We start from the raw sequence: 55,599 nt of genomic DNA, 5'->3' as shown, positions 1-55,599 counted from the left end.
CTATGCGGAGGCGGCGCTGCTCAACGGCACCACAACGATCTTCTGCGACAGCCATGAGATCGGCAACGTCATGGATGCAGCCGGCATCGAGATGATGCTGGAGGATGCCCGCCATGCACCGCTCTCGATCTTCCTCACGGTTCCCAGCACGGTCCCTGCCACCACGCCGGATCTCGAGACGGCGGGCGGCGACCTGACGCCGGAGAAGATCGCGGCACTGTTCGATCGCTGGCCGGAAGCGGCGGCGCTCGGCGAGAAGATGGATTTCGTGCCCGTCACCATGGGCGACGAGCGCAGCCACGCGATCCTCGCGGCGGCGCTGGAACGCGGCAAGCCGGTGTCGGGCCATATCTACGGCCGCGAGTTCGTGGCAGCCTATGCGGCAAGCGGCGTCACCGACACGCACGAAGCGATCGATCGCGACATCGCGGACGATCTGCTCGATGCGGGCGTGTGGATCTTCCTGCGCGGCGGCCCGCCGACCACGCCGTGGCATTCGCTGCCTGAGGCCATCAAGACGATCACGGAGCTCGGCTCCTCCCATAAGCGCATCTGCGTCTGCACCGACGACCGTGACGCGGACGACCTGATGATGTTCGGCATGGATTGGGTGACGCGCGAAGCCCGCCGCGCCGGCATGAGCCGCGAGCAGGCCTGGAGCATGGGTTCGCTTCATCCCGCGACGCGCTTCGCCATGGACGGCGAGATCGGCGGTCTCGGCGGCGGACGCCGCGCCGATCTGGTGCTGCTCAGCGACGACCTCGACGTGCAGAACACCTGGTATGGCGGCGAACTCGTTGTCGAGGGGAAGAAGATCACGCCCGTGCTCGATCAGGCGCTCTCGAACCGTTACCGCTATCCTGACGAGGCCTACCGCACGGTTCATATCCCGAGCGTGCCGCAATTGATCCCCGACTTGCCGACAGAGGCCTGCACCGCCAACGTTATCCGTGTGGCGCTGCCGGGCATCGTGCTCTTCCACGACAAGGTGCAACTGCAGAAGGAAGAGAGCTGGGACGCCCTGCTTTCAAAGAACGGCCTCACCTTCGTGACGGTCATCGAGCGCCACGGCCGCACGGGCGGCAAGGGCGTGGCGCATGGGCTGCTCAAGGATTTCGGCCTGAAGAGCGGCGCGGTCGCAAGCAGCGTCGGGCATGACTCGCACAACGTGATCGTGGCCGGCACCAACGAAGCCGATATGCGGCTGGCGCTCGAAACCCTGATCGCGAGCCAAGGTGGCGTCTGCGTGGTTGATCAAGGTAGGGTCGTCGCCATGGTGGCGCTGCCCATCGCGGGCCTTCTCTCCGACAAGCGCGTGACCGAGGTGGCCGGGGAGACCCGTGCGCTGAAAGTTGCCTGGGAGAAAGCCGGCTGCAAAATTCCGTATATGGGATTCAACCTGATCCCGCTTTCGGTGATCCCAGAGATCCGCATCACCGACAAGGGGCTGGTGCTGGTGCCGGAAATGGAGCTGGTGCCGCTCTACGAGGCGTAAGACAATTCCTCGCCGTCATGCACGTCCCCGGACATAATCCGGGGATCAGTCCCGGGTATCCAGGTCTTTTCGCGGCAAGTCTTCCTCCGGCCTCATCCTGAGGAGCAGACGTAGTCTGCGTCTCGAAGGAGGATCCAGTGCTCTCTGGAAGCTCCTTCGAGACGGCGCTTCGCGCCTCCTCAGGATGAGGTTGGAAAAATGCACAAGACGTGGATGGCGGGAACAAGTCCGGCCATGACGTATGAGAAACAGCTTTACCGAAGCTTCTGCGGCGCAAGCTTTTCAATCTCCGCCACCGCCTCACGCATGGCCGCAACAAAAGCCGGGTGCTGGTAAAGATCGTTGTGCCCCGCATCCGCAATCGTGTGGTCGAGAACGAGATTGGTGATGACGCTCCGCAGGGGCTCGCTTCGACGCGCCGGCACGATGGTGTCGCGGCCTGCGACGATCAGCGCCGTGGGTGTTGGCCGATCTTTCACCAGATCGATGGTCGGCATGTGATGCCGCAGGAGAAGGCCTGTCGGTGCCCAGGAGAAATGCTCCCGCGCCAGAGCTTTCAGCGAGTCGAACGGCGTGACGAGGATCAGGCCAGCGAGTTCCCGGTGGTGCACCAGGTTGGCCGCCACACCGCTGCCGATGCTGAAGCCGACGGCAACCACCTTTCGAGGGCGCTGCTGCTGCAGGTGATCGAAGATCGTCAACGCATCCGCGAATACCGCCTTCGCGCTGGGCTCTCCGCTGCTCGGCGGATAGCCGCGATAATGAAAGGCGATCACCTCATGATCGGGAAAGAGGCCATGCAGGGTGAGCGCGACGGCATCCGCGTTCCAGGCATTGCCGCCGAAGCCGAGCAGAAGAGGCCTCTCGTCGGACTCCTTTCCAAGCCGCGCGCCGATGAGCCGATCGCCGTCGGGCGTGGTCAGTTCAAGCCGCTCAGCGGACGGCGGCAACGGCGGTCTGTTGGCGGCCGCCATCTGCGCCGGGAACAGCATCCTGGTCTGGAACAGGGCCGTCACAAGCACGAGGCCCGCATAAAGCAGGGCGATGCCGAGAACGAGGGTGAGAAGCCACATCGGTGCTGAGCTGGATGTTCGAGCCACAGGCACGTCAACTCCCTGAAGGCGCTCTGGTGCGCTCCGCAGCGAGTTCGTCGGTGCGGGCGAGCAGATCGCCGAGGTTCTTTTGGAACTGCTCGAAGGCAAAACCCAGGGCGAAGACCTGCCCGAACGCCTGTGCGGGGAGTTCGCGGATGATCGCATCGGTGCGCAGCGCGTCCGCATCTCTTGTGAAAGCGTCCAAAGCGCCGCGGAAGGCCTCCGCGTCCGGCGGCTTCGTGTGGTGTCGCAGCGCATCAGCCAGATTCAGGAGCAACGCGCGCGTGGCCCGATGCAGCATCGTGAGCGAGGGCCTGAGCCTGTCCAGCACCGGAGCGGGCAGGGGGCTCGAGGCCGCGCGGCCGATCATCACGAGGTAATGACGCACCCGGTAGAGCGTGCGAATGAGCGGCTCGGGATCGGGGGCCTCGGTGAGGTGGGTCCGCCGCTCACGCGCCGCTTCCTCGGCGGCGGCTTCCGCCTTCTTCAGGGCGGAGCGGATTTGCGGATGGATCTTCTGCAGGGCTGAGCGACCTGCCGCTCCGGCGGTCAGCTCGTCGATGAACACGGAGACAAGGTCCGCGTTGAGCGACACGACCTTGGCGGCCGCTTCCGTCATCAGGGTATGGGCCCGCGCCGGGAGAACGAACACGGCAACGAGCACGCCGACGACGTTGCCGAGCGTGATCTCCAACACCCGGTCGATGGCGGAGGCAAGGGGGCCGATGGCCTGCCCCGTGGGCGGCAGCAGCATGATCAGCGACGTGATCGGCGCCACCCGGAAGGCCGGCTTGACGGCCGCAAGCAGCGCCAGCGGGAACAGCGCCACGATGATGCTGATCCCGAGGGTGACGGCCGTGTCATGCGGGATGAAGGCAGCGATCGCGGCGCCATAAACGGCGCCCGCAAGCGTGCCGCTGAACCGCTCCACGGCAGCCTTGAGGGAGCCGCCGACGCTCGCCTGCATGACGACGACGGCGGTGATGACCGCCCAATAGCCCTGCGGCATGTCGAAGAAGCGTGTGACCGCATAGGCAAGGACGCCCGCAATGGTGACACGTAGCGCAAGCCTCAGCTCCGCACCTCGCGTGACGATGCGCTCAATCGCTCGCTCGATCCACCCCGACAATGCCATGCGATTCTCCGAACGCGGAGCATAGAGGGTGGTTCGCAGGATCGGCTACGGGAATGGCGCCGGGCAGGAGAATCCTATTCGCGCGGCAGGACCACAAGGCTTGATCCGCAATCGTCGCAGATGCCGAGGCTGGGCGATGCGATCATCTCCGCTGTCCCACATTCAGGGCAGCCCTTCAGGGCCATCCTGAGGGAGCCCACCATCCGGTGGGCGCTTTCGCGATGGGCCTCACTCGCCTGGACGATGCTCTCGAACATGGCTGCCTCCCTTGTGGCGCCATGATGCTGCGCCTCACCGGCGGGGCCGTCAACGAAGCTTTCTGGGTATTCAGGCCGGTTCCCTGCGGCCTGTCGTCAGGATCGGTTCGAGACGTGTGACAAAGCACGCCACGACGGAGAACAGGCCAAAGAGAACATGCGGCCAGAGCACTTGATCAGCGAAGCCGAACAGGAACGGGGAGGCTGCCAGGACGATCCCGCCGAGCCCGTCTAGGATCAGATGGATGGGCATCGGCAGGATTTTCAACACACCGAGTTCGTAAGCTGTGAACGCGGAATACAGGATCGCTCCCGCGCCGAACACGATGGTCACCCAAGTGGCGGCAGGTACATCGGCAAAGCCGAAGAGCCAAGGGCTTGCCATGAGCGCGATGCCCCAGAGGTAGTCGATCACGCCGTGAACGCGGGTAGGAAGAAAACGCATGGTGGTGTTCTCAGGCCTGTGCCGCGCCCTGCGCATCGCCGAGGTTCTGCTCGAGCCACTGGATGATGTCACGGCTCTCCAGGATCGGCTCTCCATCGGTAACCAGGCAGGGCACCTGGGTCTTTCCGGTCAGCTGCGTAAGCCTGTCCTTCGCGCCCTCCGTCTCGTTGACCTCCAGGTACGCGATCCGGTCCTGCAGGCCGCGCTCTTCGATGAAGTCGCGCACGCGGGCCGAATAGGGGCAGGCCCATTTGTGAATGAGTTCGAGCTTCAAGATGCGGTCCTTTCGGAAGCTGTTACTTGAGGGAGCGACGGCGCCGGCGGAGCAGGGTGGCGACACCGACGATGAGGCCGGACAGCACAATGATCGTGCCGATCGTCATCAGCCAGATGGCGCCGCCTTCCATCGGAGCTCTCCCTCGGGGTCAGTTCGCCAACGTCGAAGGCGCATGCCTGTTCCGTGAGGTCTCGGCCTTGTGTGAGCACCGGCTCGCTCTACTTCGCCAGACTTCGGCGAGAGGACACGGCGGCCCATGAGCAGGATCGAATGGCGGCAGGATCAGGTAGCCGGCGTCCCGCTCAACCGCCATGTCGGATTCGTCGGGGCCGTCGAGGTCGGCAGCGTGGCCTATGACGGCAGCAACCGGTTCTGGATCTGGTCGACGCCCCTGCAGGAAGACGTATGGGGCTATGGTCCGACGGAGCAGGCCGCCCGGACAGCCCTCGAATTGTGGCTTGCATCCTGGCTGGAGAACTTCCGGCCGTTCTTTCAGGCCGGCGACGCCACGCCGCCAGCCTGAACATGCTGAATGCGCGCTGTTAGACCCGCGTGCTGCGGCCGCGGCCGAGGAAATAAAACAGCAGGGCCGCGATCACGACGACCGCCACGATGATCCAGACCCAGTCCATGCCTTCGCCTGCGGCGCCGCCGGGATTGGCACTCGTGGTCGTTCCCGAAGGCGAGGTCGTTCCACCGCCCGGTGTGCCAGGCGTTCCGCCCGGGGAGGTCTGGGCCATGGCAATGGTGCTCCAGACCGTCAGCATCATGGTCAGCAGGGATACCTTGAGCGTCTCAAACATCTGATCTCTCCTCGTCCCGACTATGGACATAGGATCAACGTCCGCATGCGACACCCCGTTCCGGAAGCGCGAGCAGAGGCTGCACCGGAACAAGGGCGGCTCCGCCTCAGTTGTCGCGGCACGCTCTCTTCTTGGAACCAGGGAACGGGCAGGTGCCTTCACAAAACCCATTTCCGGTGATCGTTCTGGTAGACGAGGAGCCGACCATCCGGCAGGCCACCGCCCGTTATCTGCGGGAGGCGTCCTTCGACGTCGTGGAGGCCGCGGATTCGGACGAGGCCCTGAAGCATCTTGAGAGTTCGTCCACGGTTCATGCCCTCGTGACCGATGCGCATCTTCCCGGCAGGATCGACGGCCATGAACTGGCAGGCTTGGCCCGCAACCGTTGGCCCGACCTCGCTGTGGTGATGATGTCAGGGCATTCCGACGCCACCTCGGGGCCCGTGCCGCCGGGCGCCGAGTTCGTGGCCAAGCCGTATGTGACCACCCACCTCGTTCCAACCCTGAACCGGCTGCTGGGGAGAGGCTCATGACCCACGTGGTTCTGCTCGGCGACAGCATCTTCGACAACGGGGCCTATGTGCGGCGCGGCGAGCCCGACGTGATCAGGCAGGTTCAAGCGAAGCTGACAGGCGGCTGGAGGGCCACGCTCTGCGCGGTCGACGGCGCCGTGACGACCGGGGTCCTGAGCCAGCTGTCCCGGCTGCCCTCGGACGCGAGCCATCTCGTCGTGAGCGTCGGTGGCAACGATGCCCTGCGGCACAGCGGGATCCTGCGCGAGGGGGCAAGCTCCGTGGCCGAAGTGATCGGGAGATTCTCCGCCGTGCAGGACGACTTCGCCCGCAACTACCGTGCCATGCTGGACCGCATCTTCGATCAGCGTCTGCCGACCGCTGTCTGCACGGTCTACGATGCCCGATTCCCCGATCCCCAGGAGCAGCGCCTGGTGGTGACGGCCTTGTCCATCTTCAACGACGTTATCACCCGCGAGGCCTTTGCCCGCCGGCTCCCCCTGATCGACCTACGCCTCATCTGCGATGAGCCGGACGACTACGCCAATCCCATCGAGCCCTCCGCAAAGGGCGGCGACAAGATTGCAGGCGTGATCGCCCAGGTAGTGGCCGGAAACACCATTTTTCCGCGCTCCCAGGTCTATGCGCAATGAGCTGTCCGTCCCCGCGCGAGGCTACCGGCTTGTGAATTCAGGGCCTCGGTTGCTTCAGACGCGGAGCAATTCTGAACAAATTTTCAGAAAACCGTGATTTAACGAAGAAAGGCAAGGGTTTGGCAGCTAAGCTGTGAACCAAAACTCAAGTTGTGAATTGATTTTACATTGAAGGGTATTTGCCACTTCTCACGAGGTTTACCATGAAGAAGTTCGCATTACTGGCAGGTGTTGCCATCATCACAGTCGGGAGCGTCGGAACGGCTGACGCTCAGTACCGGCGCCATCACCGTGGTGGTTGGAACAACGGCGGCGCGGTCGCCGCCGGCCTGATCGGCGGCGCTGTCCTGGGCGGTTTGCTCACCGCAGCGGCCACGCCGTCCTATGCTTATCCGGGCTATGGCTACGGTTACCCGGCGTCTTATCCGGCCTACGGCTATCGCTCCACCTACAGCTACGGCTATGGGTACCCGGCGGCCTATCCGGCCTATAGCGCTCCGGCTTATGGCTATTACTCGGCGCCGGTAACCCGCGTCGTCTACCAGCCGGCTCCCGTCTACCAGACCCGTGTGGTCTACCGTGAGCCGCGTGTTGCGACCCGAGTCGTCTACCGCGAGCCGCGCTATCGCACCCGGGTCGTGTACCGCGATCGTAACCGTGATCGTGTCGTGCGCGTCATTCGCCGAGATGTCGTGAGCACCGGGTCAGTTAACAATCGTGCTCGTCAGTATCGCGAGCTGGACCGGGTTCGCCACTGGGAAGACACCCGCTCTAGCCGCTAATCAGGAGGGAGCAGCCCGGCTGAGCTGCCTCCTATTCCAAAAACGAAAAAACCGCCCGAAAGGGCGGTTTTTGCTTGAGCAGTTTTTGTAGAAGCCGATTACTTGATCTTGGCTTCTTTGAACTCGACGTGCTTCTTCGCGACCGGATCGTACTTCTTGAAGTTCATCTTCTCGGTCATCGTGCGCGAGTTCTTCTTCGTCACGTAGAAATAGCCCGTGTCGGCGGTGGAGACGAGCTTCACTTTGATCGTTGCGGCTTTGGCCATGGTCGGACCTTTCGTTCGGTTCAGGCGCTCGGTTCGCTTTGACGCATCGCCGAAACGCAAAGGCCGGGCGAACCCGGCCGGAAAATCGTGCGGTTCCCATGCCCGATTATCGCGTGCCCGTCAAGGGCGAGGGGTAGCGCGAGGTGCAATTCCTCCCCAGAAGACCCTAGAGCAACTCCCGCACGAAACGGCCGCGCTGCTGGTGGAAAAAGGGGACCGGGAGCTGTTGAGCGAAACCGTTCGCGATGCGGGCCTCCAGCTCGCCCAGGATCACCGTGGTGATGGGCGGCAGGTCCAGGGCCTTGGCCTGATCGATGGTCACCCAGGCCAGCTCCACAAGCTCGGCTTCCGGTCCGATGACCCCCTCGACCTCATCGGCGATGGCGGTGCGGTCCACGGCGAAGAATCGGGTGTCGAAGCGCCTGACCCGCTTCGGTGGGGTGATGGCCCGGCCGATGAAGTGCAGGGTTTCGAGATCCGGATGAACGCCCCGCTCCTGAAAGGCCGTCCAGGCGGTGCCGGCGGGGGCACGCTCCGGGCTGCCGTACTCCTTGGTGCCGAGCATCAGGCCGGTCTCCTCGAAGGTTTCCCGGATGGCGGCGAGCGCAAGTGCCCGGCAGCGCTGGGCCGAGGGGCGGGTCACCCGGGCCATGAGGGCCTGCTCGGCGCGGGGGTGGAGCGCGCCCGTCACGGTCATGGAGCGGTCGCCGGCCTCGATGCGGCCACCGGGAAACACGAACTTGCCCGGCATGAATTTCAGCCCTGCGTGACGCTTGCCCATGAGGACTTTCGGGACTTTTAGTTTGCGGTCGATGATGATGAGGGTCGCGGCGTCGACGGGGCGGAGGGCGGGGGCCTTGGGGTTGGTCTCAGCAGAAACGAGGCGATCCATCTTCGCCAGGGTTTCGATATCCGTCACGTTTAATTGTCCTCGTCGTTCTTCTTGGCGCGGGCCGCCCCGAAGCCATGCATACCTAGCGCGTATTGCAGCCCCACGACAGCGCCTTTCACCGGCTGAAGCAAGACAAGGCACAGGATCAGCGTGAGCGCCGGCCATGTGGCCAGATGCACCCACATCGGCACCTCGAGCCTGGTCTCAGCCATGAGGATGCCGTAGCCGATAAGATGACTGACGATGAAGATCACCAGATAAGGCGGCAGGTCGTCGGCCCGGTGATGGTGGAACTCCGTTCCGCAGGATTCGCAATGATCCACGACCTTCAGGAAACGCCCGAACAGGCGACCGCGGTTGCAGGCCGGGCAATGGCCCAGGAAGCCTCGCCCCATGGCGGGAATGACCTTCACCTCTTCCGCATCCGCTGCGGTCTTGATCGTCAAAGGCATGGCTTGTCCTTACCTCAGGCGCGCCCGCGCCACTTGACCTTCACCCTGGTGGGGAAGCGGGCAGAGGCTTCCGCCGCCTTGGCCCGGCGGGCCGGCCGCTTGGCGCCCTTCCGGCCGCCGCCGGTCTTGCCGGTGAACCGGCCCTTGGTGAGCAGCTCGAAACGGAGCGCCCCGGCTACGGGCGCCGCCTCCACCAGCTTCACCTCCACCTTGTCGCCGAGCCGGTAGGTCTCGCCGGTATCCTCGCCGCGCATGGAGTGGGTCACCTCATCGTAACGGTAATAGTCGTTGCCGATAGTGGCCGCCGGCACGAAGCCGTCCGCGCCGGTCTCGTTCAGCTTGATGAAGAGCCCGGCCTTCGACACGCCGGAGATCTGCCCATGAAATGTGGCCCCGATCCGGTCGGCCAGGAAGTGCGCGATCAGGCGGTCGATTGTCTCACGCTCCGCCGCCATGGCCCGCCGCTCGGCGGCCGAGATCTTGGCACTGATCTCGATCAGCTCCGCCCGGGTGGTGCCGGCGGGCAGCCCGTCCTTGCCGAACTTCAGGGACGAGACGAGCGCCCGGTGGACGATGAGGTCGGCATAACGCCGGATCGGGGAGGTGAAGTGGGCGTAGCGCTTCAGGTTCAGGCCGAAATGACCGTAATTCTCCGCCGCATACTCGGCCTGGGACTGGGAGCGCAGCACCACCTCGTTGATGAAGAGCTGGTGCTCGGAGCCGTCGACGCTGCGCAGGATTCGGTTGAACAGCTCGGGCCTGATCGGCCCCTGTCCGGGTATCTTGACGCCGATGGAGGCCAGCACCTCGCTCAGCGAGCGCATCTTTTCCAGCGAGGGCTCGTCGTGGACCCGGTAGATCAGGTCGGACTGCGCCTGCTCCAGGGCTTCTGCCGCCGCCACGTTGGCGAGGATCATGAACTCCTCGATCAGCTTGTGAGCCTCCAGCCGCTCGGGGACATAAACCCGATCCACGGTGCCGTCGGGCTTGAGCACGATCTTGCGCTCGGGCAGGTCGAGAAAGAGCGGCTCGCGGATGTCGCGCGCCTTCTTCACCAGCCCATAGGCAGCCCAGAGGGGTTTCAGGATCGTGTCGAGGATCGGGGTCGTGACCTCGTCCGCACGGCCGTCGATGGCGGCCTGCGCCTGCTGGTATGAGAGCTTCTCCGCCGAGCGCATCATTACCCGGTGGAAGCTGTGGCGGATCTTTCGCCCGTCGGGGCCGATCACCATGCGGACCGCAAGGGCGGGGCGATCCTCCCGCGGCCTCAAGGAGCAGAGATCGTTGGAAATCCGCTCCGGCAGCATGGGCACGACCCGGTCGGGGAAATAGACCGAGTTGCCGCGCTCCTGCGCTTGCCCGTCCATGGCGGAGCCGGGGCGCACATAGGCCGACACGTCGGCGATCGCCACGGTGACGATGAAGCCGCCGGGGTTGTTCGGGTCCTCGTCCGGCACCGCATGGACAGCGTCATCGTGGTCCTTGGCGTCCGGCGGGTCGATGGTCACGAGGGGCAGGGTGCGCCAGTCCTCGCGTCCGTCCAGGGTGGCGGGCTTAGCAGTTGCGGCCTCGTCCAGCACCGCCTTCGGGAACTCGTTGGGGATGTTGTGGGCGAAGATCGCGATGAGGCTCACGGCCTTCTCGGATTTCACGGAGCCGAGGCGCTCCTTCACCTTCGCGGTCGGCAGGCCGAAGCGGCCATGCTTGACGATAGACACGGCAATCAGGTCGCCGTCCTGCGCCTCGCCCTCGTCGCCGGGTTTGATCTGCAGTTCCTGGTCGCGCGACTTCTTGTCCACCGGGATCAGCCTGCCGCCCTCGGGCATGGCCCGGAAGATGCCGAGCACCTGGGCCTGCTTCTTGGCAATGATCTTGGTGACGCGACCGGAATAACGATGGATGTCGCCGGGTTTCAGCGGATCGACCCGCAGAAGCGCCCGGTCGCCGACACCGGCCACGGGCATCCCCGGCCGCGGCTTGCGCGGCGACACGATGATGATCGTCGGGACCGAGCCGTGCTCCTCCTCGTCCCATTCCGTCGGCACCGCAATCAGCTCGCCGTCCCTGTCCCGCTTGGTGATGTCGGCGAGCACCATCGGCGGCAACTGGCCGGCCTTGTGCATGGTTTTGCCGCGACGATCCACGACGCCCTCTATTTCAAGGTCCTTGAGGATCTGCTTCAGCCAGATGCGGTCGTTGCCCTTGATGTTGAACTGATGGGCGATCTCCCGCTTGCCCACCTTGCCCTGAGCCTGGGTGATGAAGGACACGACCTCCTCGCGGGAGGGCAGATTGGTCTGGGTGTCGGTGCGTTTCGCCAAGGGAGGAACTCGTTCGGTTGACGGGGCCTTGTCGCATGCAAGCTTGGCTGCGACCAGCCCGGCGGCTGTCATTGTCATGACGCGTGGGAGCGCCAAGAAGATCCATTCTGGGGTGACAGGCCGTTCAGGCAAAAAAATAAGGCCCCCGCGAGGGAGCCTTGAGGGACCGGCCCGTGGGGGCAGAATGAGCCGGTGAGCTTGTACAACGGGCTGGGAAGGAGACGGTTCCAAACTTTTTTGGAAAATTCTGAACAAGTTTTGAGGACGCCAAACGCCTGTCATGTCCGGGCTTGTCCCGGCCATCCCGATCATGAGAGGCGCTGCGCTCTTCTTCATCGGGATCACCGGCACAAGGCCGGTGATGACGTTGGTGAAGTATCCTCCGACCTGGCTTGCCGATCAGATATCCAGGTCCGCCTCGTTGGCAAACGCCGCGCGTTCCTGGATGAAGGCGAAGCGGGCTTCGGGCTTGTTGCCCATCAGACGCTCCACCACATCGCTGGCCTCAGGCCTCTCATCGTCGGCCACCACCACCTTCAGAAGCAGGCGCTTCTTCGGATCCATGGTGGTCTCCTTGAGCTGCGCCGGCAGCATCTCGCCGAGGCCCTTGAAGCGGCTGATCTCGATCTTGCCGCTGCCCTTGAACACCGTCTTCATCAGGCGCTCCCGGTCGGCCTCGTCGCGGGCATAGGCCGATTTCGCCCCCTGGGTGAGCCGGTAGAGCGGCGGGACCGCCAGGTACAGGTGGCCATTATCGATGAGCTTGGGCATCTGACGGTAGAAGAACGTGATCAGCAGGGTGGCGATATGGGCGCCGTCCACGTCCGCGTCGGTCATGATAACGACCTTCTCGTAGCGGAGATCCGCCTCGCGGAACTGCGAGCCCTGGCCGCAGCCCAGCGCCTGCACCAGGTCGGAGATCTGCTGGTTCTGGTGCAGCTTGTCCTTTCCGGCCGAGGCCACGTTCAGGATTTTTCCGCGCAACGGGAGCACGGCCTGGGTGGCGCGATCGCGGGCCTGCTTGGCGGAGCCGCCGGCCGAGTCGCCCTCGACCAGGAAGAGCTCGGAGCCCTTGGCACCGGCATTCGAGCAATCGGCCAGCTTGCCGGGCAGGCGCAGCTTGCGGGTCGCGGTCTTGCGGGCGACCTCCTTCTCCTGGCGGCGGCGCAGGCGCTCCTCTGCCCGGTCGATCACCCAGTCGAGCAGCTTGTTGGCCTGCTGCGGCGAGGCGGCGAGCCAGTGGTCGAAGGGATCGCGGATCGAGTTCTCGACGATGCGGCCAGCCTCCACGGTGGCCAGCTTGTCCTTGGTCTGGCCCTGGAATTCCGGCTCGCGGATGAACACCGACAGCATGGACGCGCAGGTGGCCATCACATCGTCGGTGGTCACCGCCGCCATGCGCTTGGCCTGGTTCACACGCTCGGCGTGCTCGCGCAGGCCGCGGAGGAGGGCGATGCGCAGGCCGTTCTCGTGCGTGCCGCCTTCAGGGGTGGGCACCGTGTTGCAGTACGAGGTGGAGAACCCGTCCTCGTTGGTCATCCAGGCGACCGCCCATTCCAGGGAGCCGTGGCTGCCGGGCTTGGTGATCTTGCCGGAGAAGATCTGATCCGTGACCAGCTCCTTGCCCTCGATGTCGTGGAGCAGGTAATCCTTCAAGCCGTTCGGGAACTTGAAAGTCGCCTCCGCCGGAACGTTGGCGACGCCCTCGACCAGCGAGGCAGCGCATTTCCAGCGGATCTCGACACCGCCGAACAGATAGGCCTTGGAGCGCGCCATCTTGAACAGGCGGCGGGGCTGGAAGAGAGCCTCCTTGCCGAAGATCTGCCAGTCGGGCTTGAACCGCACCTTGGTGCCGCGCCGGTTGAGCACGCGGCCCACGGTCTCGATCTTGCCCTGCGGGATGCCGCGGGAGAAGATCTGCCGGTACAGGGTCTGGCCACGGGCGACCTCGACCTCGAGGATTTCCGACAGGGCGTTCACCACCGACACGCCGACGCCGTGCAGGCCGCCCGAGGTCTCGTAGACCTTCGAGTCGAACTTGCCGCCCGCGTGCAGGGTGGTCATGATCACTTCGAGCGCCGACTTCTTCGGGAACTTGGGGTGCGGATCGACCGGGATGCCGCGCCCGTTGTCGGTCACGGACAGCCAGCCGCCTTCCTCCAGCTCCACCTCGATGAAGGTCGCGTGGCCCGCGACCGCCTCGTCCATGGAGTTGTCGATCACCTCGGCGAAGAGGTGGTGCAGGGCCTTCTCATCCGTGCCGCCGATATACATGCCCGGCCGGCGGCGGACGGGCTCCAGCCCCTCCAGCACCTCGATGGCCGATGCGTCATAGCCTGCCTCGCCCGGCGTGCCTTGCGGAGGCGGCGCCTGACGGGAGACCTTGACGGCAGCGTTGCGGGCCGTGGCAGGTGCGGCACGTTTGGCAGCAGCGCCCCCGAAGAGATCGTCGTTATCTGTCATTGGGACCTTGGTCCGGGATGATGATTCGCGCTTTTTTACACTATTTCTCATCCCGTTTTTATACGAGAACAAAACGGAAACGTGAAGGTGATTTTCAGTCACAAGCCATAAATTCGAGGAGGAGCTTAGTTCATAAAGGTTACCGGCGAATTCCCCCTAAAGGCTGTCTTACGCATGTCATCCGGAACTGTTTAAATTCCATTCACGTTGAATGGTTAAGCATGAGCTTAACGGGAGATCTGATCGTGACGACGCGGACGACTTTGGCGCCAGCCCGGAAGCTTCACCTCGACCGCGCCGCACGCAATGCAGGCGAAGCTTTCGCTTTCGACGAACCCGACAACACACCGGCCGCGTCGCGCTCCTATGGCTCAACCCTGATCTGGCTCGGCATGGCGGCTGTGGCCGTGGTGGGCTTGAGCCTGGTCTTCTACTCAGTCTAATCTTCCAACGTTTCCTCGTCGCGGTTTCGCCTCCGACCGAAGACCCGGATGAGCTTTGCCTCAAGGCTTGTGCCGTAAGTCAGCAGGAACAGCGTGACCAACGTTCCGGCCACAGTGATGAACCACGCGCCCAAGCCTGCCGTAATACCGAGACCCGCCGCGATCCACACCGTCGCAGCCGTCGTGAGGCCCTGAACTTCCGTACCGTCCTTGGCCCGCAGGATCGAGCCCGCCCCGAGAAATCCCAGGCCCGTCAGAATGCCCTGCACGACGCGGCTCACCGCATCCTGCGAGAAGTGAAGTCCCTCATAGACCGACCCCGACAGGATCACGATGGCGGAACCGAGCGAGACGAGGCCCAGGGTCCGCATGCCGATGGGCTTGTTGTGGATGTCCCGGTTGATGCCGACGATCATGCCCGCAATCGTCGCCACAAGCAGCCGCAGCGAAATCTCGACGTGGTCGCCGTATTCCTCCTTCAGCCAGAACACCCAATCGTCCATTGCCCTTAACCTGCCTTGGCGGTCTTCTTTGCGGCAGCCGTCTTGGCGGCGGCCTTCTTCGGAGCCGCCTTCTTGGCCGTGCTCTTCTTGGCTGCGGTCTTTTTCGCAGCAGGCGCCTTGGCAGCAGCCTTCTTGGCAGGGGCTTTCTTGGCAGCAGCCTTGCGGCCCCGCGCCGGCTTCTTCGACGGGCCGGCTGCCCGGCGCGCCTTCAGAAGCTCCACCGCATCGGCGAGCGTCGCTGCCTCCGCAGCCATAGAGCGCGGCAGGGTCGCGTTGGTTTCGCCGTCGGTCACGTAGGGGCCGAAGCGGCCGGCCTTCACCACGATGGGCTTGCCCGATTCCGGATCCTCACCCAGGGGACGACCGGGATCCGCTGCACCCCGACGGGCGCCGCCTCCACCGCTCTCCTTGGTGACGATCAGGTCGATGGCCCGGTTCGCGCCGATCTCCAGCACGTCGTCGCCGGCGCCCAGATTGGCATAGGTCTTGCCGTGCTGAACGTAAGGCCCATAGCGACCGATGCTCGCCAGGATCGGCTCGCCCGATTCAGGATGGATCGCCACCTGACGCGGCAGCGCCAGCAGCTTCAAAGCCTTCTCCAGGTCCACCTGCGACGGCGATGTGCCCTTGGGCAGGGAGGAGCGCTTAGGCTTCTCGCCTTCGCCGAGCTGGACGAAGGGGCCGAAGCGGCCATCGCGCAGGGTCACCTCAAAGCTCGTGTCCGGATCCTGGCCCAGCACCTTCACGCCAGGCTGCCCGCCGTTCTCGGACGAGCCTTCGCCATCGCCGTCGACGCCGGTGGCGGCGAGCTGGCGGGTGAACTTGCACTCCGGGTAGTTCGAGCAGCCGATGAAGGAGCCGAACTTGCCGAGCTTCAGCGACAGCTGGCCGGTACCGCAGGTCGGGCAGGTGCGCGGGTTGGAGCCGTCGCCCTTGTCCGGGAAGATGTGCGGCCCGAGCAGCTCGTTGAGGGCGTCGAGCACCTCCGTGGTGCGCAGCTCCTTGGTCTCGCCGATGGCAGCCGAGAAGTGCTGCCAGAACTCGCGCATCACCTGCTTCCAGTCGATCTCGTTGTTCGAGACCCGGTCGAGCTGCTCCTCCAGATCCGCGGTGAAATCGTATTCCACGTAGCGGCGGAAGAAGCTCTCCAGGAAGGCCGTGACGATGCGGCCCTTGTCCTCGGGGACAAGGCGCTTCTTCTCGATCTTGACGTATTCACGGTCGCGCAGGGTCTGCAGCACGGCGGCGTAGGTCGAGGGACGGCCGATGCCGAGCTCTTCCATGCGCTTGACCAGCGAGGCTTCCGAATAGCGCGGCGGCGGCTCGGTGAAGTGCTGGGTGGCAGCGATGCGGCGGCGCTCCAGGGGATCGCCGGCCTTCATCGGGGGCAGGCGGCCCTCGTCCTCGTCCGCCTCGTCGTCCTTGCTCTCGTTGTAGAGCGTGAGGAAGCCGTCGAACTTGATCACCTGGCCGGTGGCGCGCATGTCGAGCTTGCGCGGGCCCACCTGGGCCGTGATGTCGGCCGTAGTGCGCTCAAGCTCGGCCGATTCCATCTGGCTGGCGATGGTGCGGGTCCAGATCAGGTCGTAGAGGCGGGCCTGCTCAGGCTCCAGATACTTCGCGATCTGTTTCGGCAGGCGGCCCATATCCGTCGGGCGGACGGCCTCGTGCGCCTCCTGGGCGTTCTTGGCCTTGGTAGTGTACTTGCGCGGGGCGCCCGGCACGTAGCGGTCGCCGTATTCCTTGCCGATCACCCGGCGGGCGGCCTGCACGGCCTCAGGCGCCATGTCGACGCCGTCGGTTCGCATATAAGTGATGATGCCCGCCGTCTCGCCGCCGATGTCCACACCTTCATAAAGGCGCTGCGCGATCCGCATGGTCTGGGCCGGTGCCAGCCCCAGCTTGCGCGAGGCCTCCTGCTGCAGGGTCGAGGTGGTAAACGGCGGGTAGGGATGGCGCTTGGCGGGCTTGGCCTCGATGTTGGCCACCGAGAAGGTGGCCAGCTCCAGGTCCTTCTTGAAGGCCTCGGCATCCTTGCCGTTGCCGATGTCGAGACGGGTGATCTTCTTGCCGTCGGCGCCCACGAGGCGCGCGTCGAACACGCCGCCGTCCTTGGTGGCAAGCGTGGCGATCAGCGACCAGTATTCCCGGGGCTTGAAGGTCTCGATCTCGAGCTCACGGTCGCAGACGAGGCGAAGCGCCACCGACTGGACGCGGCCGGCCGAGCGGGCGCCGGGGAGCTTGCGCCACAGCACCGGCGAAAGAGTGAAGCCTACGAGATAGTCGAGGGCGCGGCGGGCCAGATAGGCATCGACCAGCGCCTGGTCGATCTGGCGCGGGTTGCGCAGTGCCGTCTGCACCGCGTCCTTGGTGATGGCGTTGAAGGTCACGCGCTCGACCGGCAGGTCCTTCAGCACGCGCTTTTCGCGCAGGGCCTCCAGCACGTGCCAGGAAATCGCCTCGCCCTCGCGGTCCGGGTCGGTGGCCAGGATGAGCTTCTCGGCCCCCTTGATCGCCCTTGCGATGTCGGAAACCCGCTTCGACCCCCTGTCCTCAAGCGTCCAGATCATGCGGAAATCGGCATCCGGGTCGACCGAGCCGTCCTTAGCGGGCAGATCGCGGATGTGCCCGAAGGAGGCCAGGACCTCGTAATCCTTGCCGAGATATTTGTTGATCGTCTTGGCCTTGGCAGGCGACTCGACGACGAGGACTTTCATGGACGACTTCCTAAAAGCGGCAGCGGACCGGTGCCCTCTGCCCAGACGACAGACGGCGGCCAGAGGCTGACCGCCGCAGGGCGCGATAAGTGGGTGATGATGGCCGACAAGTCAAATCGACCCCGTCGGCGTACTCCTTACAATATGGCCACGACGGTTCGCTCCAGCAAGGGATTAAGTCCATGGCCAAGGTCGCCCACGCGGCTGCTGGGCATAAGATGGCCTGCAGCCAAATCCCTCGCTTGCCGCCGTTTCCCGGAGCGCCTATAGCCATCGCTTTAAGATGACAGACGCCCCCCGATCCGTTTTTCCCCACCGGCATCTCCTCGGCATCGAGGGGCTGTCTCCCTTGGACATACAGGCGCTGCTCGACCTCGCCGACGAACAGGTGGAGGTGAGCCGTCAGGTCGAGAAGCGGAAGACGACCCTCCGGGGCCGGACCCAGATCAACCTCTTCTTCGAGGCCTCCACCCGCACGCAATCCTCCTTCGAGATCGCCGGCAAGCGGCTCGGCGCGGACGTGATGAACATGCAGGTCGGCTCGTCCTCCGTGAAGAAGGGCGAGACGCTGATCGACACGGCCGTGACCCTCAACGCCATGCGGCCCGATATCATCGTGGTGCGCCATCACGCGGCGGGCGCGGTGCATCTGCTTGCCCAGAAGGTCGATTGCTCGGTGGTGAACGCCGGCGACGGCGCGCACGAGCACCCGACCCAGGCGCTCCTCGACGCGCTCACCATCCGGCGCAACAAGGGCCGCATCGAGGGGCTGACGGTGGCGATCTGCGGCGACATTCTGCATTCGCGGGTGGCGCGCTCCAACATGATCCTGCTCGCCGCCATGGGCGCGCGGGTGCGCCTCGTGGCCCCCTCGACCCTGATCCCGCCGGGCATCGCGCGGCTCGGCTTCGAGACCTTCACCAGCATGGAGAAGGGGTTGAGGGACGCCGACATCGTCATGATGCTGCGCCTTCAGCGTGAGCGCATGAACGGCTCCTTCGTGCCTTCCGTGAAGGAGTATTTCCGCTTCTACGGCCTCGATCAGGAGAAGCTCAACTTCGCCAAGCCCGATGCGCTGGTCATGCATCCCGGCCCCATGAACCGGGGCGTGGAGATCTCGTCCGACGTGGCGGACGGCGAGCAGTCGCTGATCCGCGAGCAGGTCGAAATGGGCGTCGCCGTGCGCATGGCGGTGCTGGAGGCTCTGGCGAGCCATCTGCCGAACAGGTGAGGGGCGTCATGAGCAACCAACCCATCCTCTTCAAGAACGCCCGCCTCATCGACCCCGGCAGCGACCGCGAGGTGCGCGGCGGCGTGCTCGTGCGCGACGGCATCATTCAGGATCTCGGGCCGCAGCTGAAAGAGGCCGCCGACACACAGGTGATCGATTGCGGCGGCCAGGTGCTTGCGCCCGGCCTCATCGACATGCGCGCCTTCATCGGCGAGCCGGGCGGGCCCTATCGCGAGACCCTGAAGAGCGCCGGCGAGGCGGCTGCGGCGGGCGGCGTTACCACCGTGGTGTCGATGCCGGATACGAGCCCGGCTCTCGACGATCCGGCGGTGATCGACTTCATCGTCCGCCGCGCCCGCGACACCTCGATGGTGAACATCCGCCCGGCTGCGGCGCTGACCAAGGGATTGCAGGGCGCCGAGATGGCGGAGATCGGCCGCCTCAAGGAAGCCGGCGCTATCGCGTTTACGGACGGGGCGCGCCCGGTCACGAATGCCCAGGTGATGCGCCGGGCGCTTACCTATGCCCGCGACTTCGACGCGCTGATCATCCACCACGTGGAGGATCCCGATCTGGTCGGGCAGGGCGTGATGAACGAGGGCGAGTTCGCCTCCCGGCTCGGCCTGCCGGGCATCCCGCGCGAGGCCGAGACGGTGATGCTGGAGCGCGACATCCGCCTCGTACGCCTCACGGGCGGGCGCTACCACGCGGCCATGATCTCCTGCGCCGACTCCGCCGAGATCGTGCGCACTGCTAAGGCGAGGGGGCTGCCGGTCACCTGCGGCGTCTCCATCAATCACCTGGCGCTCAACGAGAACGACATCGGCGACTACCGCACCTTCCTGAAGCTCTCGCCGCCCCTGCGCCACGAGGACGACCGGCAGGCGATGATCGAGGCGCTGGCGGACGGCACCATCGACGTGATCGTCTCCGACCACAATCCACAGGATGTTGAGAACAAGCGTTTGCCGTTCGCGGAAGCCGCCGATGGGGCCGTAGGGCTCGAGACCCTGCTGTCGGCGGCCTTGCGCCTTGTTCACTCGGACCGCATCTCCCTGCCGCGGCTCCTGCGGGCCCTGTCCACCAAACCCGCGGAAATTCTAGGCCTTCCCGGCGGACGGCTCGCGGTCGGCGCTCCGGCCGACCTGATCGTGTTCGATCCGGACGCGCCCTACGTGCTCGACAAGCGCCAGCTCAAGTCCCTGTCCAAGAACACGCCCTTCGACGAAGCGCGCCTCGAAGGCCAGGTGACCATCACCATGGTGGCGGGCCGGGTGGTTTTTCAACGCGAAACGATGTAACGAGAAATGTATGTCTGACGAGGCCAATCTCCTGTACCTGCTGGCGGCTCTGCTTTTCGGCTATCTCCTGGGCTCGATTCCGTTCGGCCTGATCTTCACCCGCATGGCGGGCCTCGGCGACGTGCGGAAGATCGGGTCCGGCAATATCGGTGCCACCAATGTGCTGCGCACGGGCCACAAGGGACTCGCGGCCGCAACGCTCGTGGCCGATGCCCTCAAGGGCACGGCCGCGGTGCTCATCGCCGCGCAATGGGGCCCTCAGTTCGCCACGATGGCGGCCCTCGGGGCCTTCCTCGGCCACCTCTTCCCGGTCTGGCTCGGATTCAAGGGCGGCAAGGGTGTTGCCACCTTCATCGGCGTGCTGATCGGCCTGAAGCCGCTCGCGGCGCTGATCTTCTGCGCGATCTGGCTCGGGGTCGCCTTCGCCTCCAAGTATTCCTCGCTCTCGGCCCTGGTCGCCAGCGCAGCGTCGCCGATTGTCCTCTGGCTGCTGGGCGAGCCCGGCATGGCCGGAATCGCGGTGGTGCTCGTGGCGCTGCTGTGGTGGAAGCACGGGCAGAACATCAGCCGACTCCTTGCCGGCACCGAAGGCAAGATCGGGCAGAAGGGATAAGGCATGATCCTGACGGATGAGCAGCGTCTCGATTGGCTTCGCCTCATCCGCTCGGAAAACGTGGGCCCGCGCACCTTCCGCGCCCTGATCAATCAGTACGGCGGAGCCGGAGCCGCGCTGGACGCCCTGCCGGATCTCGCCCGCCGCGGTGGGCGCCTGCTGCTCAAAGTGTACAGCCGGGCGGAGGCCGAGAAGGAAATGGCCGCAGCTGCGCGTCTCGGTGTGCGCTTCATCGCCATGGGCGAGCCGGATTATCCCAAGACCCTCCAGGCCATCGACACCGCTCCGCCGCTGATCGCGCTTCGCGGCAATGCTGCGGTGCTGGCGAAGCCCTCCGTCGCCATTGTTGGCTCGCGCAACGCCTCGGCGTCCGGCCTGACCTTCGCCGAGCGCCTCGCACGGCAACTGGGCGAGGCTGGTTATGTGGTGGTCTCGGGGCTGGCGCGGGGCATCGACACGAGAGCCCACAAGGCGACGCTGGAGACCGGCACGGTCGCGGTGCTGGCCGGCGGGCACGATCGGATTTACCCAAGCCAGAACGAGCCGCTGCTCCAGGCGATCCTGGAGCAGGGCGGGGCCGTGGTCTCCGAGATGCCCATGGGCTGGGAGCCGCGCGGGCGCGACTTCCCGCGCCGCAACCGCGTCGTCTCCGGCCTGTCCTACGGGGTCGTGGTGGTGGAAGCCGCCCGCCGCTCCGGCTCGCTGATCACCGCGCGCTTTGCCCTGGAGCAGGGCCGCGAGGTCTTCGCCGTGCCGGGCTCGCCGCTCGACCCACGGGCTGAGGGCACCAACGATCTCATCCGTGACGGCGCCACCCTCTGCGCCGGAATCGAGCATGTGACGAGCGTGCTGGAGCCGCTGGTCGCCTCGGGGCCGCGCCTCGACCGGAGCGCCCAGGAGCCGCATTACACCCTTGGATCGGAAGAGCTCTGGGACGAGCTCGACCTGCCCGACATCGCCCGCGCGCCGGTGCGGCCTGTGATGCCCGATGCGGGGATCGAGGACGAGGCGGAGGAGGGGCAGGCCGATCTGATCACGTTCCTCGGCCCGTCTCCGGTCGCCATCGACGATCTCGTCCGGCAATCCGGCCTATCGATCCGCTCAGTGCAGACGGCGCTGCTGGAGCTCGAAATCGCCGGGCGGCTCGAGCGTCACGGCGGCAATGCGGTGTCGCTGCTGAAAATCTAATCGTCCTTGTCGCCGGACTGCACCGCCCGGATGGCCTCAAGCCGGGCCATATCGAGAAGGTAGGCCAGGAGATCGAGATTGGCCTCCCGGGCGAGATAGGACAGCTCCGCCGAGAACTCGGCCACGTACTGGGCCGTTTCCGCGGGGCTCATCTTGCGGCTGGGGTCGACGCTGTCCTCAGCGCCCGAAACGTCGTTCGCGGACGGTGCTTTCCCGAAGGGGCGGAGGGCTTTGGTCATGAGGGATGAAGCTGTCTCACTGTTGCAATTCGCCTAGTTAGCAGCACAACCCACAATATGACAAGTCGCCATATTATACCTGAAATTGCAGATTGGCTGTCTTTCATCAACCCAGGAGGGAGATGAGCACCGGCATGGAGAGCAGGGCGAGCAGGGTCTGCAGGGTCAGGATCTCCGCCATGAGCCCGGCATTGCCGCCCATCTGGCGCGCAAGCACATAGGCCGCGCTGGCGGAGGGCACGGAGGCGGCGATGATGGTCACCGTCATATCGTTGCCGGTGACGCCCATGAGGCCCGCGAGCGTTCCGGCCATGACCGGCAGGAGGACGAGCTTGAGGCCCGCCGACAGGGCATGCGGCAGGCCGGGACGGGCCAAGCGCCGGATGTCCAGGCCCGCACCGACGATCAGGAGACCCGCCGCGAGCGCTGCCCGGCCGATGACCTCGATATAGGCAGCCATGGGCTTCAGCAGCGGAGGCGCCAGCAGGTTGAGGGCAAGCCCCACGGCGCAGGACCAGATGAACGGGTTGGTCACGAAGGAGCGTAGGATATCCCAGGGGCTGCGCCGGGGCTGGCCGGCAAAGCGGATGAAAACATAGAAGGCGAGCAGGTTGAGGAGCGGCACCATGGCGGCGATGGCCACCGCGATCAGCGCAATGCCGCGCTGGCCGAACAGGCTTCCGGCGACGGCGAGGCCCACGAAGGTGTTCCAACGCGTTGCGCCCTGGAAGATCGACGTGAAGCTCGGGCCGTCGATGCCGAAATGGCGCTCCAGCAGGGGGCGTAGCGCCAGCACCAGCACCGCCATGGCGAGGATCGCGCCGACCAGCGCGCCGCCGACGCCGAGCACCGGCACGGAGGAGAGGTCGGCTCGCGACAGGGTATCGATGACGAGGGCCGGGAAGAAGATCACATAGGTGACGCGCTCCATCCCGGCCCATTGCTGCTCGCCCACGAACCCCGTGGCCCGGCACAGCCAGCCGGTCGCGATGATCAGGAAGGTCGGGATCAGGCTGGCGAAGACGGCGGACATCGATGGATATGGGGCGGAACGCAATGTCCGACAAAAGAGCAGGGGTCTACGGCGCTTAGACGTAAATGCACCTGTCGACAAGCGCGTTGGAAAGCGGCATTGGGAAAGATGAATGTCGTCAATGAAGACTTAGACGCAGAGCATAGGCCGGAGGGTGAAGATATGAATAACTACGGCCCTTTACATGATCGAGTGCTGTTGGGTTTTGAGATCAATTGGCAGAATGGAGCTGTTGTAGTCAGGTTAAGTCATGGTGAGCTGATTGAATTCAAGAGAGTTATATCAATAAACATCTCAAGAAAATTTCCGTGGGGGCCAAGCAATTACATCTTGGAAACTAGAAGCTTTGTCGTTGGTAATGAATTAAAAAGATTTGTTATTGTTATGCAGTCTGGAGACGAAATCTCCATCATCGCAGATGAAGTTGTCGTGCCTGATGGGGTGCATCAGTGCTTCCCTTGCGCCATTTCTACCGAGGCCCCATGATCCAGGTGACGAACTCCATCGCGCTCGATGAAGCGGAACTCCAGGAAAGCTTTATCCGCGCCTCCGGGCCGGGCGGGCAGAACGTCAACAAGGTGGAAACCGCCGTCCAGCTGCGCTTCGACGTGCGCAACTCGCCCTCGCTGCCGGATTACGTAAAGGAAAAGCTGGAGCGGCTCGCCGGCAGCCGCCTGACCAATGACGGCGTGCTCATCATCACCGCACAGCGCTTCCGCTCGCAGGAGCGCAACCGGGAAGATGCGGTGGAGCGCCTCGTGGAGCTGGTTCGACAGGCGACCGAGCGGCCGAAGCCGCGCCGACCCACGCGGCCGACGCTGGCTTCCAAGAAGCGCAGGCTGGAGTCGAAGGGGCGCCGCGCCGAGATCAAGAAGGGCCGCAGCGGCAAGCCGGCCTTCGATTAGCTCTCGCCTCCCGGCGGATAGACGTGCTCGCCGCCCCGGAAGTCCGAGACCGTGTGGCAGCCTCCGTTCTCCCGGATCGCATCCGGGCCGATCACGGCCTTTCCATGCCCGCCCGGAATGTCGAGGATGTAGGTGGGCTGGCACAGGCCCGAGATGCGACCGCGCAAGGCCGCCACGAGGGCGCGGCCCACCTCGATGGAGAGGCGGAAATGGCTTGTGCCCGGGGCGAGATCGGGGTGGTGCAGGTAATAGGGCTTGATCCGGTTTTCCACGAAGGCGCGCATGAGGGCGGCCAGCGTATCGGGATCGTCGTTGATGCCTTTCAGCAGCACCGACTGGCTGATCATCACGATGCCTGAATCCACGAGGCGAGCGCAGGCGGCGCGTGCGTCCGGGGTCAGCTCGCGCGGGTGGTTGGCGTGAAGCGCCACATAGGCCGTCTTGCCGCTGCATTTAAGGGCGGTGACGAGGGCCGCGTCGATCCGCTCCGGCTCCACCACGGGCACACGGGTGTGGAAGCGGACGATCTTCACGTGGTCGATGGCGGAAAGCCTCTGCATGATCTCGGCGAGCCGGCGCGGGGACAGCACCAGCGGGTCGCCTCCGGTGAGGATCACCTCCCAGATCTCCGGGTGATCCGCGATATAGGCGAAGGCCCGGTCCATGGCCTCGGGCGAAAGGGTGCCGAGACCTTGCGGCCCCACCATCTCGCGGCGGAAGCAGAAGCGGCAATAGACCGGGCAGACATGCACGGCCTTCAGCAGCACCCGGTCGGGATAGCGGTGGACGATGCCCTCGACGGGGCTGTGGGCCAGATCGCCGATCGGATCGTCGCGCTCCTCGGGCGTGGTGGTCAGCTCCGCCGCATCGGGCACGAACTGGCGGGCGATGGGGTCCTGCGGGTCGCTCGGCTCGATCAGCCGGGCCATGGCGGGGCTGATGGCGACGGCGTAGCGCTCCGCAACGCGCTCGATCCCGGCAAGCTCCTCCGGGGCGACGAGACCGGCCTCGACCAGCTCGGCCGGATTGCGGATGGGACGGATCGCATTCATCGGCCGGTCTCCGGCACGGGTGCCCAGAGCACCTGCTCGATGCGCGAGGCGCCGGTGGCAAGCATCACGAGGCGATCAAATCCGAGCGCGATGCCGCTCGCCTCGGGCATCTGGGCCAAGGCCGCCAGAAAATCCTCGTCTACGGGGTAGCTCTCTCCATAGACCCGCATCTTTTCCGCCATCTCACCCTCGAAGCGGCGGCGCTGCTCGGCCGCGTCCGTCAGCTCGCCGAAGGCGTTGGCGAGTTCCACCCCGCAGGCATAAAGCTCGAACCGCTCCGCCACCCGCGGATCGCGGGCGGTTGGGCGGGCAAGCGCCGCTTCCGCTACGGGGTATTCATCGAGGATCGTGGCGCGCCCGAGGCCGAGATTGGGCTCCACCCGCTCCACGATGACGCGGCTGAACAGGTCCGCCCAGGTGTCGTCCTCCGCCACCCGCAGGCCCGCCTCCCGGAGGCTGGCGGCGAGGCGGTTCCGGTCGGTCTCGCCGTTGCGGTCGATCGAGGCGAGAAGGTCGATGCCGGCGAAGCGCTCGAAGGCCTCGGCCACACTCAGGCGTTCGGGCTCCTGAAACGGATCGGTCTCGCGGCCACGATAGGTGAGGGTGCGGGTGCCCGCCGTCTTGGCGGCAAGGCCTAGGATCTCCCCGCAATCCGTTATCAGCGTCTCGTAGCTCTCGCCTGCCCGGTACCATTCGACCATGGTGAACTCCGGGTGGTGCAGGGGGCCGCGCTCCCGGTTGCGGTACACATGGGCGAAGCACGCGATCCTGGGCTCGCCTGCGGCGAGCAGCTTCTTGCAGGCGAATTCCGGCGAGGTGTGGAGGTAGAGGGGCGCCCGCGAGCCGTCGAGCCCGATAGCCTCCGTGGCGAATGCATGGAGATGCGCCTCGTTGCCCGGCGAGGTCTGGAGCGTGGCGGTATCGACCTCCACGAAGTCTCGCGCCGCGAAGAAGCCGCGCAGGGCCGCCTGGATCTGGTTCCGACCCATGAGGAAGGGCCGCCGGTCGGCGTGGACATGGGGTGTCCACCAGGGGGAGGGAGCGGTGAGAGGCTTATCCATACAGAAGGGTTCCGCGAGGTCGGACTGGCGATTTGCGCCAAGATAGGCTACTTGCGGCACCGAAAGCATTTTCGGTGCCACTGGGGCTCGGGCGACCCGACCCTCACGACGCGCCCCTATCTGTCACAAGGAAAGCCTCACGTGAAGGTCATCGCCTCTACGCTCCGCAAAGGCAACGTCGTCGATATGGACGGCAAGCTCTATGTGGTTCTCACCGCTCAGAACATCCACCCCGGCAAGGGCACGCCGGTCACCCAGCTGGACATGCGCCGCATCTCCGACGGCGTGAAGGTCTCCGAGCGCTACCGCACCACCGAGCAGGTCGAGCGCGCCTTCGTGGAGGACCGCGAGCACACTTTCCTCTATCAGGATGGTGAGGGCTACCACTTCATGAACCCGGAGAACTACGATCAGGTCGTGGTTTCGGAGGACATCATCGGCGATCAGAAGGCCTACCTGCAGGAAGGTATGGCCGTGATGCTCTCCATCCATAACGGCATCGCCATCGCCATCGAGCTGCCCGCCCGCATGACCCTCGAGATCACCGAGACCGAGCCGGTGGTAAAGGGCCAGACGGCTTCCTCGTCCTACAAGCCCGCCATGCTGTCCAACGGCGTGCGCACCCTCGTACCAGCCCACATCCAGGCCGGCACCCGCGTGGTGATCATGACGGAAGACGGCTCGTACGTGGAGCGTGCGAAGGACTAAGGTCCTTCCCTCTCCCGTCATCACCGGCCTTGTGCCGGTGATCTCGATCAGGTGAAGCGCAGCGCTTCTCAGCATCGGGATGGCCGGGACAAGCCCGGCCATGACGGCAGGTGGGGTTTAACAAAGCTTGCAGGGCAGGCGGTTTCGGTGAAGGCTCACCGGGCGTCCTGCCCTTATCTTTTTGCGGAGTCGAACGGTCTCATGACGAGCGGTCCTGCCCATCCCATCAACCCTCTTGTCGCCGATGTCGGCAGCCCTCCCATCCCGGAGGCGCAGGCGTGGACCAGGCGGTATGACGGATCGTTCGGGCCGCTGATCAACCTCTCTCAGGCCGTTCCGGGCAACGCACCTCATGCGGAGCTGCTGGAGCGGATGGCCGCCATCGCCGGCTCGCCTGCAGGCTCACAGTACGGCCCGATCAACGGCGATACCCCGCTGAAAGACGCTTACGCGGCCGAGCTGTCCCGCACCTACGAGGGCAGGATCGGGTCGGAAGACATTGCGGTGACGGCCGGCTGCAACATGGCCTTTTTCGCCGCCATGATGCTGCTCGCCCATCGCGGCGAGGCGGTGCTGCTGCCGACCCCGTGGTACTTCAATCACCAGATGACGCTGGACATGTTAGGCATCGAGCCGCGTCCGCTGCCGTGCCGGGCGGAGAATGGATTCGTGCCGCGCATCGAGGATGCGGAGGCGCTGATCGACGAGAAAGTTAGGGCCATCGTTCTCGTCACGCCCAACAACCCGACCGGCGCCGTCTATCCCGCTCATGTCATCGAGAGTTTCGCGCAGCTGTGCGCCAGGCGCGGCATTTATCTCGTCATCGACGAGACTTACCGGGACTTTCTGCCGCAAGGCATGAACCGCGCCCATGGGCTCTTCACCCGCGACGACTGGCGCAGCACGGTGATCCAGCTCTATTCCTTCTCGAAGTCCTACGCGATCCCCGGCCACCGCACGGGTGCGATCACGGCGGATTCCAAGCTCATCGAACAGATCGCCAAGATTCTCGACTGCATCCAGATCTGCCCGCCGCGCACCGCGCAAGGCGCGCTGCCCTGGGCCATCGACGGTTTGCGCGACTGGCGCGAGGGCAACCGGGCCGAGATCAACCGCCGTGCACAGGTTTCTCAGGATGCGCTCGCGTCGCTGCCGGAATGGACGATCGAGTCGGTCGGCGCCTACTTCGCTTATCTGCGTCATCCCTTTTCCGGTGCCAAAGCGCAGCAGGTCGCGGAGAAGCTCGCAACCGAACGAGGCGTTCTGTGCCTGCCCGGAAGCTATTTCGGCCCCGGTCAGGAAGGTCATCTGCGGGTGGCGATTGCCAATGTGGGCGCAGACGTTCTGAGCGGTCTGACGGAGCGCTTCCGGGGCCTGTCACTCTAGTACCTCCTTGGAGGCAAAACCATAAACTCCGGGGGGCACCCTTGGCAGGAGGGTGGGGCGATGGTTACTCTCTTGGTCAAACAGGCGCCTGAACCGGGTGCTGCGGGGACTTAGGTTTTGACCGTCAAAGCGGACGTGACAGCAGAAGGTGACCGGCTTGCCGAACCGCTCAGCGGCTCGGCACACGGTGCCTCCTGGGTGGCTGACACTCCTGCGCCCGCGGCCAGGATGGAGGCCCGGCGGCGCTCGTCGAGAAGCTATGCCGCGCTCGATCTCGGCACGAACAATTGCCGCCTTCTCATTGCGGAACCTGCGCATTTCGGCTTTCGGGTCGTGGATGCCTTTTCGCGAATCGTGCGGCTGGGCGAGGGCCTTGGCCTCGGCAACCGGCTGAGCGACGGCGCTATCGTTCGCACCCTGGATGCGCTGCGCGTGTGCCGGGAAAAGATGGCCGCGAAGGACGTGACGCGCGCGCGGCTCGTGGCAACGGAAGCATGCCGACTCGCCGAGAACGGCCCCGCCTTCATCGAGCGTGTCCGCGAGGAACTCGACCTCGACCTCGAGATCGTCGACCGCAAGACGGAGGCCTATCTGGCCGTCACCGGCTGCGCGTCGCTGGTCGATCCCAAGGCGCAGTCCGTCATCGTGTTCGACATCGGCGGCGGCTCCACAGAGATCGCCTGGCTCGACGGCCGGGCGCCGCACGCCTTCGCCGATCCGTGCAAGCGCATCCGCGCGTGGGATTCGCTGCCCGTCGGCGTGGTGACGCTGGCCGAGCGCCACGGCGGCATCGACGTGACGCCTAAGATCTTCGAGGGCATGGTCGAGGAGGTGTCGGAACTCCTCATGGACTTCGCCCTTGTGGCCGCCCAGGCAGGCCGCGCCCACAACTTCCATCTCCTCGGAACCTCTGGCACCGTCACGACAGTCGGCGGCATTCACTTAGGCCTCGCGCGCTACGACCGACGCCGGGTTGACGGGATGTGGATGCGCAACGGCGAGATCTCGACAGTGATGGATCGTTTGCTGCATTCCGATTTCAGCCAGCGGGCCGATAACCCCTGCATCGGCCGGGAGCGGGCCGATCTGGTTCTGGCCGGCTGCGCCATTTTGGAAGCGATCCGGCGGGCATTCCCGTCGGAGCGCCTGCGCATCGCGGATCGCGGACTGCGCGAAGGAATTTTGATGAACATGATGCGAGAGGATTCCGTGTGGCGAGGGGGCAGCCCACGGTGAGTGCCAAATCCAGTTCGGGGTCCGGTTCGGGTGTCCGCAATCTCAAGCAGCGCGTGAAGACCGCCAACAAGCGGTCCCTCTCTTCCCAGAAATGGCTGGAGCGCCAGCTCAACGATCCTTACGTCGCCCGCGCCAAGCGCGAGGGCTATCGCTCCCGCGCGGCCTACAAGCTTTTGGAGATCGACGAGAAGTACCGCATCCTGAAACCGGGCCAGCGGGTGGTCGATCTCGGCGCCGCACCGGGCGGCTGGTCCCAGATCGCCGCCAAGGTGGTGGGTGCGAAGGGCAAGGTGGTGGGCATCGATCTTCTCCCCATCGACCCGATGCCGGGCGTCGAGTTCATCGAACTCGACTTCCTGGACGAGAGCGCTCCGGGTAAGCTCATCGAGATGCTGGGCGGTCCCGCCGACGTGGTCATGTCCGACATGGCGGCCAACACCACCGGGCACAAGAAGACCGACCACCTGCGCATCATCGGTTTGGCCGAGGCTGCGATCTACTTCGCCCGCGAGATCCTGGCCCCGGGCGGCGCCTTCATCGCCAAGGTGTTCCAGGGCGGCACCGAGAACCAGCTTCTCGCCGATCTCAAGCGCGACTTTGCCGTGGTGCGCCACGTGAAGCCGGCGGCGAGCCGGGCCGATTCGGCGGAACTCTATGTGATGGCGACCGGTTTCCGGGGACGGGCGGACGAAACGCCTGAAGCCTGACGGCTTCCAATCGAGCCTCGGAAAACAGGGAGCCACACCATGGCAGTGCACCGCATCGGCATCATCGGCCTCGGCAAGATCGCGCAGGATCAGCATCTGCCCGTGATCAAGGCCAACCCGGATTTCGAGCTTCTCGCCGTGTCGAGCACGCGTGGGCTCTCGCACGAGGATGCGAAATACACCTTCCAGGACTACCGTGAGCTTCTGAAGCTGCCGGATCTGGATGCGGTGTCAATCTGCACGCCGCCGCAGGTTCGGCACCAGATCGCCCGCGAGGCGCTGCTCGCCGGCAAGAGTGTGCTGCTGGAAAAGCCGCCGGCCGCGACGTTGAGCGAGCTCGAGGATCTGAGGGTGCTGGCCGCGAAGGTCGGCAAGGTGGTCTTCACCACCTGGCATGCCCAGTACAACAAGGCCGTCGAGGAGGCCAAGAAGGCGCTTGCCGGCTGGTCGATCAAGCGTCTTCTGGTGACCTGGAAGGAGGATGTCCGGCACTGGCATCCGGGGCAGCAATGGATCTGGGAGGCGGGCGGTTTCGGGGTCTTCGATCCCGGCATCAATGCGCTTTCCATCGTCACCCGCATCATGCCGGAGCCGGTTTTCATCAAGTCATCCAGCCTGGAGTTCCCGGCCAACCGCGATGCACCGATCGCCGCGAACCTCGCCTTCTCCATGAGCCACGGGCAGGGCGATCTCCAGGCGGTGTTCGACTGGCGCCAGACCGGCCCGCAGACCTGGGACATTGAGGTGGAGACCGAGGCCGGCCTGACCCTCAAACTCACCCATGGCGGCAGCTGTCTTGAGCTCAACGGGCGACTGATGGTTCATGAAGACCCAGCCGAATACCAGGGCATCTACCGGCGCTTCAATGCCCTGCTGACCATAGGCCACTCCGAGGTCGACGACGCCCCGTTCCGCCTCGTGGCCGATGCGTTCATGGTGGGCAGGCGGGTCCAGGTCGAGGCGTTCGAGGATTAGTCTCGACGTCATGGGCGGGCTCGTCCCGGCCATGACGTGAGGAGATCAGGCGTTCAACTCCTCGTAGAGATCACGCCACGTCGGGTTCATCCCAACGATCAGGTTGGTTTTCCAAACGCGCGGCCAGCGTTTGATCGATGTCTCGCGTTGAATGGCATCCGCGATGCTTGGGTAGCTCTCGTAATAGACGAGGCGGTCGATCCTGTAGCGCCTGACATGATCGCTGCCGCGTCCCGTCTTATGTTCCCACACCCGCCGTGCCAGATCGTTTGTAACGCCGACATAGAGCGCGCCGCCGGGCCGGCTTGCAAGGATGTAGACGTGATACAGTCTCATAATCTGAGACTGACGCACTCTTCCAGTAAGAGCAAGCCGTTACCACTCCTCCACGTCATGGCCGGGCTTGTCCCGGCCATCCCGACGCTGAGAAGCACGGCGCTTCAATCAATTGGGTTCACCGGCACAAGGCCGGTGATGACGAGGTGGGTGCACGAGCAGCCCCGGGATGACGCTGTCTGAGTTGGACTAACCCAAATTCTTCTTCAAAAACGCCACCGTCCGGCTCCACGCCAGATCGGCCGTCGCCTTGTCGTAGCGCGCCGCGTTGGTGTCGTTGTTGAAGGCGTGGTTGGCGCCCTCGTAGACGTGGATCTCGTACGTCTTGCCCGCCTGCTTCAGCGCTGCCTCATAAGCCGGAATGCCTGCATTGATGCGCTCGTCGAGGCCGCCGTAATGCATCATCATGGCGGCTTCGATCTTCGGCACGTCCTCAGGTTTGGGTTGGCCGCCGTAATAGGCCACGCCCGCATCGAGATCCGGTTCGTTGACCGCGAGGTTGTTCACCGCGCCGCCGCCCCAGCAGAAGCCGATGGCACCGACCTTGCCGTTGCCGTCCGGGCGGCCCTTCAGGTAGGCCACCGCCGCCTTTCCGTTGGCGATCACGTCCGGCTGCTTCAACTGGCCGATCATCTCACGGCCCTTGTCCTCGTCGGCGGGCGTGCCGCCCATGGGCGAGAGGTAATCCACACCCAAAGCGATGAAGCCTTCCGTCGCCATGCGGCGGGTCACGTCCTTGATATGCGGGTTCAGCCCCCGGTTCTCGTGGATGACGATTACGGTCGGCAACTTGCCGGCGGCATCCTTCGGCTTCACCAGATAGGCCTTGAGGCCCTGGGCGCCGGGAACGTCCACGGACTCCGTGGTGATCCGTGGGTCGGTCTCCGGCACGGTCTGGGCGTGGGCGTAGTTGTTCTGCAGGATCGGCAGGATGGCTGCCGCACCGGCCGCGCTGCCGGCGAGAGCCGCCAGCTTGTCGAGGAAGGAGCGGCGGCTCATGCCGCCATGGGTGAAGTCGTCGTAGAGATCGATGATGCGCTGGTCCATCTTGTCCTCCCGGTCATTGCCGGGATGCTAGCGCAGCTTAGCGGCCCGACGCACCGTCCCCGAGGCCGGTGGAGGGCGGTCGATCCTTCACAATCTTGTGTCCCGACATCTCGGCGCCCGCATTCGGCGAGAGGCGGGCGAAGATGAAACCCGACAGAGCCGAGATGGTGGCGACCGCCCAAAAGGCGGGTCCGAAATCGGCGGCCGTGATCCCAGGCGTACCGTCGTAGGTGGAAGCCATTTCCAGCACGAAGGCTCCGAACGCCACGCCGATGCTGAGGGAGACCTGCTGGATGGCGCTCGACAGGCTCGTAGCGTAGCTCATCTCGCGGTTGGAGATCTCCGCGTAGCCGATGGCGTTCAGGCTGGTGAACTGCAGCGAGCGGAAGCAGCCGCCGATCAGCAGAAAGATCATGATGATCCAGTGCGGCGTCTCGGGGGTGAAGAACCCATTGGCCGCAACGAAAGCAGCGCCGATGAAGGCGTTGATGGTGAGCAGCCTGCGAAAGCCCGTGCGCTCGAGGATGCGCTTGGCCATGGTCTTCATGAACAGCGCGCCCACGGCCGCGATGAAGGTGAGCGAGCCCGAAGCCAGGGGACCCAAGCCGAATCCCACCTGCAGCATCAGCGGGAGCAGGAACGGGATTGCCCCGATGCCGATGCGGAAGAGCGAGCCGCCCAGGACGCTGACGCGAAAGGTCGGCACCTTCAGAAGGCTCAGTTGAAGGACCGGGTAGGCGGTGCGCCTGGCGTGAAAGACATAGAGAACCAAGCTGATGGCGCCGATCACCGTGCATCCGAGCGAGAGCTCGGCCGGGATGAGATGCTGTCCCGTGGTGGAGAAGCCGAGCATCAGCAGGGAGAAACCGACCCCGGTCAGCAGGAAGCCGATGAGGTCGAGCGGCGGCGTGTCGTCCTCCCTGATGTTCGGCACGAACATGAGGGCGCACACGATCCCGAGAATCCCGATGGGGATGTTGATGAAGAAGATCCAGCGCCAGTGGAAATACTCGGTGATGAAGCCCCCGAGCGGTGGCCCGATGATGGGGCCGATCAGCGCCGGGATCGTGAGAGTCGCCAGCGCCTGCACCACCTCGCTGCGGGCGACGCTGCGCAGGAGCACCAGGCGCCCCACCGGCACCATCATGGCCCCGCCGGCGCCTTGAACGAAGCGGGAGAACACGAACCATTCGAGGGAATTGGCCCAGGCACAGGCAAGCGAACCCGCCATGAACACCCCGATGGCGGCGGTGAAAATGGTCCGGGCCCCGTTTTTGTCGGCCATCCAGCCCGAGATCGGGATGAAGATGGCAAGGCTCACCAGATAAGAGGTCAGTGCCAGCTTGAGGGCGATGGGCTCCGTTCCCAGGTCCTGCGCGATCATCGGCAGAGATGTGGAGATCACGGTCGAATCCATGTTCTCCATGAACAGGGCCGTCGCGATGATCAGCGGGAGAAGGCGGGATTGACGCATGACCGCCGGACATAGCGCTGTGTAACCCCGATGCAAAGGGCAAACAGGCGCATTGCAGATCTTCTGGGGATGCGGCTCTGAACCCTTTGCGAAATTGAAACGCCGTGCTACGGACCCGTGCCAACCCGCCAAAGCGTTATTTCGTCATACGCGCAGCTGTCTAAGGAGTTGGCCATGGCCTCTGTATTCGCCGATAAGATCATCGAGGGACTGACCTTCGATGACGTGCTGCTCCGGCCCGGCCGCTCCGAAGTTCTCCCCAGCGACGTGGACGTCGCCACCAAGCTCACCAAGACCATCCGCCTCAACATGCCGATCATCGCCTCCGCCATGGACACGGTGACGGAAGCCCGCATGGCCATCGCCATGGCCCAGAACGGGGGTTTGGGCGTCATCCACCGCAATCTCGAGCCCGACGCCCAGGCCGAGCAGGTGCGCCTCGTGAAGCGCTACGAGTCCGGCATGGTGATGAACCCCATCACCATTCATCCCGACGAGACGCTGGCCGATGCGCTGTCGATGATGAAACATCACGGCATATCCGGGATTCCGGTGGTAGAGCGCGGCCCCGGCGGCGCCAAGGGCAAGCTCATCGGCATCCTCACCAACCGTGACGTGCGCTTCGCCAGCAATCCGAGCCAGAAGGTTTCGGAGCTCATGACCAAGGACCGGCTGATCACAGTCCGTGAGGGCGTGAGCCAGGACGAGGCCCGCCACCTCCTGCATCAGTTCCGCATCGAGAAGCTCCTGGTCGTCGACGATCACTTCCGCTGCATCGGCCTGATCACCGTGAAGGACATCGAGAAGCAGGTGGCCTACCCGAACGCCGCCAAAGATTCGCAAGGCCGCCTCCTGGTGGCTGCCGCCACCACCACGGGCGAGCAGGGTTTTGAGCGCGCCGAACGCCTCATCGATGCGGGCTGCGACGTGGTGGTGGTGGACACCGCCCACGGTCATTCCGTGAAAGTGCTGGAGAGCGTCACCCGTGTGAAGAAGCTCTCCAACGCCGTTCAGGTGATCGCTGGCAACGTGGCGACGCGCGAGGGCGCCCAGGCGCTGATCGATGCGGGTGCGGACGCGATCAAGGTCGGGATCGGGCCGGGCTCCATCTGCACCACGCGGATCGTGGCGGGCGTGGGCGTGCCCCAGCTCACGGCCATTATGGAGGCCGTCGAAGCGGCGGCCTTGGCCGACATTCCGGTGATCGCCGACGGCGGCATCAAGTTCTCGGGCGATCTCGCCAAGGCGCTCGCCGCCGGCGCCTCCTGCGCCATGGTGGGCTCGCTGCTCGCCGGCACGGATGAGACCCCCGGCGAGACCTTCCTGTACCAGGGCCGCTCCTACAAGGCCTATCGCGGCATGGGCTCCGTGGGCGCCATGGCCCGCGGCTCGGCCGACCGCTATTTCCAGGCGGAGGTGCGCGACACCCTCAAGCTCGTGCCGGAGGGCATTGAGGGCCAAGTGGCCTACAAGGGGCCGGTGGCCAGCGTGCTTCACCAGCTCACCGGCGGCCTTCGCGCCTCTATGGGCTATGTGGGCGCCGCGACCCTGCCGGAGTTCCGCGACAAGGCGCAGTTCATCCGCATCACCTCCGCGGGCCTGCGCGAGAGCCACGTTCACGACGTGACGATCACGCGGGAAAGTCCTAACTATCCGACTCGCAGCTAAGCTTAACGCGAGTCACCACATGAGCATCTCCGCCGTCATCCTGCCCGTCCTCGTCCAGGTCGGGCTCACCCTGATCCTGCTGTTCTGGATGGGCCGGACCCGGGTCGGCCATCTTCGCAAGGGCGAGGTGAAGGTGAGGGACATTGCCCTGGGCGAGCGCAACTGGCCCAGCCGCGTCACGCAGATCCAGAACTCGTATCACAGCCAGTTCGAGCTGCCGGTGCTGTTCTATGCCCTGGTGGCGCTGGCGCTGATCACCCGCAAGGCGGACATGCTGTTCGTGGTCATGTCCTGGATGTTCGTGGTGAGCCGCCTGGTTCACGCGGCGATCCATACGACCTCGAATAAGATCTCCCTTCGTTTCATGGCCTTCCTGGTCGGGGTGCTGATCCTGGCGGCCATGTGGATCATTTTCGCCATCCGCATCTTTGCGGTGGAGGCCGGCGTTTAAAGTCGGTCGATCAAGCATTGCCCTTCACGTCATGGCCGGCCTTGTGCCGGCCATCCCGATCCGAAAAGCTTCGTGCCTTTCCAATCGGGATCACCGGCACGAGGCCGGTGATGACGTGCAGAGAGTTGGCAACGCGTGGTCTGCCAGACTTTTGAAGTGAGAATGTGATAGAGGCTCAGTACTTCCGGCCGCTTTCGAGCTGGGTCTTGGCGTCGGTCTGCTTCATGGGAGGCGGCGTCAGGTCGGCGGCCGGGGCGGTGGCGCAGGCGGCGATGGCGAGGGTCAGGCCGACGGCGACGAGGCCGCGGGTCAGTCGGGTCAACATGGAAAGTGGCTCCAAGTGAGGAATCGTGCGGAATGCACGCCCCTCACCATCCACTTTCGATGGGGACGGAAAATAGGAAACATTGTGTCGTATCTACGGCCAAGCTCGAGTGTGCTTTTCTCATGACACCTGCCGCCCGCATCTCCGCCGCCATCGAGGTCCTGGCCGATATCGACGCCCGGCGCCGCCCGGCCACCGATGCCCTCAAGGATTGGGGCCTGTCGCATCGCTTCGCCGGCTCCAAGGACCGCGCCGCCATCGCAAGCCTCGTCTACGACGCCCTGCGCCGGAAGGCTTCCGCCGGCTGGATCATGGGGGACACCGCCCCGCGGGCTGTCATGCTCGGCATGCTGCGGCTGCAGCGCGGGCTCGGTGTCGATGACATTGCGGCGCTCTGCTCGGGCGAGCGCTTCGCACCGGAGCCGCTCTCCGACGTTGAGCGTGAGCGGCTGGACAAGGCCGATCTCTCCGGCGCCCCCGCCCCTGTGGCCGGCGATTTCCCTGATTGGATCGAGCCCTCGCTCCAGAGGCTTCTCGGCGACGAGCTCGTGCCCGAGATGCAGGCGCTTGCCACCCGTGCGCCCCTGGACCTGCGGGTGAACACCCTCAAGGTCTCCTCCCGCGAGGAGGCGCATGATGCCCTGCCGCATCTGGGCGCCGTCGAGACGCCGCTCTCGCCCTACGGATTGCGGATCATGCCGGGCGAGGACGGGCGCGGTCCCGCCGTGCAGTCGGAGCCTGAGTTCCTGAAAGGCTGGGTCGAGATCCAGGACGAGGGCTCGCAGCTCGTGGCGCTGCTCGCCGATGCCAAGCCCGGCGAGCAGGTGGTGGATCTCTGCGCGGGCGGCGGCGGCAAGACCCTGGCGCTCGCGGCCCTGATGGACAACCACGGCCAGATCTACGCCACCGACAACGACGCGCGCCGTCTCGCGCCGATCCACGACCGCCTGACCAGGGCAGGCGTCCGCAACGTCCAGGTCCGCACGCCAAGGGCCAAGGCCGATGCGGTGACCGATCTCGATGGACGGATGGACTGCGTTCTCGTGGACGCGCCCTGCACGGGCGTGGGCACCTGGCGGCGCAACCCGGATGCGAAATGGCGCCTCAGGCCCGGCAGCCTGGAGGTTCGGCGCAAGGAGCAGGCGACGGTGCTCGACCGGGCGGCAGGGCTCGTGAAGCCGGGCGGCCGCATCGTCTACATCACATGCTCGATCCTGCCTGAGGAGAACGATGACGCGCTCTCAGGCTTCCTGGAGCGTCACGAGGGCTTCAAGCCGGTCGCCCATGAGGAGTTGCTGGGCAAGTCGGAGCTCGGCTTCCTCAAGAACGCCACCCGCCGGACCGCCTATGGCCTCCAGCTGACACCGCAGCAGACCGGCACCGACGGCTTCTTCATCGCTGTTCTTCGGAAGGCCTGAAGGCGAACAATTTTTCTCCAGGATTAGTCCCGAAGGGATTGAAAGTCTGCCGAAATCAGAGGCTTTCAGCCTGGGCTTCTGAGTAAGCAGGAATGAAAGCGGAAGCATTCCGCATGCTCAATGTGCTTAGACATTAAGAGTTGTTGCCGGTCTCACAGACAAATCTAATCTCGCGGCAAAAAATCAATCTTCGGAGGGGGGCGACTGCCAAAGGAGAACAACAGCGGCGGTAAGCACAGGAACCAATCGCGGCGATGCCTTGAGGGGAACGAGGCTGGGCGACACCCTTGATGGCCTCGGGGGAGACGATACCATCGTCGGCGGACGGGGCAATGACGTTCTGAATGGCGGATTGGGTGACGATCTTCTCCGCGGCGGGCCAGGCCGCGACCGTCTCATCGGTGGACTCGGTGAGGACTGGGCCGATTATCGGGACGCAACAACGGCCGTTACTGTAAGCCTCGGCAGTCCGGCTCAGAACACGGGCGAAGCCTCAGGAGACCGGTACTCGTCCATCGAGCGCCTCAGGGGTGGCCGTTTCGATGACAATCTCACAGGTAATTCCCGGGACAACGTTCTTGAAGGAGTGACCGGGGCTGATATTCTCAATGGGGGCCGCGGGTTCGATTTCGCGCGCTACAAGGCTGCTCCCACCGGCGTGACCGCCAGTCTCGCGGACCCGTCCGTGAATACCGGACATGCCGCCGGCGATACTTACATTGCGATCGAGGGCCTTCAGGGCAGCGACTTTGCCGACACGCTGATCGGCAATGACTTCAACAATGTCCTGGTCGGCGGACGCGGCGCCGATACTCTCGATGGTCGCGGCGGCTTCGACTACGTTCGCTACGACATGTATCACACCGGTTCCAGGGGAGTGGTCGTCAACCTCGCTACGCCCGGCGGCAATGCAGGCACCAATGCTTTTGGGGATACCTACACAGGTATTGAAGGCGTCATCGGCACTCGCTTCGCGGATCGCCTCATAGGCGACGATGGAGCGAATAACCTGCAGGGGCAGGCGGGCAACGATAGGCTCATCGGCGGGCTCGGGAATGATACGATGATCGGCGGATCGGGGAACGACAACCTGAGTGGTGGTTATGGAAACGACCTGCTGCAGGGAGACGCGGGACGCGACGTCTTCACGTTCGACAGCACCCTGAACGCTCTGGAGAACGTGGACCGGATCCGAAGCTTCTCGATCAAGAACGACACGATCCGGCTCGACGATGCGATCTTTACCGGATTGGCGCGCGGGCGCCTCACGGACGCGGCCTTCCACAGAGGAATGGAGGCTCACGACAGCAACGACCGTATCATCTACGACAAGGTGACGGGCGCGGTCTATTACGATCCAGACGGGAACGGAGTTGCTGCTCAGGTTCAATTCGCCCGCATGACTCCGAAGGTCGGGCTGAAGAACGACGATTTCTTCGTGTTCTAGGCAACGGATCCCGAAAGCAATCACCTGAGCCCCGGCTGACCTGCCGTCAGCCGGGGCTTCTGTTTGACGGGAGCACGTGCTCCGGGCCGATGGCCAAGCCATCAAAAACGTGGGACTTGGAGCGTTCAAAGCTCAAAAAACATGACATCCGGCCCGATATGAGGGTAAAGCACGGGGGCTTTTTCGCTCCTCCGCTCAGGGCCCGCGCGACACACCATGACCCAGACCCACGACAAGATCCTGATCATCGATTTCGGCTCCCAGGTGACCCAGCTCATTGCCCGGCGCGTGCGGGAGGACGGGGTCTATTCGGAGGTGGTGCCGTTCCAGAAGGCCGCCGAGGCTATCAGGACGATGAAGCCCAAGGGCGTGATCCTCTCAGGGGGGCCGGAATCGGTCACCTCGAGCATCTCACCGCGAGCCCCGCAGGAACTGTTCGACACGGACCTTCCTGTCTTCGGCATCTGCTACGGTCAGCAGACCATGGCGGCGCAGCTTGGCGGCGAGGTCGAGGGCGGGCACCATTCCGAGTTCGGTCGGGCTGAGATCGAGGTCCTGTCCGAGAGCCCGCTCTTCCAGGGCGTGTGGCAGGTCGGCAAGAAATATCCCGTGTGGATGAGCCATGGCGACCGGGTGACCAAGCTGCCCGAGGGCTTCGAGGTTCTGGCAGCGTCCGAGAACGCCCCCTTCGCGGTGGTGGCCGACGAGGCGCACAAGTTCTACGGCGTGCAGTTCCACCCGGAGGTGGTGCACACGCCGCAGGGCGCCCAGCTCATCCGCAACTTCGTCCGCGACATCGCCGGCTGCCGGGGCGACTGGACCATGAAAGCCTTCCGCGAGGAGGCCATCGAGCGCATCCGCGCCCAGGTCGGCACCGGCCGGGTGATCTGCGGCCTGTCCGGCGGCGTCGACTCGGCGGTGGCGGCGGTGCTGATCCACGAGGCCATCGGCGACCAGCTCACCTGCGTGTTCGTCGATCACGGCCTGCTGCGCGCAGCGGAAGCCGAGCAGGTGGTGACGCTTTTCCGCGACCACTACAACATCCCGCTCGTCCACGTGCAGGCGCAGGACCTGTTCATCGGCGCGCTCGAGGGCGTGTCGGACCCGGAGGTGAAGCGCAAGACCATCGGCCGGCTCTTCATCGACGTGTTCGACGAGGAGGCCAAGAAGATCGGCGGCGCGGACTTCCTCGCACAGGGTACCCTCTATCCCGACGTGATTGAGAGCGTCTCCTTCACGGGTGGCCCATCGGTCACCATCAAGAGCCACCACAACGTGGGCGGGCTTCCTGAGCGCATGAAAATGAAGCTCGTGGAGCCCTTGCGCGAGCTGTTCAAGGACGAGGTGAGGGTGCTCGGCCGCGAGCTCGGCCTGCCCGATGCCTTCGTCGGCCGCCACCCCTTCCCGGGCCCGGGCCTTGCCATCCGCGTGCCCGGCGAGATTACGCGCGAAAAACTCGACATCCTACGCAAGGCCGATGCGATCTACCTCGAAGAGATCCGCAACGCCGGCCTCTATGACGTGATCTGGCAGGCCTTCGCCGTGCTGCTGCCGGTGAAGACCGTGGGCGTCATGGGCGATGCGCGCACCTACGACCACGTCTGTGCCCTGCGCGCCGTCACCTCCATCGACGGTATGACGGCGGATTTCTACCCCTTCGACATGACCTTCCTCGGCCGTGTTGCCACCCGCATCATCAACGAGGTGAAGGGCATCAACCGCGTCACCTACGACATCACCTCGAAGCCACCGGGCACCATCGAGTGGGAGTGAGGGGTGAGTTATCACCTCGGTCCAGCCGCCAGATTACTTTCGGAACGAGACGACTTTTTCCATGAGTGCAAGCAACCGCGTCGTCCTTTCCAGCGACCACGCTGCCATTGAGCTCCGGCAGACTATTGCCGCTCATATCGCGACGCGTGGCTGGGTGGCGGTCGATATCGGACCGACAACGCCGGAAAGCACACATTATCCTCATCACGGCGAAGCGGCGGCGCGGCTCGTTGCTTCCGGTGATTGCCGGTTCGGCATCATCCTCTGCGGTACCGGTCAGGGTATCATGATGGCGGCGAACAAAGTGAAGGGCATCCGTTGCGGTGTCTGCGCCGACACATTCTCAGCCCGCATGATCCGCCAGCACAACGATGCCAACATGCTGTCGATTGGCGTGCGCGTGGTCGGCGAAGGGCTTGCGCTCGATATCGTGGATGCCTTCCTGGCCGCTCAGTTCGAAGGCGGTCGGCATGCGACGCGGGTGGAGATGATTGATGCACTGGAGGGGTAGCGCCGTTCTTTGCTCCTTCTTTCGATGGAAAAGGTTTCATCCGAATAACCGATCAGGAATAAGCGATGGCAGTGACGCTCTACGGCATCAAGAACTGCGACACGATGAAGAAGGCGCGCGTCTGGCTCGATGCCAAAGGCGTGGCCTACACGTTTCACGACTACAAGGCTGAAGGTATCGACCGGGCACGGCTCGAAGGCTGGGCGCGTTCAGTGGGGTGGGAGACGCTGCTCAACCGAGCCGGAACCACTTTCCGTAAGCTTCCCGACGCCGACAAAGCAGGTCTGGATGAGAGCAGGGCGCTGGCGCTCATGCTCGACCAGCCTTCCATGATAAAACGTCCTGTGCTCGACCTTGATGGACGTCTTCTTGTCGGCTTCAAGCCGGAGATGTATGAGGCCGCAGTTAGATAAAGGGCGCTCTCAATCCTGAAGTTTTCTCGTCATGCCCGGCCTTGTGCCGGGCATCCACGTTTTAGGAGCGAAGAGTATTGCAACCTCCATGCTGAGGAGCAGACAAAGTCTGCGTCTCGAAGGAGGTTTCAGTGAGCACTGGATCCTCCTTCGAGACGGATTGCTTGCGCAATCCTCCTCAGGATGAGGTTGAGTGGCAGATAAAGACGTGGATGGCCGGGACGAGCCCGGCCATGACGAGATGGGTGTCATCCCGGGGCCGCGCAGCGGAGCCCGGGATCCATAAACGCTGACGGTGCAGGATAGCACGCAGCGCCGATCGCTTTTTCCTAAGGTGCCGTGGCTATGGATCCCCGCCTTCGCGGGGATGATAGCGTGTGCGGTTCAGCAGCTGTGAGAGACAATCAGGTCAAACAAAAAGGCGGGCCGCGAAGCCCGCCTTTGTCATGTCTGAGACCAGCCGCCTTACTGGATCTTCGGCGGCTCGTCGAAGTTCAGGCCGGGGAGGCCGCCCGGTTCGCTGCCGGGGGCACCGAGGCCGGGCACGAGAAGCTGGTCGAGCTTCTGCTGCACGGCTGCCGGATCGACTACGGGGCCGGCCGACTTGTAGTGCGTGACGATGCCCGGGAAGATGACCACGATCGCCACCATGATCAGCTGGATCACCACGAACGGAATGGCGCCCCAGTAGATCTGGCCCGTGGTCACCGGCTCCATGCGCTTGCCCGTGAGGCGGTCGGTATACGGCACCTTGGGGGCCACCGAGCGCAGGAAGAACAGGGCAAAGCCGAAAGGCGGGTGCATGAACGAGGTCTGCATGTTCACGCCCATCATCACGCCGAACCAGATCAGGTCGATCCCAAGCTTCTCGGCCGCGGGTCCGAGCAGTGGGATCACGATGAAGGCCAGCTCGAAGAAGTCGAGGAAGAAGGCCAGCAGGAACACCAGGATGTTGACCACGATCAGGAAGCCCACCTGGCCGCCGGGAAGCGAGGTCAGCAGGTGCTCGACCCACACGTGCCCGTTCACCCCGTAGAAGGTCAGCGAGAACACGCGGGCGCCGATCAGGATGAAGAGCACGAAGGCCGAGAGCTTCGCGGTCGCTTCCGTGGCCTGACGCACGATGGTGAAGTTGAAGCGGTTCGGGTTGTTGTCGAGCCGGCGCTTGACCGCCGCCAGGATGACGGAGCCCAGCGCGCCCATGGCGCCGCCCTCGGTCGGCGTGGCCAGACCGATGAAGATGGTGCCGAGCACGAGGAAGATGAGCAGGAGCGGCGGCACCATCACGAAGGTGGTCTGCTGCGCCATGTTGGACATCAGGCGCAGGCCGGTGAACCGCTCGACGATGCCGACCACGAGCGCATAGACCGCGCCGGCAATCACCATCTCCAGCGTGAGCGCCAGATTCTCATGGCCCTGGTTGTTCAGAACCACATAGCCGCCGACGAGGAGCACGGTCAGCACCGCGGAAATTGCGATGCGCTTGGCGCCGAGAACCTTGTTCATGAGGGCGCAGATGAGGGCGACGACGGTGCCGACGCAGATCGTCAGGATCACGAAGTCCGCGCCGGCCTTCGTGTTGGTCTGCGACAGGACATAGTAGCCGACGAGGCCCGAGAACAGCACGAGGACACCGAGCTGCCACACGCCGCGCGAACCGTTGGGCTCGCGGAAGCCGACGGCTTCGAGGGGCAGGCCGGGTGCGGCCTTCGGGTCGATGAGCGAGGCGAGCAGCACGTAGCCGGCATAGAGGCCGGCGAGAATGATGCCGGGGAGGAACGCGCCTTCGTACATGTCGCCCACCGAGCGGCCGAGCTGGTCGGCCATGACGATGAGAACGAGCGAGGGCGGGATGATCTGAGCGAGCGTTCCCGAGGCTGCGATGACGCCGGACGCAAGGCGCCGGTCATAGCCGTAGCGCAGCATGATGGGGAGCGAGATGAGGCCCATGGAGATCACGGAGGCGGCCACGACGCCCGTGGTGGCGGCGAGCAGCGCGCCCACGAAGATCACCGCATAGGCGAGGCCGCCGCGCAGCGGCCCGAAGAGCTGGCCGATGGTGTCGAGCAGGTCCTCCGCCATGCCGGAGCGTTCGAGGATGTAGCCCATGAAGGTGAAGAACGGGATCGCCAGCAGCACCTCGTTCGACATGGTGCCGTAGATGCGGTCCGGCAGGGCCTGCAGGAGCGGCCACGACAGGTTGATGTTGGCCGGTGCGAAGGGAGCGAGCTCAACCGCGATGAAGAAGAACAGCAGGCCGTTGGCCGCGAGCGCGAAGGCCACCGGATAGCCGAGGAGAAGGAAGATCACCAGCGCGCCGAACATGATCGGTGCGAGGTTCTGGGCAATGAATGCAGCCATGGACGTGAGACTCCGGAATTCTGATCAGGCGAGGGGCGTCAGCGGATGCCGTCGCCCGGAGGCTCGCCGCCCTTGGTCGTGGTGGTGTCGGCCAGTTCCGCGATCAGCCGCTCGGCCTCGGCCTCGGCGGCCGCATGAGCGCCCGCATGATCATGCTCGTCGACCAGTTGGCCGTTCATGATCGCCACGCGCTTGATGAGCTCGCTCAGCCACTGGAAGGCCAGCGAGATGAAGCCCAGGAGGATGAGGCCCTTGGCCGGCCAGATCAGCAGGCCGCCGGCATTGGAGGAGACCTCGCCGGAGCGGTAGGAGTTGAAGAAATACGGGAAGGCCAGATAAAGCATCAGCGCCAGGAACGGCAGCAGGAAGAACAGGTGGCCGATCAGGTCGATCGTGTCGCGCCCGCGCTTCGTGAGCTTGTTCGAGATGATGTCGATGCGGATGTGCTCGTTGGCCTTCAGGGTCCAGGCGGCGCAGAGCATGAACACGGCGCCGAACAGGTACCATTGCAGTTCGAGCCAGGCATTGGACGAGACGCCGAAGATGCGCCGGATGATGGCATTGATGGCGGACACCAGAATGGCCACCACGATGGCCCAGGCGGCCACCTTGCCGATGCGTTCGTTGATCGAGTCGATGACACGGGATAGCCCAAGAAGTGCCGTCACCTGTCTCCCCCTTAGAACCTGTTGGTTGAAATCTTGCGGCCTAGCTATCGAACTTGAAGCGGCCCTGCTAGTGCCGTTTTAGTCGTAGGCAAGGTTTTGAGGGGTCCTAGCGGGGAAATTTTCGTGCCGCAAGAGGCTCTTCTGTTAAAAGTTTAGGCGGTCCAAGGCTTTGAGGACGAACGGAAACTTACAACCTGCGACCTTTAGGCATTTTTGCGGCCCGGCCGATCTTCCCAAAGGCCACGGTTGGTTTATTCCAGGGAGACTGCGATAAGTTCCTGGCCTCGGAGGCTTCCTGTGACGCTGCTCGTTCTCGGTCTTGTGATCTTTCTCGGCACCCATGCCTTCAGCATGGCGCGGGGGCGCCGCGCCGCGCTCATCGGCAGGATCGGGGAGGGGCCTTACAAGGGGCTCTACTCCCTCGTGTCTCTGGCGGGCATCGTCCTGGTTTCCATCGGCTACGGGCAGTACCGGGCGGGTGGCTACATCCCGGTCTGGGACCCGCCGGTCTGGACACGGCACCTCGCGCTGCTGCTGGTGCTCATCGCCTTCATCTGCTTCGTGGCGGCCTACCTGCCCGGCCATATCAAGGCGCGGCTCAAGCATCCCATGCTGGCGGGCGTGAAGATCTGGGCGCTGGCGCACCTTCTCGCCAACGGTGATCTCGGGTCGATCCTGCTCTTCGGCTCGTTCCTCGTCTGGGCGGTGCTGGCCCGCATCAGCACCAAGCGCCGGGACGTAGCGGCCCAGCACGGCGGCACGGCGGCGCCCGCGGGTTGGCGCAACGACATCCTGGCCGTGGCGATCGGCGTGGTCGTGTATCTCGCTTTCGTGTTCTGGCTCCATCCCTGGCTGATCGGCGTGCCCGTTCTCCCCATGCGGGCATGAAGCCTCTCGCCTTGTGAGGTTGTCTATGTTAGGCGACCCCCTTCGGATTTTTGGAGGCGGCCGCTTAAGGCCGCGTGAGAGACACGATGGCTCAGAACGACGAGTTCATTCGCGAAGTCGATGAGGAATACCGCCGCGACCAGCTCGCCAAGGTCTGGGAGCGCTACAACGGCATCATCATTGCGGTGGTCGTACTCGTCGTGGCCGGCGTCGGCGGCTGGCGCTTCTGGCAGTACCGGCAGCAGAACCTCGCCCAGGAAGCGGCTGTTCGCTACGAGGAGGCGCTGCGCCTGTCCTCCGAGGATAAGGGCCAGGAGGCTCAAGGAGCCCTCGAGAACGTCATGAAGCAGGATTCCGGCACCGGCTATGCCATGCTGGCCCGCTTCCGGCTTGCCGCCGAACTCGGCAAGCAGAACGCCGAGAACGGCGCCTCGGCCTACGATGCCCTGGCCAACGACTCGGCCCTGCCTGCTGTCTGGAAGGATCTGGCCCGCTTGCGCGCCGCATGGCTGCGCCTCGACACCGCGGAGCCCGCCGCCCTGCGCCAGGCCATCGAGCCGCTCGCGGCTCCCGCCAATGCCTGGCGCCATTCCGCCAGGGAACTCTTGGGGCTATCCGGTCTTAAGGCCGGTGACATGGATTATGCCGGCCGCTGGTTCGACCAGATCGCCGCCGACCGCGAGACGCCCTCCGCCCTGAGGCAGCGCCTTGCCGTCTACACGGCTCTCGTGGCGGGCGGTCCGGTTCAGGCCACGCAGTAAGATAGGACAAGACATGACGCCCACCGTCGCCATTGTCGGGCGGCCGAATGTCGGCAAATCGACTCTGTTCAACCGTCTCGTCGGCAAGAAGCTGGCGCTCGTGGACGACCGCCCCGGCGTGACCCGCGACCGCCGCGAGGGCGAGGCGCGCCTCGGCGATCTCGAATTCCGCATCATCGATACGGCCGGCCTGGAAGAGGCGACGGAAGAGTCGCTGCTCGGCCGCATGCGCGCCCAGACCGAGGCTGCTATCGTGGATGCCGACGTGATCCTCTTCGTGATCGACGCGCGTGCGGGCGTTCTGCCCGCCGACCGGCCCTTCGCCGAGATGGTGCGCCGCTCCGGCAAGCCCGTGATCCTCATCGCCAACAAGGCCGAGGGCTCCAGCGGCATGGCGGGCGCCTACGACGCCTTCTCGCTGGGCCTCGGCGATCCCGTGCCGCTCTCCGCCGAGCACGGCGAGGGCATGGCCGACCTGTTCGAAGCCCTGATGCCTCACTTCCCCCATCCGGACGAGGTGGAGGACGAGGACGACCCGAACAAGCCCCTGCAGGTGGCCATCGTCGGGCGGCCCAATGCGGGCAAGTCCACGCTGATCAACCGCATGGTGGGCGAGGACCGCATGCTCACCGGCCCCGAGGCCGGCATCACCCGCGACTCCATCTCGCTCGATTGGGAATGGCGTGGGAAATCGATCAAGCTGTTCGACACCGCGGGCATCAGAAAGCGCGCCCGGGTCGAGGACAAGCTCGAAAAGCTCTCCGTGGCCGATGCCCTGCGCGCCGTGCGCTTCGCCGAAGTGGTGGTCATCCTGCTCGACGCCACGATCCCGTTCGAGAAGCAGGACCTGACCATCGTCGACCTGGTGGAGCAGGAGGGCCGCGCCCTCGTGATCGGCCTCAACAAGTGGGACCTCGTGGCCGACCAGAAGGGCCTGCTCGCGGACCTGAAGGAGAAGGCCACCCGCCTGCTGCCGCAGGTGCGCGGCGCTCCGGTCGTTCCCCTGTCGGGCCTTGCCGGCAGCGGCATCGATCCGCTCATGAAGGCGGTGCTGCACGTCTACGAGAAGTGGAACACCCGCATCTCGACCGCGCGGCTCAACCAGTGGCTCTCCGAAGCCATCGACGCCAACCCGCCGCCGGCCGTCTCCGGCCGCCGGATCAAGATCCGCTACATGACGCAGATCAAGGCGCGCCCGCCGCACTTCGCCATCTTCGGCAACCAGCTCGATGCCCTGCCGAAGAGCTACACCCGCTACCTCGTCAACAGCATCCGCGAAGCCTTCGACCTGCCGGGCACACCCATCCGCGTGTCCCTGCGCATGGGGTCGAACCCGTTCGACAAGGACAAGAGGTCTTAGAGAAACCTCAGCGCCTCCATCGTCATGGCCGGACTTGTTCCGGCCATCCACCTCTTGCAGCGTCTCCCGCCAGCGCTTGCCCCCGCGGATCCGAGGCGAAACGCTTCGCCCCGGCCACGCAGGCGATCACCGCGACGTTGACGGCGACCATGCCCCAGCCGACGGCCTCATTGAGAAGCAAAGCGGCCAGCATCAGCCCGAAGAAGGGCTGGAGCAGCTGGAGCTGCGACACGCCCGCGATGCCGCCGAGCGCCAGGCCGCGATACCAGAACACGAAGCCGATCAGCATCGAGAACAGGGATACGTAAGCCAGCGAAAGCCAAGCAGGGACGCCGATCCCGCTCCAGGAGGCGGGAAGGTTGAACAGCATCAGGCCAGCCGTGAGCGGCAGGGAGAGAACGAGCGCCCAGGAGATCACCTGCCAGCCGCCCAAGCGGCGCGAGAGCTTCGCGCCCTCCGCATAGCCGAGCCCGCACGCCAGGATCGCACCGATCATGAGAAGACTGCCGACCGGGGAGGCCCCGCCTCCCTGGACCAGGGCGAAGCCCGCCACCAGGGCGCCACCGAGTCCGGAGAAGATCCAGAAGGCGGCCCTCGGCCGCTCGCCGCCGCGCAGGATGCCGAACACAGCCGTTGCCAGCGGCAGCAGGCCCACGAAGCAGATGGATTGGGCCGAGGTGATGTGCTGCAGGGCGAGCGCTGTCAGCAGCGGAAAGCCCACCACCACGCCCAGCGACACGATGGCGAGCGGCAGGAGGTCGCTCGTCGCGGGCCGCTTCTCGCGCAACGCGACGAGCAGCGCCGCGCCCAGAAGCCCGGCGATCGTGGCCCGGGCCAGGGTCAGGAACAGCGGGTCGATGTCGAGCACGGCGATACGGGTTGCCGGCAGCGAGCCGCTGAAGATCAGCACCCCGAGAAAGCCGCTGATCCACCCTTCGGTCGTCCTGTCCATGCACCATCCTCCGCCGCGTCGCGATCTCAGCCCGAGCGGCATGGCATTTCCAGGGACGGTGCAGTACGGTTGAGCCGAACTGTCATGGAACGACGGGCGGTACAGTGGACGATCTCACCCTTACCAAACACGACGGCACCCTCGTCGAGCAGGTCATGGCGGCGGTCCGCCACCGGATTGCCAGCCGTGCGCTGACGCCGGGCGGCAAGCTGCCGTCTATCCGCGCGCTCGCCCAAACCATGCAGGTGTCGAAATCAACCGTGGTGGAGGCCTATGACAGGCTGGCGGCCGAAGGCGTCATCCGCTCCCGGCCGGGCTCCGGCTTCTACAGCGCGGCGAAGCTGGCGCCCCTGTCGCTGGCCGAGCTCGCCCCGCGCCTCGACCGGGCGGTGGATCCGTTCTGGGTCTCGCGGCAATCCCTGGAGGCGCGAGGGGCGGTGCTGAAACCCGGCTGCGGCTGGCTGCCGGATTCCTGGATGCCCGAGGACGAGATCCGCCGCGCCCTGCGCGGTTTGGCGCGCACGAAGGACGCGACGGGCCTCACCGATTACGGCACGCCCCTGGGACTTCCCGCCTTGCGCGGCTTTCTCTCGCGGCGGCTGGCAGAGCAGGGTGTCGAGGCAGCATTCGACCGGATCCTGCTGACGGATTCCGGCACGCAGGCCATCGACCTCGTGTGCCGGCTGCTGGTCCAGCCCGGCGACACGGTGCTGGTGGATGACCCCTGCTACTTCAACTTCCTGGCCCTGCTGCGGGCGCACCAGGTGACGGTGGTCGGCGTGCCGATGACCCCGACAGGCCCCGATCTCGGCGCCTTCGCGCAGGCGCTCGCTGAGCACAAGCCGCGCCTCTACATCACCAATTCCGGCCTGCACAACCCGACGGGAGCTACGCTCTCCACCGTGACCGCGCACCGCCTGCTCAAGCTCTCCGAGCAGCACGGCCTCACGGTCGTCGAGGACGACATCTTTGCCGATTTCGAGCACGACGCCGCACCGCGTCTCGCTGCTCTCGACGGCCTGGACCGCGTTGTGCGCATCGGCAGCTTCTCGAAAACCCTCTCGGCCTCGTTCCGCTGCGGCTACATCGCCGCGCGGCCGGACTGGATCGACAAGCTCACTGACTTGAGGATCGCCACGGGCTTCTCCAGCAACCGCCTCGCGGAAGAGCTGGTCCTCGGTGTTCTTGGCAGCAGCGGCTATCGCAAGCACCTGGACTCCTTGCGCACGCGGCTTGCGAAGGCCATGGCATCCGTCATCCCGCGCCTTCAGGCGCTGGGCATCACGCCCTGGATCGTGCCGAAAGCCGGCATGCTCCTCTGGTGCCGCCTGCCCGACAATCTCGACGCTGCCGTTGTCGCGCGCCACGCGCTGAACGAGGACGTGGTGCTCGCTCCCGGCAACGTGTTCAGCCCGGCGCAGATGGCCAGAAGCTACATGCGCTTCAACGTGGCCCAATGCACGGATAATCGGGTGTTCGCGGTGCTCGGAAACGCGATGCGCTTGGCGGCGCAGTGAAGAAACCCTCATCGTCATGGCCGCACTTGTTGCAGCCATCCATGTCTTCATCCATTGCGTCTCCCTCTGCCTCATCCTGAGAGGCTGGCTCATAAAGAGGAACACGTCTCGGTTTCCGTCATGGCCGGGCTCGTCCCGGCCATCTCGATGCGGAAAAGCTCTGCGCTTCAAGCCACCGAGATCACCGGCACAAGGCCGGTGATGACGTCAGGAGCGCTGCCGGTCCTTTGTGAGCCAGTCTCTGAGGAGGCGCGAAGCGCCGTCTCGAAGGAGGCTCCAGAGAGCAGTGGAAGATCCTTCGAGACGCAGCTGCGCTGCTCCTCAGGATGAGGTCAGTGAAGCGGAAAGCGAAGGAAGCCGTTACTGTCCATCATCCATGCCGATCCGTCGCGCGGCCTCACGGAACAGGGCTTGGTCGTCCGGTCCGAGCTGCATGGCGCTCAGGAAATGGCGCAACCCGTAGCCGGGCAGGGTGGTGCGGATGCCCGCGAGCATGTTGCGCGCCTCATCCAAGCGCCCGGCGAACGACAGGGCGAGCGCCGCAATCGCCGCGATATGGGCATGCGCGTTCGGCCGGCTCGCCGCGGTCACGCCTGCGGCCGCCGCCTCGTCGAACCGCCCCAGGCGGATGAGCGCCATGGCGCGGGAGCCGAGCATGCCGAACAGCAGCGGATCGTAGGGGCTCAAGCGGCGCGACTGGTCAGTGGCCGCAATCGCCGTGTCCGGATCGCCCGCCTGCGAGTGGACGAAGCCCAGGGTGTAATGGCCCATGGCGAAGTTGGGCGAGAGGTCCACGCTCGTCTCCAGCTCGCGCAGGGTCTGGTCGTAGCTTCCGCGCAGCCACAGGGCGCGGCCCATGGCCAGATGACCGGCCGGGTCGCGGTCGTCGATCATCAGCCCCTGGCCGGCGGCCCTGAACGCATGGTCGACCTCCGAGCGCCGTTCGGTCCAGCCCTGGAAGGCGTTCTGGAAATGCGTGAAGGACAGGCCCGCATAGGCGCGCGCAAAAGTCGGGTCGATGCTGAGCGCCTGCGCAAAGAAGTGTTGCGCCGCATCGTTGTCCTGCTTGTTGAACCGGTACATGTGCCAGAGGCCGCGATGATGCGCCTCCCAGGCGTCGAGGGAGTTCGGCGGCTTCAGGATGGCGCGGTTGCGCTCCACCGTCTCGATCTCGCTCGCCACCGTTGCCACGATCCGGTTGCCGATCTCGTCGAGCACCAGAAACGCATCGTCGATGGAATGGCTGAGGATGTCCGCCCAGACGATCCGCCCCGTGCGCACCTCGGCGAGCTCCACCTGCACGGCCAAACGGCCCGGGCTGCGGCGGATCGAGCCGCTGACCACGTAATCCACGTTGAGCAGACGCCCGGCCTCGTCCGGCGCGATGTTCCTGTCGTGCAGCGCGAAGGTCGACCCTTGAGAGATCACGAAGAGGCTGCGCAGCTTGGCGAGCCGCGTGATCACGTCGTGCACGAGCGCATCCGCCACGCCGCCGCGCAGACGTGGCGCGCCGGATTCGTCCGCGAAGGGCATGACCGCAATGGAGCCGTGCTGCGGTGTCGCCGGAGCCTCGTCGGCTGCCGCTGGCGGCGTGCTGTCGGCAACAAGGATCGGCCGGGCCGGGGCCGGGCGAGGGGGCTGCATGATCGCCTCCCGCCACACCTCGCGCAGGGCCGCGCTGCTGAGTCCCTCCTGGGCGAACAGCCGGATGACCGCGTCGAGGTGGCTCCTGCCTTCCTGCACGCGCTGCTGGCGGGCCAGCATGCGCAGCAGCCGCGCATGGACGCGATCGTCGAGAGGACAGAGCGCCGCCCAGCGTTCGAGATAGCGCCCGGCCTCGGCCTCGCTCAGGTGATCGGCCAGATGCTCCAGCACCCGGGTCTGGAGGCCGCGATAATGGCGCCGCTGCGCCACGAGCCAGGCATTGAAGGCGGGGCTGCGGTCCAGCGTGAAGCCGTCGAGAAACTCGCCGGCGAACCCGTCGGCCATGCGGCACAGGGCCGGCAACGACTGCACCGCGATGCCCTGCCGGGCGAGTCCATCGAGCTGCAGCGCATCCACATGGCAGCCCTGGAGGTCGAGGCTCACCGTGTCGCCCTCCGTCCCGATCCGGCTGGCCTCGCCGATGAGACGGCGGATCTTGCTCAAGCACCAGCGCAGCTCGCCGCGCGGATCGTTCGGCACGTCCCAGAGCAACTCGCAGAGATGGCTGCGCGTGGCGGCATGGGGCGCAAGAGCGAGATAGGCGAACAGCGCGCGCACCTTGCGCGAGGCCGGCAGCGCGACCGAGGCATCGCCGCGCAGGATGGTGAGCGGCCCGAGCATCCGCACGGTGACGGGCGCAGCGCCGCCTGGGTCTGCGGTGTCGGCGGTTTCCACGGCCGAACCCACGCTGCCTCCCACGTTCACCTCCACGTGTGGCTGCTACGGTCTTAACCATGGGCCAAGCGTCTGAAGCGCGATGAAAGCCGAAGGGCGGGCCCATCCACCCCAAGGGAGGCCGTCATGGCTGATGCCGCTGTCACGATAAACCACGAAACCCAACCCGTCCAACCGGACCTCGCCGCCATCAAGACCCGCCAGCAGGGCGCGTGGTCGTCGGGCGATTACGCAGTCGTGGGAACGACCCTTCAGATCGTCGGCGAGGAGCTGTGCGAAGCCCTCGATCTGCGCGCCGGCCAGCGCGTGCTCGATGTGGCGGCCGGCAACGGCAACGTGTCGCTCGCCGCCGCCCGCCGCTGGTGCGACGTGGTCGCCACCGATTACGTGCCGGCCCTCCTCGTCCGCGCCCGGGAGAGGGCCGAGGCCGAGCGTCTTCCGATCACCATCCGGGAGGCGGACGCCGAGGCTCTGCCGTTCGCCAATGGAAGCTTCGACGCGGTCGTGTCCACCTTCGGCGTGATGTTCACCCCCGACCAGGAGCGCGCCGCCGCCGAGCTGCTGCGCGTGTGCCGGCGGGGCGGCAAGATCGGCCTCGCGAACTGGACGCCCGACGGCTTCATCGGCCAGATGTTCAAGACCATCGGCCGGCACATGCCCCCGCCGGCCGGCATCCGCCCGCCCTCCCTGTGGGGCCAGCGCGAGCACCTCGACCACCTGTTCGGCCACGGCGTCACCGCCATCCAGGCGCGCCGCAAGCACTTCGTGTTCCGCTACCGCTCACCCGAGCATTGCCTCGAGGTGTTCAAGACCTTCTACGGCCCGGTGCTCAAAACCTTCGCGGCCCTGCAGCCCGAAGCCCAGGAAGCCCTGCGCAAGGACCTGCTCTGGCTCATCTCCGAGTTCAACCGCTCAGGCGACGACACCATGGTGGTGCCGAGCGAATATCTCGAGGTGGTGATCACGCGGTAGGCGGGGTGGGGAGGGCGCCCGCATCGGGCGCCTTCCGTGGAGCAGCCGTTCGCGAGAACGCCCAATCAGATGCATCCCGCACCTCGCCGTCATGGCTGCATTTGGTTTACGGCCATCCGCGTTTCACCGGCTCTCACAAACCTCGCTGTCGTCATGGCCGGACTTGTTCCGGCCATCCACGTCTTCAGGAACCGCAGAAGAGAAAAGACGTGGATCCCCGGAACAAGTCCGGGGATGACGGGGAGGGTATTCGTCCCGTCGTTGTCACCGCCAATGTTTAGAAGAATTAGTGCCGCTTACTCGCAGACAGTTTCGGGGTAGCATCAATGACTACTATATCAGAAGCTGGTTTTCCTGCTTTGATACGATCTGCACGTATGCGCTGGATTGAAGTAAGCTTATTTCCAATGTCGCCATAATTAATTACGACGAAAATACCATGATTAGTGCGAGATGCGTCTTTGTAGATTTCTAGTTGTTTCTCATATCCATGCACAACTGTCCCCGAAGATCTCTTCATTTCAACAAGAATTCTTGCGTTGTATCCTTTAGAATATTTAAAGTCGATAGGTCCACCTCCCATATTTGCTTCTGGTGATAGATCAACATTATTGGCCATGCAAAAACAATCTGAAATAGCGAAATAGATTAACTGTGCCGCCCTTTCTTTTTTCGGCTTGCCATTAATTTAAAGTTCTTCCCACAAATTTCCATTTTCAACATGATGCTTGAACATTTTTATAGTATCGGTGACTACATTTCTTACTTCCTGAACTCCTTCGCTCAAATTATAAGTTCTTGTGCTCTTAAAAGTATATTTATCACTGGATATGATATCCTTCAGCTTGTAATAACCAAGTGCATCGTGATTTGGATCGTAGTAAGTTGAATGTTCTTTGACTGCGGCGATAAATAATTCAAAGAGTTGAGCAGATTCTAAAGTGGCAAAACGTACTGCGGCTTTTCTATCTGACACCGTTGGCTTAACGATACCTGCGAGAAAAGCGTTAACTCTAGCTCGTATCGCTGCATTGGCATTGGCAGCTTGTTCAATATCCGACCAGCTATTTGCAGCAGGCAACTCGCGGACAATATCACGGGGAACAAGCATAATAGCTCTCTCTTGCCCCTTAGTATTTTTGTAATGCGGTAAAGCAATATCGGACGTTAGAGCTGATATCTTTGTCGGAATACTAGCCTCTTTACAGAGATTATGCGTAATAAGAGCTAGCTGAGGAGCTATAACTCGTGTGGTAAAATCACTGATAGTGTCTGGACCCACGTTTTCTTCAGAGAATCCTATCAAAGAAATCATTTCGGGATCGCTAGCGCCGAGTTCAATAATCTCCTTTGTAGTTCGAAGTATGGTTTCCCGAATTGTATCAGGGCGGGAAGTTCCTGGTCTATCACCACTCCCATATCCTAGGCCGTTTTCAGGAGGCTCGCGAAGATTCAGCTGTTGTCGAGCTGCACGCCATGGAGCGTCTCCTTCTTTCTTTGAAATAAGAAGTAATCTGATAATTCTTGAGAAATGTGTTCTAAATACTTCATATGCCTCGGTTTTAATAATCGGAATATTGGATTTTTCTAACAAGATTGGGTCTATGAACAGAGGAGAATCAACATTCAAGAATGGATCTATCAAGCCAGCACTATCTAGTGGATGAAATCATACAGAAGAGTCCGACTTCGGCTCATCTGGATGTCGCTCAGGCCAGCGGGCTAGGGTGTTC

The 55,599-nt window shown here is 64.5% G+C and carries 56 protein-coding genes and 1 pseudogene (1 of these 57 only partly in view); 30 read left to right on the top strand and 27 right to left on the bottom strand.

Translation table 11 applies throughout. The features are described 5' to 3' along the window. A protein-coding gene (locus IC232_RS14500) for an adenine deaminase C-terminal domain-containing protein (protein WP_190845693.1) crosses the window boundary here: on the top strand, nt 1-1,495 show its 3' portion. It extends 347 nt beyond the left edge of the window; 1,495 of the gene's 1,842 nt are visible here — the last part of the coding sequence; its start codon lies beyond the left edge, outside the window; its stop codon occupies nt 1,493-1,495. Between the two features lie 254 nt (nt 1,496-1,749). On the opposite strand, the gene IC232_RS14495 is transcribed toward IC232_RS14500, so the two are convergent. From IC232_RS14495 to IC232_RS14475, 5 genes are all read right to left on the bottom strand, one after another. Further along, a complete protein-coding gene (locus IC232_RS14495) occupies nt 1,750-2,595 on the bottom strand; it encodes an alpha/beta hydrolase (RefSeq protein ID WP_190845692.1) in 846 nt (281 codons plus the stop codon). A 7-nt stretch (nt 2,596-2,602) separates the two neighbouring features. Next, nucleotides 2,603-3,724: an FUSC family protein gene (locus IC232_RS14490; RefSeq protein ID WP_190845691.1), complete on the bottom strand. Its 1,122-nt coding sequence runs from the start codon at nt 3,722-3,724 to the stop codon at nt 2,603-2,605. A 74-nt stretch (nt 3,725-3,798) separates the two neighbouring features. Next, complete coding sequence (locus tag IC232_RS14485; protein WP_190845690.1) at nt 3,799-3,981, bottom strand: hypothetical protein; 183 nt, start codon at nt 3,979-3,981, stop codon at nt 3,799-3,801. A 70-nt stretch (nt 3,982-4,051) separates the two neighbouring features. Beyond that, complete coding sequence (locus IC232_RS14480; RefSeq protein WP_190845689.1) at nt 4,052-4,426, bottom strand: SPW repeat protein; 375 nt, start codon at nt 4,424-4,426, stop codon at nt 4,052-4,054. Nucleotides 4,427-4,436: 10 nt separating this feature from the next. Continuing rightward, nucleotides 4,437-4,700, bottom strand: coding sequence for a glutathione S-transferase N-terminal domain-containing protein (locus tag IC232_RS14475; protein ID WP_210335366.1), 264 nt, complete (start codon nt 4,698-4,700; stop codon nt 4,437-4,439). Nucleotides 4,701-4,959: 259 nt separating this feature from the next. Between IC232_RS14475 and IC232_RS14470 the strand changes: the two genes are divergently transcribed. Next, nucleotides 4,960-5,226, top strand: a complete 267-nt coding sequence (locus IC232_RS14470) for a hypothetical protein (protein WP_190845688.1) — start codon at nt 4,960-4,962, stop codon at nt 5,224-5,226. 19 nt (nt 5,227-5,245) lie between these two features. Here the strand turns inward: IC232_RS14470 and IC232_RS14465 are convergent, their stop codons facing one another. Beyond that, nucleotides 5,246-5,506 carry a hypothetical protein gene (locus tag IC232_RS14465; protein WP_190845687.1) on the bottom strand — a complete coding sequence of 87 codons (261 nt, stop codon included), beginning with the start codon at nt 5,504-5,506 and terminating at the stop codon, nt 5,246-5,248. Between the two features lie 152 nt (nt 5,507-5,658). Between IC232_RS14465 and IC232_RS14460 the strand changes: the two genes are divergently transcribed. The 3 genes from IC232_RS14460 to IC232_RS14450 all read left to right on the top strand — a co-directional run bounded on the left by IC232_RS14460 (nt 5,659) and on the right by IC232_RS14450 (nt 7,453). Next, the gene (locus IC232_RS14460) at nt 5,659-6,039 is read left to right on the top strand and encodes a response regulator (protein ID WP_190845686.1); all 381 of its coding nucleotides are present in this window, start codon (nt 5,659-5,661) and stop codon (nt 6,037-6,039) included. Beyond that, a complete protein-coding gene (locus tag IC232_RS14455; RefSeq protein WP_190845685.1) occupies nt 6,036-6,671 on the top strand; it encodes an SGNH/GDSL hydrolase family protein in 636 nt (211 codons plus the stop codon). The genes IC232_RS14460 and IC232_RS14455 overlap by 4 nt, the downstream gene beginning before the upstream one ends. Nucleotides 6,672-6,874: 203 nt before the next feature. Then, complete coding sequence (locus IC232_RS14450) at nt 6,875-7,453, top strand: hypothetical protein (protein ID WP_190845684.1); 579 nt, start codon at nt 6,875-6,877, stop codon at nt 7,451-7,453. Nucleotides 7,454-7,551: 98 nt separating this feature from the next. Here IC232_RS14450 and rpmG read toward each other — a convergent pair whose 3' ends face one another. From rpmG to parE, 5 genes are all read right to left on the bottom strand, one after another. Continuing rightward, nucleotides 7,552-7,719 carry a 50S ribosomal protein L33 gene (gene rpmG, locus IC232_RS14445; protein ID WP_190845683.1) on the bottom strand — a complete coding sequence of 56 codons (168 nt, stop codon included), beginning with the start codon at nt 7,717-7,719 and terminating at the stop codon, nt 7,552-7,554. Nucleotides 7,720-7,885: 166 nt separating this feature from the next. Then, nucleotides 7,886-8,611 carry an NUDIX hydrolase gene (locus tag IC232_RS14440; protein ID WP_190845804.1) on the bottom strand — a complete coding sequence of 242 codons (726 nt, stop codon included), beginning with the start codon at nt 8,609-8,611 and terminating at the stop codon, nt 7,886-7,888. Nucleotides 8,612-8,640: 29 nt separating this feature from the next. Continuing rightward, nucleotides 8,641-9,063 carry a DUF983 domain-containing protein gene (locus IC232_RS14435; protein ID WP_246812211.1) on the bottom strand — a complete coding sequence of 141 codons (423 nt, stop codon included), beginning with the start codon at nt 9,061-9,063 and terminating at the stop codon, nt 8,641-8,643. 14 nt (nt 9,064-9,077) lie between these two features. After that, nucleotides 9,078-11,384 carry a ribonuclease R gene (gene rnr, locus IC232_RS14430; protein WP_246812210.1) on the bottom strand — a complete coding sequence of 769 codons (2,307 nt, stop codon included), beginning with the start codon at nt 11,382-11,384 and terminating at the stop codon, nt 9,078-9,080. 399 nt (nt 11,385-11,783) lie between these two features. Next, on the bottom strand, nt 11,784-13,847 hold the full coding sequence (parE, locus tag IC232_RS14425; protein WP_190845682.1) for a DNA topoisomerase IV subunit B: 2,064 nt from the start codon (nt 13,845-13,847) through the stop codon (nt 11,784-11,786). A 245-nt stretch (nt 13,848-14,092) separates the two neighbouring features. On the opposite strand from parE, the gene IC232_RS14420 reads away from it, so the two are divergent. Further along, nucleotides 14,093-14,290, top strand: coding sequence for a hypothetical protein (locus IC232_RS14420; RefSeq protein WP_190845681.1), 198 nt, complete (start codon nt 14,093-14,095; stop codon nt 14,288-14,290). On the opposite strand, the gene IC232_RS14415 is transcribed toward IC232_RS14420, so the two are convergent. After that, complete coding sequence (locus IC232_RS14415; protein WP_190845680.1) at nt 14,287-14,793, bottom strand: MgtC/SapB family protein; 507 nt, start codon at nt 14,791-14,793, stop codon at nt 14,287-14,289. The two genes, IC232_RS14420 and IC232_RS14415, sit on opposite strands and share 4 nt — an antisense overlap. Nucleotides 14,794-14,798: 5 nt before the next feature. Then, nucleotides 14,799-17,510: a type I DNA topoisomerase gene (gene topA / locus IC232_RS14410; protein ID WP_190845679.1), complete on the bottom strand. Its 2,712-nt coding sequence runs from the start codon at nt 17,508-17,510 to the stop codon at nt 14,799-14,801. 283 nt (nt 17,511-17,793) lie between these two features. Between topA and IC232_RS14405 the strand changes: the two genes are divergently transcribed. From IC232_RS14405 to dprA, 4 genes are read left to right on the top strand one after another with little or no spacing between them, the layout of a single operon-like run. Beyond that, nucleotides 17,794-18,741, top strand: coding sequence for an aspartate carbamoyltransferase catalytic subunit (locus IC232_RS14405; RefSeq protein WP_190845678.1), 948 nt, complete (start codon nt 17,794-17,796; stop codon nt 18,739-18,741). An 8-nt stretch (nt 18,742-18,749) separates the two neighbouring features. Continuing rightward, nucleotides 18,750-20,042, top strand: a complete 1,293-nt coding sequence (locus IC232_RS14400; RefSeq protein WP_190845677.1) for a dihydroorotase — start codon at nt 18,750-18,752, stop codon at nt 20,040-20,042. A gap of 10 nt (nt 20,043-20,052) precedes the next feature. Next, nucleotides 20,053-20,655 carry a glycerol-3-phosphate 1-O-acyltransferase PlsY gene (gene plsY / locus IC232_RS14395; RefSeq protein ID WP_190845676.1) on the top strand — a complete coding sequence of 201 codons (603 nt, stop codon included), beginning with the start codon at nt 20,053-20,055 and terminating at the stop codon, nt 20,653-20,655. Between the two features lie 3 nt (nt 20,656-20,658). Then, on the top strand, nt 20,659-21,843 hold the full coding sequence (gene dprA / locus IC232_RS14390) for a DNA-processing protein DprA (protein WP_190845675.1): 1,185 nt from the start codon (nt 20,659-20,661) through the stop codon (nt 21,841-21,843). On the opposite strand, the gene IC232_RS14385 is transcribed toward dprA, so the two are convergent. Together IC232_RS14385 and IC232_RS14380 are read right to left on the bottom strand one after the other, a co-directional pair. Continuing rightward, complete coding sequence (locus tag IC232_RS14385; protein WP_190845816.1) at nt 21,840-22,082, bottom strand: hypothetical protein; 243 nt, start codon at nt 22,080-22,082, stop codon at nt 21,840-21,842. The genes dprA and IC232_RS14385 overlap by 4 nt on opposite strands. Nucleotides 22,083-22,188: 106 nt before the next feature. Beyond that, complete coding sequence (locus IC232_RS14380) at nt 22,189-23,115, bottom strand: AEC family transporter (RefSeq protein WP_190845674.1); 927 nt, start codon at nt 23,113-23,115, stop codon at nt 22,189-22,191. 99 nt (nt 23,116-23,214) lie between these two features. On the opposite strand from IC232_RS14380, the gene IC232_RS14375 reads away from it, so the two are divergent. Further along, entirely contained in the window at nt 23,215-23,601 is a 387-nt protein-coding gene (locus IC232_RS14375; RefSeq protein ID WP_190845673.1) for a hypothetical protein, read from the top strand. After that, a complete protein-coding gene (gene arfB, locus IC232_RS14370) occupies nt 23,598-24,020 on the top strand; it encodes an alternative ribosome rescue aminoacyl-tRNA hydrolase ArfB (protein WP_190845672.1) in 423 nt (140 codons plus the stop codon). Before IC232_RS14375 ends, arfB begins: the two co-directional genes overlap by 4 nt. Here the strand turns inward: arfB and IC232_RS14365 are convergent. Next, nucleotides 24,017-25,072, bottom strand: a complete 1,056-nt coding sequence (locus IC232_RS14365) for a lysine-2,3-aminomutase-like protein (RefSeq protein ID WP_190845671.1) — start codon at nt 25,070-25,072, stop codon at nt 24,017-24,019. The two genes, arfB and IC232_RS14365, sit on opposite strands and share 4 nt — an antisense overlap. Next, on the bottom strand, nt 25,069-26,133 hold the full coding sequence (gene epmA, locus IC232_RS14360; protein ID WP_190845670.1) for an EF-P lysine aminoacylase EpmA: 1,065 nt from the start codon (nt 26,131-26,133) through the stop codon (nt 25,069-25,071). Before epmA ends, IC232_RS14365 begins: the two co-directional genes overlap by 4 nt. Nucleotides 26,134-26,274: 141 nt before the next feature. Here epmA and efp point away from each other — a divergent pair, with 141 nt between their 5' ends. From efp to IC232_RS14335, 5 genes are all read left to right on the top strand, one after another. Then, complete coding sequence (gene efp / locus IC232_RS14355) at nt 26,275-26,841, top strand: elongation factor P (protein ID WP_190845801.1); 567 nt, start codon at nt 26,275-26,277, stop codon at nt 26,839-26,841. Between the two features lie 201 nt (nt 26,842-27,042). Beyond that, complete coding sequence (locus IC232_RS14350) at nt 27,043-28,227, top strand: aminotransferase (protein WP_190845669.1); 1,185 nt, start codon at nt 27,043-27,045, stop codon at nt 28,225-28,227. Between the two features lie 228 nt (nt 28,228-28,455). Continuing rightward, nucleotides 28,456-29,463 carry a Ppx/GppA phosphatase family protein gene (locus tag IC232_RS14345; RefSeq protein ID WP_246812219.1) on the top strand — a complete coding sequence of 336 codons (1,008 nt, stop codon included), beginning with the start codon at nt 28,456-28,458 and terminating at the stop codon, nt 29,461-29,463. After that, a complete protein-coding gene (locus tag IC232_RS14340; RefSeq protein ID WP_190845667.1) occupies nt 29,460-30,170 on the top strand; it encodes an RlmE family RNA methyltransferase in 711 nt (236 codons plus the stop codon). Before IC232_RS14345 ends, IC232_RS14340 begins: the two co-directional genes overlap by 4 nt. A gap of 39 nt (nt 30,171-30,209) precedes the next feature. Beyond that, nucleotides 30,210-31,145: a Gfo/Idh/MocA family protein gene (locus tag IC232_RS14335; RefSeq protein ID WP_190845666.1), complete on the top strand. Its 936-nt coding sequence runs from the start codon at nt 30,210-30,212 to the stop codon at nt 31,143-31,145. Between the two features lie 45 nt (nt 31,146-31,190). Here IC232_RS14335 and IC232_RS14330 read toward each other — a convergent pair whose 3' ends face one another. From IC232_RS14330 to IC232_RS14320, 3 genes are all read right to left on the bottom strand, one after another. Continuing rightward, on the bottom strand, nt 31,191-31,481 hold the full coding sequence (locus IC232_RS14330; RefSeq protein ID WP_190845665.1) for a GIY-YIG nuclease family protein: 291 nt from the start codon (nt 31,479-31,481) through the stop codon (nt 31,191-31,193). A gap of 189 nt (nt 31,482-31,670) precedes the next feature. After that, a complete protein-coding gene (locus tag IC232_RS14325) occupies nt 31,671-32,528 on the bottom strand; it encodes a dienelactone hydrolase family protein (RefSeq protein ID WP_190845664.1) in 858 nt (285 codons plus the stop codon). A gap of 37 nt (nt 32,529-32,565) precedes the next feature. Next, a complete protein-coding gene (locus tag IC232_RS14320; protein ID WP_190845663.1) occupies nt 32,566-34,002 on the bottom strand; it encodes a DHA2 family efflux MFS transporter permease subunit in 1,437 nt (478 codons plus the stop codon). 174 nt (nt 34,003-34,176) lie between these two features. Between IC232_RS14320 and guaB the strand changes: the two genes are divergently transcribed. Continuing rightward, nucleotides 34,177-35,670 carry an IMP dehydrogenase gene (guaB, locus tag IC232_RS14315; protein ID WP_190845662.1) on the top strand — a complete coding sequence of 498 codons (1,494 nt, stop codon included), beginning with the start codon at nt 34,177-34,179 and terminating at the stop codon, nt 35,668-35,670. 19 nt (nt 35,671-35,689) lie between these two features. After that, on the top strand, nt 35,690-36,121 hold the full coding sequence (locus tag IC232_RS14310) for an MAPEG family protein (protein ID WP_190845661.1): 432 nt from the start codon (nt 35,690-35,692) through the stop codon (nt 36,119-36,121). Between the two features lie 175 nt (nt 36,122-36,296). Here IC232_RS14310 and IC232_RS14305 read toward each other — a convergent pair whose 3' ends face one another. Continuing rightward, the gene (locus IC232_RS14305; RefSeq protein WP_190845660.1) at nt 36,297-36,446 is read right to left on the bottom strand and encodes a hypothetical protein; all 150 of its coding nucleotides are present in this window, start codon (nt 36,444-36,446) and stop codon (nt 36,297-36,299) included. 122 nt (nt 36,447-36,568) lie between these two features. Here IC232_RS14305 and IC232_RS14300 point away from each other — a divergent pair, with 122 nt between their 5' ends. From IC232_RS14300 to IC232_RS14280, 6 genes and pseudogenes are all read left to right on the top strand, one after another. Continuing rightward, entirely contained in the window at nt 36,569-37,864 is a 1,296-nt protein-coding gene (locus tag IC232_RS14300) for an RsmB/NOP family class I SAM-dependent RNA methyltransferase (protein ID WP_190845659.1), read from the top strand. Between the two features lie 247 nt (nt 37,865-38,111). Next, nucleotides 38,112-38,696: pseudogene (locus IC232_RS32885) on the top strand (calcium-binding protein); the annotation flags it as partial. Nucleotides 38,697-38,717: 21 nt separating this feature from the next. After that, the gene (locus IC232_RS32880; protein ID WP_281413391.1) at nt 38,718-39,311 is read left to right on the top strand and encodes a calcium-binding protein; all 594 of its coding nucleotides are present in this window, start codon (nt 38,718-38,720) and stop codon (nt 39,309-39,311) included. 216 nt (nt 39,312-39,527) lie between these two features. Further along, the gene (gene guaA / locus IC232_RS14290; protein WP_190845657.1) at nt 39,528-41,084 is read left to right on the top strand and encodes a glutamine-hydrolyzing GMP synthase; all 1,557 of its coding nucleotides are present in this window, start codon (nt 39,528-39,530) and stop codon (nt 41,082-41,084) included. 61 nt (nt 41,085-41,145) lie between these two features. Further along, nucleotides 41,146-41,595, top strand: a complete 450-nt coding sequence (gene rpiB, locus IC232_RS14285) for a ribose 5-phosphate isomerase B (RefSeq protein WP_190845656.1) — start codon at nt 41,146-41,148, stop codon at nt 41,593-41,595. A gap of 65 nt (nt 41,596-41,660) precedes the next feature. Continuing rightward, entirely contained in the window at nt 41,661-42,008 is a 348-nt protein-coding gene (locus IC232_RS14280; protein WP_190845655.1) for an ArsC family reductase, read from the top strand. A gap of 465 nt (nt 42,009-42,473) precedes the next feature. Here IC232_RS14280 and IC232_RS14275 read toward each other — a convergent pair whose 3' ends face one another. Together IC232_RS14275 and IC232_RS14270 are read right to left on the bottom strand one after the other, a co-directional pair. After that, a complete protein-coding gene (locus tag IC232_RS14275; protein WP_190845654.1) occupies nt 42,474-44,369 on the bottom strand; it encodes a TRAP transporter large permease subunit in 1,896 nt (631 codons plus the stop codon). 38 nt (nt 44,370-44,407) lie between these two features. Continuing rightward, on the bottom strand, nt 44,408-45,037 hold the full coding sequence (locus IC232_RS14270; protein WP_190845653.1) for a TRAP transporter small permease subunit: 630 nt from the start codon (nt 45,035-45,037) through the stop codon (nt 44,408-44,410). A 297-nt stretch (nt 45,038-45,334) separates the two neighbouring features. On the opposite strand from IC232_RS14270, the gene IC232_RS14265 reads away from it, so the two are divergent. From IC232_RS14265 to der, 3 genes are all read left to right on the top strand, one after another. Next, a complete protein-coding gene (locus IC232_RS14265) occupies nt 45,335-45,925 on the top strand; it encodes an NnrU family protein (protein ID WP_190845652.1) in 591 nt (196 codons plus the stop codon). An 86-nt stretch (nt 45,926-46,011) separates the two neighbouring features. Next, nucleotides 46,012-46,686, top strand: a complete 675-nt coding sequence (locus IC232_RS14260; protein WP_190845651.1) for a tetratricopeptide repeat protein — start codon at nt 46,012-46,014, stop codon at nt 46,684-46,686. Between the two features lie 13 nt (nt 46,687-46,699). Next, nucleotides 46,700-48,046: a ribosome biogenesis GTPase Der gene (gene der / locus IC232_RS14255; protein ID WP_190845650.1), complete on the top strand. Its 1,347-nt coding sequence runs from the start codon at nt 46,700-46,702 to the stop codon at nt 48,044-48,046. A gap of 22 nt (nt 48,047-48,068) precedes the next feature. Here der and IC232_RS14250 read toward each other — a convergent pair whose 3' ends face one another. After that, nucleotides 48,069-48,998, bottom strand: coding sequence for a DMT family transporter (locus IC232_RS14250; protein WP_190845649.1), 930 nt, complete (start codon nt 48,996-48,998; stop codon nt 48,069-48,071). 104 nt (nt 48,999-49,102) lie between these two features. Between IC232_RS14250 and IC232_RS14245 the strand changes: the two genes are divergently transcribed. Further along, on the top strand, nt 49,103-50,515 hold the full coding sequence (locus IC232_RS14245) for a PLP-dependent aminotransferase family protein (RefSeq protein WP_312895167.1): 1,413 nt from the start codon (nt 49,103-49,105) through the stop codon (nt 50,513-50,515). 360 nt (nt 50,516-50,875) lie between these two features. On the opposite strand, the gene IC232_RS14240 is transcribed toward IC232_RS14245, so the two are convergent. Beyond that, on the bottom strand, nt 50,876-52,918 hold the full coding sequence (locus tag IC232_RS14240; protein ID WP_312895166.1) for a transcriptional regulator: 2,043 nt from the start codon (nt 52,916-52,918) through the stop codon (nt 50,876-50,878). Between the two features lie 102 nt (nt 52,919-53,020). On the opposite strand from IC232_RS14240, the gene IC232_RS14235 reads away from it, so the two are divergent. After that, nucleotides 53,021-53,866 (top strand): class I SAM-dependent methyltransferase, encoded by an 846-nt coding sequence (locus IC232_RS14235; RefSeq protein ID WP_190845648.1) that lies wholly within the window; start codon nt 53,021-53,023, stop codon nt 53,864-53,866. 286 nt (nt 53,867-54,152) lie between these two features. Here the strand turns inward: IC232_RS14235 and IC232_RS32080 are convergent, their stop codons facing one another. Both IC232_RS32080 and IC232_RS32075 read right to left on the bottom strand, forming a co-directional pair. Next, on the bottom strand, nt 54,153-54,485 hold the full coding sequence (locus IC232_RS32080; protein ID WP_210335365.1) for a hypothetical protein: 333 nt from the start codon (nt 54,483-54,485) through the stop codon (nt 54,153-54,155). Between the two features lie 69 nt (nt 54,486-54,554). Continuing rightward, nucleotides 54,555-55,496, bottom strand: coding sequence for a hypothetical protein (locus tag IC232_RS32075; RefSeq protein ID WP_210335364.1), 942 nt, complete (start codon nt 55,494-55,496; stop codon nt 54,555-54,557). Nucleotides 55,497-55,599 lie beyond the last annotated feature (103 nt).

This window comes from Microvirga sp., assembly GCF_014699075.1.
Lineage (GTDB): Bacteria > Pseudomonadota > Alphaproteobacteria > Rhizobiales > Beijerinckiaceae > Microvirga.
Note: the sequence above shows the minus strand (reverse complement) of the source record. Positions and strands in the feature narration are given on the sequence as shown.

Coding starts and splice junctions, on each gene's coding strand:
- epmA (WP_190845670.1), bottom strand. CDS start 26,133: ATGGATAAGCCTCTCACCGCTCCCTCCCCCTGGTGGACACCCCATGTC.
- der (WP_190845650.1), top strand. CDS start 46,700: ATGACGCCCACCGTCGCCATTGTCGGGCGGCCGAATGTCGGCAAATCG.
- IC232_RS14345 (WP_246812219.1), top strand. CDS start 28,456: ATGGAGGCCCGGCGGCGCTCGTCGAGAAGCTATGCCGCGCTCGATCTC.
- IC232_RS14450 (WP_190845684.1), top strand. CDS start 6,875: ATGAAGAAGTTCGCATTACTGGCAGGTGTTGCCATCATCACAGTCGGG.
- IC232_RS14250 (WP_190845649.1), bottom strand. CDS start 48,998: ATGGACAGGACGACCGAAGGGTGGATCAGCGGCTTTCTCGGGGTGCTG.
- IC232_RS14280 (WP_190845655.1), top strand. CDS start 41,661: ATGGCAGTGACGCTCTACGGCATCAAGAACTGCGACACGATGAAGAAG.
- IC232_RS32880 (WP_281413391.1), top strand. CDS start 38,718: ATGTATCACACCGGTTCCAGGGGAGTGGTCGTCAACCTCGCTACGCCC.
- IC232_RS32080 (WP_210335365.1), bottom strand. CDS start 54,485: ATGGCCAATAATGTTGATCTATCACCAGAAGCAAATATGGGAGGTGGA.
- IC232_RS14275 (WP_190845654.1), bottom strand. CDS start 44,369: ATGGCTGCATTCATTGCCCAGAACCTCGCACCGATCATGTTCGGCGCG.
- rpiB (WP_190845656.1), top strand. CDS start 41,146: ATGAGTGCAAGCAACCGCGTCGTCCTTTCCAGCGACCACGCTGCCATT.
- IC232_RS14400 (WP_190845677.1), top strand. CDS start 18,750: ATGAGCAACCAACCCATCCTCTTCAAGAACGCCCGCCTCATCGACCCC.
- topA (WP_190845679.1), bottom strand. CDS start 17,510: ATGAAAGTCCTCGTCGTCGAGTCGCCTGCCAAGGCCAAGACGATCAAC.
- rpmG (WP_190845683.1), bottom strand. CDS start 7,719: ATGGCCAAAGCCGCAACGATCAAAGTGAAGCTCGTCTCCACCGCCGAC.
- guaB (WP_190845662.1), top strand. CDS start 34,177: ATGGCCTCTGTATTCGCCGATAAGATCATCGAGGGACTGACCTTCGAT.
- IC232_RS14335 (WP_190845666.1), top strand. CDS start 30,210: ATGGCAGTGCACCGCATCGGCATCATCGGCCTCGGCAAGATCGCGCAG.
- dprA (WP_190845675.1), top strand. CDS start 20,659: ATGATCCTGACGGATGAGCAGCGTCTCGATTGGCTTCGCCTCATCCGC.
- IC232_RS14380 (WP_190845674.1), bottom strand. CDS start 23,115: ATGTCCGCCGTCTTCGCCAGCCTGATCCCGACCTTCCTGATCATCGCG.
- IC232_RS14385 (WP_190845816.1), bottom strand. CDS start 22,082: ATGACCAAAGCCCTCCGCCCCTTCGGGAAAGCACCGTCCGCGAACGAC.
- IC232_RS14465 (WP_190845687.1), bottom strand. CDS start 5,506: ATGTTTGAGACGCTCAAGGTATCCCTGCTGACCATGATGCTGACGGTC.
- IC232_RS14405 (WP_190845678.1), top strand. CDS start 17,794: ATGACAGACGCCCCCCGATCCGTTTTTCCCCACCGGCATCTCCTCGGC.
- IC232_RS14300 (WP_190845659.1), top strand. CDS start 36,569: ATGACACCTGCCGCCCGCATCTCCGCCGCCATCGAGGTCCTGGCCGAT.
- IC232_RS14470 (WP_190845688.1), top strand. CDS start 4,960: ATGAGCAGGATCGAATGGCGGCAGGATCAGGTAGCCGGCGTCCCGCTC.
- IC232_RS14310 (WP_190845661.1), top strand. CDS start 35,690: ATGAGCATCTCCGCCGTCATCCTGCCCGTCCTCGTCCAGGTCGGGCTC.
- IC232_RS14235 (WP_190845648.1), top strand. CDS start 53,021: ATGGCTGATGCCGCTGTCACGATAAACCACGAAACCCAACCCGTCCAA.
- plsY (WP_190845676.1), top strand. CDS start 20,053: ATGTCTGACGAGGCCAATCTCCTGTACCTGCTGGCGGCTCTGCTTTTC.
- IC232_RS14330 (WP_190845665.1), bottom strand. CDS start 31,481: ATGAGACTGTATCACGTCTACATCCTTGCAAGCCGGCCCGGCGGCGCG.
- IC232_RS14440 (WP_190845804.1), bottom strand. CDS start 8,611: ATGGATCGCCTCGTTTCTGCTGAGACCAACCCCAAGGCCCCCGCCCTC.
- IC232_RS14485 (WP_190845690.1), bottom strand. CDS start 3,981: ATGTTCGAGAGCATCGTCCAGGCGAGTGAGGCCCATCGCGAAAGCGCC.
- IC232_RS14260 (WP_190845651.1), top strand. CDS start 46,012: ATGGCTCAGAACGACGAGTTCATTCGCGAAGTCGATGAGGAATACCGC.
- IC232_RS14415 (WP_190845680.1), bottom strand. CDS start 14,793: ATGGACGATTGGGTGTTCTGGCTGAAGGAGGAATACGGCGACCACGTC.
- IC232_RS14320 (WP_190845663.1), bottom strand. CDS start 34,002: ATGCGTCAATCCCGCCTTCTCCCGCTGATCATCGCGACGGCCCTGTTC.
- IC232_RS14435 (WP_246812211.1), bottom strand. CDS start 9,063: ATGCCTTTGACGATCAAGACCGCAGCGGATGCGGAAGAGGTGAAGGTC.
- IC232_RS14490 (WP_190845691.1), bottom strand. CDS start 3,724: ATGGCATTGTCGGGGTGGATCGAGCGAGCGATTGAGCGCATCGTCACG.
- parE (WP_190845682.1), bottom strand. CDS start 13,847: ATGACAGATAACGACGATCTCTTCGGGGGCGCTGCTGCCAAACGTGCC.
- IC232_RS14350 (WP_190845669.1), top strand. CDS start 27,043: ATGACGAGCGGTCCTGCCCATCCCATCAACCCTCTTGTCGCCGATGTC.
- IC232_RS14455 (WP_190845685.1), top strand. CDS start 6,036: ATGACCCACGTGGTTCTGCTCGGCGACAGCATCTTCGACAACGGGGCC.
- IC232_RS14305 (WP_190845660.1), bottom strand. CDS start 36,446: ATGTTGACCCGACTGACCCGCGGCCTCGTCGCCGTCGGCCTGACCCTC.
- arfB (WP_190845672.1), top strand. CDS start 23,598: ATGATCCAGGTGACGAACTCCATCGCGCTCGATGAAGCGGAACTCCAG.
- guaA (WP_190845657.1), top strand. CDS start 39,528: ATGACCCAGACCCACGACAAGATCCTGATCATCGATTTCGGCTCCCAG.
- IC232_RS14365 (WP_190845671.1), bottom strand. CDS start 25,072: ATGAATGCGATCCGTCCCATCCGCAATCCGGCCGAGCTGGTCGAGGCC.
- IC232_RS14480 (WP_190845689.1), bottom strand. CDS start 4,426: ATGCGTTTTCTTCCTACCCGCGTTCACGGCGTGATCGACTACCTCTGG.
- IC232_RS14325 (WP_190845664.1), bottom strand. CDS start 32,528: ATGGACCAGCGCATCATCGATCTCTACGACGACTTCACCCATGGCGGC.